52 protein-coding genes and 6 pseudogenes (1 of these 58 cut by a window edge) are annotated in these 54,991 nt (G+C 71.6%); 28 read left to right on the top strand and 30 right to left on the bottom strand.

The features are described from left to right. Nucleotides 1–22 carry the end of an L-threonylcarbamoyladenylate synthase gene (locus ACWCQ6_RS08025; RefSeq protein ID WP_451086611.1) on the top strand. The gene continues 599 nt to the left of window position 1, outside the view, so the window shows 22 of its 621 coding nt (coding positions 600–621); its start codon lies beyond the left edge, outside the window; the stop codon is at nt 20–22. Between the two features lie 74 nt (nt 23–96). Here ACWCQ6_RS08025 and ACWCQ6_RS08020 read toward each other — a convergent pair whose 3' ends face one another. Then, a complete protein-coding gene (locus ACWCQ6_RS08020; protein WP_451086609.1) occupies nt 97–1,836 on the bottom strand; it encodes an aldehyde dehydrogenase family protein in 1,740 nt (579 codons plus the stop codon). Between the two features lie 190 nt (nt 1,837–2,026). On the opposite strand from ACWCQ6_RS08020, the gene ACWCQ6_RS08015 reads away from it, so the two are divergent. Continuing rightward, complete coding sequence (locus ACWCQ6_RS08015; protein WP_451086607.1) at nt 2,027–3,205, top strand: PucR family transcriptional regulator; 1,179 nt, start codon at nt 2,027–2,029, stop codon at nt 3,203–3,205. A 470-nt stretch (nt 3,206–3,675) separates the two neighbouring features. On the opposite strand, the gene ACWCQ6_RS08010 is transcribed toward ACWCQ6_RS08015, so the two are convergent. Then, nucleotides 3,676–4,890: an MFS transporter gene (locus tag ACWCQ6_RS08010; protein ID WP_451086605.1), complete on the bottom strand. Its 1,215-nt coding sequence runs from the start codon at nt 4,888–4,890 to the stop codon at nt 3,676–3,678. Nucleotides 4,891–5,023: 133 nt separating this feature from the next. Between ACWCQ6_RS08010 and ACWCQ6_RS08005 the strand changes: the two genes are divergently transcribed. After that, on the top strand, nt 5,024–5,554 hold the full coding sequence (locus ACWCQ6_RS08005) for a nucleoside deaminase (RefSeq protein WP_451086603.1): 531 nt from the start codon (nt 5,024–5,026) through the stop codon (nt 5,552–5,554). A 15-nt stretch (nt 5,555–5,569) separates the two neighbouring features. Here ACWCQ6_RS08005 and ACWCQ6_RS08000 read toward each other — a convergent pair whose 3' ends face one another. Then, on the bottom strand, nt 5,570–5,962 hold the full coding sequence (locus ACWCQ6_RS08000) for a DUF5997 family protein (protein WP_451086601.1): 393 nt from the start codon (nt 5,960–5,962) through the stop codon (nt 5,570–5,572). A gap of 58 nt (nt 5,963–6,020) precedes the next feature. On the opposite strand from ACWCQ6_RS08000, the gene ACWCQ6_RS07995 reads away from it, so the two are divergent. Next, on the top strand, nt 6,021–6,830 hold the full coding sequence (locus ACWCQ6_RS07995) for a LysR family substrate-binding domain-containing protein (protein WP_451086599.1): 810 nt from the start codon (nt 6,021–6,023) through the stop codon (nt 6,828–6,830). A 336-nt stretch (nt 6,831–7,166) separates the two neighbouring features. On the opposite strand, the gene ACWCQ6_RS07990 is transcribed toward ACWCQ6_RS07995, so the two are convergent. The 3 genes and pseudogenes from ACWCQ6_RS07990 to ACWCQ6_RS07980 all read right to left on the bottom strand — a co-directional run bounded on the left by ACWCQ6_RS07990 (nt 7,167) and on the right by ACWCQ6_RS07980 (nt 9,420). Continuing rightward, on the bottom strand, nt 7,167–8,495 hold the full coding sequence (locus ACWCQ6_RS07990; protein WP_451086596.1) for a geranylgeranyl reductase family protein: 1,329 nt from the start codon (nt 8,493–8,495) through the stop codon (nt 7,167–7,169). A 343-nt stretch (nt 8,496–8,838) separates the two neighbouring features. Further along, nucleotides 8,839–8,913, bottom strand: a pseudogene (locus ACWCQ6_RS07985) (DNA-binding response regulator); the annotation flags it as partial. A gap of 288 nt (nt 8,914–9,201) precedes the next feature. Next, nucleotides 9,202–9,420 carry a hypothetical protein gene (locus tag ACWCQ6_RS07980; protein ID WP_451086796.1) on the bottom strand — a complete coding sequence of 73 codons (219 nt, stop codon included), beginning with the start codon at nt 9,418–9,420 and terminating at the stop codon, nt 9,202–9,204. Here ACWCQ6_RS07980 and ACWCQ6_RS07975 point away from each other — a divergent pair. Continuing rightward, nucleotides 9,352–9,732: a hypothetical protein gene (locus ACWCQ6_RS07975; protein ID WP_451086808.1), complete on the top strand. Its 381-nt coding sequence runs from the start codon at nt 9,352–9,354 to the stop codon at nt 9,730–9,732. The two genes, ACWCQ6_RS07980 and ACWCQ6_RS07975, sit on opposite strands and share 69 nt — an antisense overlap. 43 nt (nt 9,733–9,775) lie before the next feature. Here ACWCQ6_RS07975 and ACWCQ6_RS07970 read toward each other — a convergent pair whose 3' ends face one another. Further along, nucleotides 9,776–10,735, bottom strand: coding sequence for a DUF3048 domain-containing protein (locus ACWCQ6_RS07970; protein WP_451086594.1), 960 nt, complete (start codon nt 10,733–10,735; stop codon nt 9,776–9,778). Between ACWCQ6_RS07970 and ACWCQ6_RS07965 the strand changes: the two are divergent. Continuing rightward, nucleotides 10,674–11,480 (top strand): annotated as a pseudogene (locus ACWCQ6_RS07965) (helix-turn-helix domain-containing protein); the annotation flags it as partial. The gene ACWCQ6_RS07970 and the pseudogene ACWCQ6_RS07965 overlap by 62 nt on opposite strands. A 208-nt stretch (nt 11,481–11,688) precedes the next feature. After that, the gene (locus ACWCQ6_RS07960; protein ID WP_451086592.1) at nt 11,689–12,735 is read left to right on the top strand and encodes a helix-turn-helix domain-containing protein; all 1,047 of its coding nucleotides are present in this window, start codon (nt 11,689–11,691) and stop codon (nt 12,733–12,735) included. A gap of 60 nt (nt 12,736–12,795) precedes the next feature. On the opposite strand, the pseudogene ACWCQ6_RS07955 reads toward ACWCQ6_RS07960, so the two are convergent. Together ACWCQ6_RS07955 and ACWCQ6_RS07950 are read right to left on the bottom strand one after the other, a co-directional pair. Beyond that, nucleotides 12,796–15,840 (bottom strand): annotated as a pseudogene (locus ACWCQ6_RS07955) (M28 family peptidase); the annotation flags it as partial. A 215-nt stretch (nt 15,841–16,055) separates the two neighbouring features. After that, a complete protein-coding gene (locus tag ACWCQ6_RS07950) occupies nt 16,056–16,619 on the bottom strand; it encodes a hypothetical protein (protein WP_451086590.1) in 564 nt (187 codons plus the stop codon). An 88-nt stretch (nt 16,620–16,707) separates the two neighbouring features. On the opposite strand from ACWCQ6_RS07950, the gene ACWCQ6_RS07945 reads away from it, so the two are divergent. Next, a complete protein-coding gene (locus ACWCQ6_RS07945; RefSeq protein WP_451086588.1) occupies nt 16,708–17,226 on the top strand; it encodes an aldo/keto reductase in 519 nt (172 codons plus the stop codon). A gap of 12 nt (nt 17,227–17,238) precedes the next feature. Here the strand turns inward: ACWCQ6_RS07945 and ACWCQ6_RS07940 are convergent, their stop codons facing one another. From ACWCQ6_RS07940 to ACWCQ6_RS07930, 3 genes are all read right to left on the bottom strand, one after another. Further along, on the bottom strand, nt 17,239–18,489 hold the full coding sequence (locus tag ACWCQ6_RS07940; protein ID WP_451086586.1) for a protein kinase domain-containing protein: 1,251 nt from the start codon (nt 18,487–18,489) through the stop codon (nt 17,239–17,241). A 228-nt stretch (nt 18,490–18,717) separates the two neighbouring features. Continuing rightward, the gene (locus ACWCQ6_RS07935; RefSeq protein ID WP_451086584.1) at nt 18,718–18,891 is read right to left on the bottom strand and encodes a hypothetical protein; all 174 of its coding nucleotides are present in this window, start codon (nt 18,889–18,891) and stop codon (nt 18,718–18,720) included. Nucleotides 18,892–19,245: 354 nt separating this feature from the next. Then, complete coding sequence (locus ACWCQ6_RS07930) at nt 19,246–19,731, bottom strand: Lrp/AsnC family transcriptional regulator (protein WP_451086582.1); 486 nt, start codon at nt 19,729–19,731, stop codon at nt 19,246–19,248. 229 nt (nt 19,732–19,960) lie between these two features. Between ACWCQ6_RS07930 and ACWCQ6_RS07925 the strand changes: the two genes are divergently transcribed. The 7 genes from ACWCQ6_RS07925 (at nt 19,961) to ACWCQ6_RS07895 (ending at nt 28,526) form a co-directional block, all read left to right on the top strand. Then, nucleotides 19,961–20,938: an alpha/beta hydrolase gene (locus ACWCQ6_RS07925; protein ID WP_451086580.1), complete on the top strand. Its 978-nt coding sequence runs from the start codon at nt 19,961–19,963 to the stop codon at nt 20,936–20,938. After that, nucleotides 20,931–22,106, top strand: a complete 1,176-nt coding sequence (locus ACWCQ6_RS07920; protein WP_451086578.1) for an acyltransferase family protein — start codon at nt 20,931–20,933, stop codon at nt 22,104–22,106. Before ACWCQ6_RS07925 ends, ACWCQ6_RS07920 begins: the two co-directional genes overlap by 8 nt. A 10-nt stretch (nt 22,107–22,116) precedes the next feature. Then, the gene (locus ACWCQ6_RS07915; RefSeq protein WP_451086576.1) at nt 22,117–23,469 is read left to right on the top strand and encodes a sensor histidine kinase; all 1,353 of its coding nucleotides are present in this window, start codon (nt 22,117–22,119) and stop codon (nt 23,467–23,469) included. Further along, complete coding sequence (locus ACWCQ6_RS07910) at nt 23,466–24,137, top strand: response regulator (protein WP_451086574.1); 672 nt, start codon at nt 23,466–23,468, stop codon at nt 24,135–24,137. The genes ACWCQ6_RS07915 and ACWCQ6_RS07910 overlap by 4 nt, the downstream gene beginning before the upstream one ends. 245 nt (nt 24,138–24,382) lie before the next feature. Further along, a complete protein-coding gene (locus ACWCQ6_RS07905; RefSeq protein ID WP_451086572.1) occupies nt 24,383–25,537 on the top strand; it encodes a glycosyltransferase family 4 protein in 1,155 nt (384 codons plus the stop codon). Between the two features lie 273 nt (nt 25,538–25,810). Next, the gene (locus ACWCQ6_RS07900; RefSeq protein ID WP_451086570.1) at nt 25,811–27,304 is read left to right on the top strand and encodes an FUSC family protein; all 1,494 of its coding nucleotides are present in this window, start codon (nt 25,811–25,813) and stop codon (nt 27,302–27,304) included. 139 nt (nt 27,305–27,443) lie between these two features. Further along, the gene (locus tag ACWCQ6_RS07895; RefSeq protein ID WP_451086568.1) at nt 27,444–28,526 is read left to right on the top strand and encodes a lactonase family protein; all 1,083 of its coding nucleotides are present in this window, start codon (nt 27,444–27,446) and stop codon (nt 28,524–28,526) included. Nucleotides 28,527–28,625: 99 nt separating this feature from the next. Here the strand turns inward: ACWCQ6_RS07895 and ACWCQ6_RS07890 are convergent, their stop codons facing one another. Continuing rightward, nucleotides 28,626–29,549 (bottom strand): sirohydrochlorin chelatase, encoded by a 924-nt coding sequence (locus ACWCQ6_RS07890; protein ID WP_451086566.1) that lies wholly within the window; start codon nt 29,547–29,549, stop codon nt 28,626–28,628. A 119-nt stretch (nt 29,550–29,668) separates the two neighbouring features. Next, nucleotides 29,669–30,739: an N-acetylglucosamine kinase gene (locus ACWCQ6_RS07885; RefSeq protein ID WP_451086564.1), complete on the bottom strand. Its 1,071-nt coding sequence runs from the start codon at nt 30,737–30,739 to the stop codon at nt 29,669–29,671. 124 nt (nt 30,740–30,863) lie between these two features. On the opposite strand from ACWCQ6_RS07885, the gene ACWCQ6_RS07880 reads away from it, so the two are divergent. Beyond that, nucleotides 30,864–31,541, top strand: a complete 678-nt coding sequence (locus ACWCQ6_RS07880) for a uracil-DNA glycosylase (protein ID WP_451086562.1) — start codon at nt 30,864–30,866, stop codon at nt 31,539–31,541. Between the two features lie 102 nt (nt 31,542–31,643). Here ACWCQ6_RS07880 and ACWCQ6_RS07875 read toward each other — a convergent pair whose 3' ends face one another. The 3 genes from ACWCQ6_RS07875 to ACWCQ6_RS07865 form a co-directional block, all read right to left on the bottom strand. Continuing rightward, nucleotides 31,644–31,772 (bottom strand): hypothetical protein, encoded by a 129-nt coding sequence (locus ACWCQ6_RS07875; protein WP_451086560.1) that lies wholly within the window; start codon nt 31,770–31,772, stop codon nt 31,644–31,646. Nucleotides 31,773–31,836: 64 nt separating this feature from the next. After that, nucleotides 31,837–32,925 carry a WD40/YVTN/BNR-like repeat-containing protein gene (locus ACWCQ6_RS07870; protein ID WP_451086558.1) on the bottom strand — a complete coding sequence of 363 codons (1,089 nt, stop codon included), beginning with the start codon at nt 32,923–32,925 and terminating at the stop codon, nt 31,837–31,839. 297 nt (nt 32,926–33,222) lie between these two features. Continuing rightward, nucleotides 33,223–33,816, bottom strand: a complete 594-nt coding sequence (locus ACWCQ6_RS07865; RefSeq protein ID WP_451086556.1) for a GNAT family N-acetyltransferase — start codon at nt 33,814–33,816, stop codon at nt 33,223–33,225. Nucleotides 33,817–33,901: 85 nt separating this feature from the next. Between ACWCQ6_RS07865 and ACWCQ6_RS07860 the strand changes: the two genes are divergently transcribed. The 3 genes and pseudogenes from ACWCQ6_RS07860 to ACWCQ6_RS07850 form a co-directional block, all read left to right on the top strand. After that, complete coding sequence (locus ACWCQ6_RS07860; protein WP_451086554.1) at nt 33,902–34,678, top strand: methyltransferase domain-containing protein; 777 nt, start codon at nt 33,902–33,904, stop codon at nt 34,676–34,678. Between the two features lie 103 nt (nt 34,679–34,781). Continuing rightward, nucleotides 34,782–35,171 (top strand): hypothetical protein, encoded by a 390-nt coding sequence (locus tag ACWCQ6_RS07855; RefSeq protein WP_451086552.1) that lies wholly within the window; start codon nt 34,782–34,784, stop codon nt 35,169–35,171. Between the two features lie 92 nt (nt 35,172–35,263). Beyond that, nucleotides 35,264–35,557 (top strand): annotated as a pseudogene (locus ACWCQ6_RS07850) (ArsR/SmtB family transcription factor); the annotation flags it as partial. Between the two features lie 11 nt (nt 35,558–35,568). On the opposite strand, the gene ACWCQ6_RS07845 reads toward ACWCQ6_RS07850, so the two are convergent. Further along, nucleotides 35,569–36,984 carry an FAD-dependent oxidoreductase gene (locus ACWCQ6_RS07845; RefSeq protein ID WP_451086550.1) on the bottom strand — a complete coding sequence of 472 codons (1,416 nt, stop codon included), beginning with the start codon at nt 36,982–36,984 and terminating at the stop codon, nt 35,569–35,571. Nucleotides 36,985–37,061: 77 nt separating this feature from the next. Then, the gene (locus tag ACWCQ6_RS07840) at nt 37,062–37,748 is read right to left on the bottom strand and encodes a DUF305 domain-containing protein (protein ID WP_451086794.1); all 687 of its coding nucleotides are present in this window, start codon (nt 37,746–37,748) and stop codon (nt 37,062–37,064) included. Between the two features lie 155 nt (nt 37,749–37,903). Here ACWCQ6_RS07840 and ACWCQ6_RS07835 point away from each other — a divergent pair, with 155 nt between their 5' ends. Further along, a complete protein-coding gene (locus ACWCQ6_RS07835) occupies nt 37,904–39,394 on the top strand; it encodes an LVIVD repeat-containing protein (protein ID WP_451086548.1) in 1,491 nt (496 codons plus the stop codon). Between the two features lie 99 nt (nt 39,395–39,493). On the opposite strand, the gene ACWCQ6_RS07830 is transcribed toward ACWCQ6_RS07835, so the two are convergent. From ACWCQ6_RS07830 to ACWCQ6_RS07800, 7 genes are all read right to left on the bottom strand, one after another. Further along, nucleotides 39,494–39,673 (bottom strand): hypothetical protein, encoded by a 180-nt coding sequence (locus ACWCQ6_RS07830; protein WP_451086547.1) that lies wholly within the window; start codon nt 39,671–39,673, stop codon nt 39,494–39,496. A 69-nt stretch (nt 39,674–39,742) separates the two neighbouring features. Beyond that, nucleotides 39,743–40,444, bottom strand: coding sequence for an HAD family hydrolase (locus ACWCQ6_RS07825; RefSeq protein ID WP_451086545.1), 702 nt, complete (start codon nt 40,442–40,444; stop codon nt 39,743–39,745). An 89-nt stretch (nt 40,445–40,533) separates the two neighbouring features. Then, nucleotides 40,534–41,232 carry a phosphatase PAP2 family protein gene (locus ACWCQ6_RS07820; protein ID WP_451086543.1) on the bottom strand — a complete coding sequence of 233 codons (699 nt, stop codon included), beginning with the start codon at nt 41,230–41,232 and terminating at the stop codon, nt 40,534–40,536. Nucleotides 41,233–41,265: 33 nt separating this feature from the next. Then, the gene (locus tag ACWCQ6_RS07815; RefSeq protein ID WP_451086542.1) at nt 41,266–42,201 is read right to left on the bottom strand and encodes a M56 family metallopeptidase; all 936 of its coding nucleotides are present in this window, start codon (nt 42,199–42,201) and stop codon (nt 41,266–41,268) included. 86 nt (nt 42,202–42,287) lie between these two features. Next, on the bottom strand, nt 42,288–42,878 hold the full coding sequence (locus ACWCQ6_RS07810) for a DUF5134 domain-containing protein (protein ID WP_451086540.1): 591 nt from the start codon (nt 42,876–42,878) through the stop codon (nt 42,288–42,290). A 132-nt stretch (nt 42,879–43,010) separates the two neighbouring features. Beyond that, entirely contained in the window at nt 43,011–43,835 is an 825-nt protein-coding gene (locus ACWCQ6_RS07805; protein ID WP_451086538.1) for a phosphoenolpyruvate hydrolase family protein, read from the bottom strand. 51 nt (nt 43,836–43,886) lie between these two features. Next, nucleotides 43,887–45,140: a Tm-1-like ATP-binding domain-containing protein gene (locus ACWCQ6_RS07800; protein ID WP_451086536.1), complete on the bottom strand. Its 1,254-nt coding sequence runs from the start codon at nt 45,138–45,140 to the stop codon at nt 43,887–43,889. A gap of 105 nt (nt 45,141–45,245) precedes the next feature. On the opposite strand from ACWCQ6_RS07800, the gene ACWCQ6_RS07795 reads away from it, so the two are divergent. Further along, the gene (locus tag ACWCQ6_RS07795; RefSeq protein WP_451086534.1) at nt 45,246–46,649 is read left to right on the top strand and encodes an aminotransferase-like domain-containing protein; all 1,404 of its coding nucleotides are present in this window, start codon (nt 45,246–45,248) and stop codon (nt 46,647–46,649) included. A 173-nt stretch (nt 46,650–46,822) separates the two neighbouring features. On the opposite strand, the pseudogene ACWCQ6_RS07790 reads toward ACWCQ6_RS07795, so the two are convergent. Continuing rightward, nucleotides 46,823–47,025: pseudogene (locus ACWCQ6_RS07790) on the bottom strand (leucine zipper domain-containing protein); the annotation flags it as partial. A 66-nt stretch (nt 47,026–47,091) separates the two neighbouring features. Beyond that, nucleotides 47,092–47,487 carry a VOC family protein gene (locus ACWCQ6_RS07785; protein ID WP_451086532.1) on the bottom strand — a complete coding sequence of 132 codons (396 nt, stop codon included), beginning with the start codon at nt 47,485–47,487 and terminating at the stop codon, nt 47,092–47,094. Between the two features lie 77 nt (nt 47,488–47,564). Between ACWCQ6_RS07785 and ACWCQ6_RS07780 the strand changes: the two genes are divergently transcribed. Next, complete coding sequence (locus ACWCQ6_RS07780) at nt 47,565–48,116, top strand: GNAT family N-acetyltransferase (RefSeq protein ID WP_451086530.1); 552 nt, start codon at nt 47,565–47,567, stop codon at nt 48,114–48,116. Nucleotides 48,117–48,144: 28 nt separating this feature from the next. On the opposite strand, the gene ACWCQ6_RS07775 is transcribed toward ACWCQ6_RS07780, so the two are convergent. Further along, nucleotides 48,145–48,795, bottom strand: coding sequence for a glycerophosphodiester phosphodiesterase (locus tag ACWCQ6_RS07775; protein ID WP_451086792.1), 651 nt, complete (start codon nt 48,793–48,795; stop codon nt 48,145–48,147). A 317-nt stretch (nt 48,796–49,112) separates the two neighbouring features. On the opposite strand from ACWCQ6_RS07775, the gene ACWCQ6_RS07770 reads away from it, so the two are divergent. From ACWCQ6_RS07770 to ACWCQ6_RS07760, 3 genes are read left to right on the top strand one after another with little or no spacing between them, the layout of a single operon-like run. After that, the gene (locus ACWCQ6_RS07770; protein ID WP_451086528.1) at nt 49,113–50,510 is read left to right on the top strand and encodes a DUF6421 family protein; all 1,398 of its coding nucleotides are present in this window, start codon (nt 49,113–49,115) and stop codon (nt 50,508–50,510) included. Between the two features lie 26 nt (nt 50,511–50,536). After that, nucleotides 50,537–51,304, top strand: coding sequence for an SDR family NAD(P)-dependent oxidoreductase (locus ACWCQ6_RS07765; RefSeq protein ID WP_451086526.1), 768 nt, complete (start codon nt 50,537–50,539; stop codon nt 51,302–51,304). After that, nucleotides 51,283–52,362 carry a threonine aldolase family protein gene (locus tag ACWCQ6_RS07760; protein ID WP_451086524.1) on the top strand — a complete coding sequence of 360 codons (1,080 nt, stop codon included), beginning with the start codon at nt 51,283–51,285 and terminating at the stop codon, nt 52,360–52,362. Before ACWCQ6_RS07765 ends, ACWCQ6_RS07760 begins: the two co-directional genes overlap by 22 nt. Before the next feature lie 373 nt (nt 52,363–52,735). On the opposite strand, the gene ACWCQ6_RS07755 is transcribed toward ACWCQ6_RS07760, so the two are convergent. After that, nucleotides 52,736–53,458 carry a lysophospholipid acyltransferase family protein gene (locus ACWCQ6_RS07755; protein ID WP_451086522.1) on the bottom strand — a complete coding sequence of 241 codons (723 nt, stop codon included), beginning with the start codon at nt 53,456–53,458 and terminating at the stop codon, nt 52,736–52,738. Between the two features lie 218 nt (nt 53,459–53,676). Here ACWCQ6_RS07755 and ACWCQ6_RS07750 point away from each other — a divergent pair, with 218 nt between their 5' ends. From ACWCQ6_RS07750 to ACWCQ6_RS07740, 3 genes and pseudogenes are all read left to right on the top strand, one after another. Continuing rightward, the gene (locus ACWCQ6_RS07750) at nt 53,677–54,003 is read left to right on the top strand and encodes a TlpA family protein disulfide reductase (RefSeq protein WP_451086520.1); all 327 of its coding nucleotides are present in this window, start codon (nt 53,677–53,679) and stop codon (nt 54,001–54,003) included. Between the two features lie 197 nt (nt 54,004–54,200). Continuing rightward, nucleotides 54,201–54,707 (top strand): flavin reductase family protein, encoded by a 507-nt coding sequence (locus ACWCQ6_RS07745; RefSeq protein WP_451086518.1) that lies wholly within the window; start codon nt 54,201–54,203, stop codon nt 54,705–54,707. Between the two features lie 203 nt (nt 54,708–54,910). Further along, a pseudogene (locus ACWCQ6_RS07740) lies at nt 54,911–54,991 on the top strand (electron transfer flavoprotein subunit beta); the annotation flags it as partial.

Below are 54,991 nucleotides of genomic sequence, written 5' to 3'. Positions count from 1 at the left end.
TGACGTCACACGGTTCGAGTAGCTGCCTCGGCCGGACTCCGGGTGCTCTGTCCGGACGCCTCGTCGAAGTGCTTTCACCAGGCGGAGGGGGCGCGCTCAGGCCCGGAACGCCGCGGTGAACACGGCAGGGACGCGCGCCCAGGACGAACGACTCGCCAGCTCGGTGAGCCGACGGCCCGTCAGGGCGGCGCTGCGTGCCGTGACGAACCACGGCGGCTTCGGGAACAGCGCGAACTCGCCTCCCGCGACCGACCTGGGGAAGGGCCGGAACGGGCCCCGGACGACGGTGCGTTCCGGCGAGTCGATCAGCAGTGCGTTGTGCACGACACCGATCCCGCTGCCGGCCTCCGCGACGGTGTGCCCGGGGAAGGCGCCCCACGGGGCCGTCGCGGTGAGGAAGCCGACCGCGGTCCAGGCATTGACGGCGATCGTCCCGTAGCGCAGCCGTGCCACCGCATGCTCGAAGGCCGGCCCGAGGCGCTTCAGGGTGACCGGGTCGATCACGATGTTCGCCCCGAGGGTGCCGAAGAGGTCCCGGTTGGCCCGTTCGACGGCTCGGTCGAGGAACTCGACACCCCGGCCGGGCAGGGTGAGGACGCCGAGCACGGGTGCGAAGTACTCGGTCCTCGTCACCTCCGCCCGGGTGTCGTCGTCGCCGAGCTCGATCAGCAGGCGTGAGCCCTTTGGCCCCTGCCACTCGGCCCCCGGATGGCTGCGTGCCGCGTCGGCGAGCCGGTCCGCGCTGCCGGGATACCAGACTGGGCGTGCCGGGGCAGTCCGCAGGGCCTTCCGGAGATGCCCGAGGAATGCCTCGCGCTGCGGCCAGTCGCCGCTGACCACGACCAGCTGCGAGGCGATGCAGTTGTGTCCGCTGTTGTGCAGGCGCTGGGTCGCGATGTGCTCGGCCTGGTAGCGCAGATCGGCGTCGCGCCAGATGCCCGGGACCACGATCACCGGGGAGACGCCGCCGAGTTCGCTCGTCATCGGCTTGCCGAGCAGCGGCGTGCCGGCGGCCTTGCGGGCACGGCCCTCCTCGCCCGGTCCGAACGCGACGACGTCATGGGTGGCCAGAGCGCCGGTGATGTGGACGTGCGCGATGTCCGGATGGTGCGCGAGGTGGCCGCCGACGTCGCCGCCGCCGGCGACGATGCGCAGGACACCGTGCTCGACGAGCGGTGCGAGAGCGCGGCGGTAGACCGGTTCGAGCTCGCCCATCACCGGATTGAGCTTCAGCACGACCACCCGGTTGTGCGCGACCAGTTCGTACAGGACGTCGAGCGGCGCGATGGAGGTGATGTTGCCGGCGCCGAGGACGAGACCGATGCCCGCGGTGCGCCGCGGGTGCAGTGCGCCCAGGCCCGCCCGGCGGCGCACGGTGTCCGCGTCGACCTGCGGCGGCATCCACACCTCGGCGCTGAAGCCGTTCAGGAGCAGGCGGTCCCGGACGGTGAGCGGAAGGACGGGCACGGTCACCCGACCGCCCGAGGCCCGCCCGAACTTCACCCCGTCGAGCGGGCCGTGGCCCGATGCGATGGTCCGGAGCGTGCGGGTGAGCGCCTCCAGAGCGGTCAGCAGCGCGTACGGGCCGGAGAGCCACTCCTCGCCGACGAGCGGAGAGCCGTCCGGCAGCAGCTTGATCCGGCTCGCGACCCGTACCCAGTTCTCGGCCTCGGCGAAGACAGTGGCGCGGACCCGGGCGAGCAGGGCGCCCCGATCGGCCAAGGACGTTTCCGCCCAACGCCGTTCACCCTCACGGAGCTCGGCGAGGACCGTGTCGAGTCCGGGTGCCTCCCCGGTCGTCGTCCCGGCGCTGTCCTCGGGGGCTGCGGCGGTCATGGTGCTCTCCCTCGATCGTGACCGCACGGACGGGCCGTGCTGCGGAGTTGGTCGGTGGCACAAGGTTCTTTGGACCACACCAGGATGACGGATGCCCGAATGCCCCACCATGGGCGGCCACCGCACGTTCCTCCTCACTGCACTGTGCGGCCGCACAATTCACCGGGCCGCGGCCGGGTACCGTGGCGGGATGCGCGACACCACGGGCTGCGGCCCCGTCTTCGCCGGGATACTCGCCTCCGTCGACGAACTCACCGAGGTGACCGTCAGGAAGATCGCCGCGGACGAGTCCGGCTACACCCGCGCCGCGCTCCCCCCGGACCTGCTCCGCGACATCGTCCACGCCAACATCGAGGCCGTCCTGCGCCGGGAGACCGGTGGCCCCGACGTCTGCGAGGAGACGGCCCGGCGGGCCGGGCGGATCAAGGCCGAGCACGGCGTCCCGCTTCCGGCGCTGCTGCACGCCTTCCGGCTCGGCGGCATGGAGATCTGGGAGTGGGCGATCGCCCGCGCCACGACCGCTGAGCAGGCCGACGCGCTGCTGCGCCGCTCCACGCACTTCTGGGGCGTGCTCGACCGCTGTTCCACGGCCGCGACCGAGGCCTACCGCGAGGTCGCCCACGACCGGGAGCGGCAGGAGGAGGTGTCGCGGCGGGTCATGCTGCTCGGCGTCTTCGAGGGCTCGAACGACGTCCGGTTCGGGAGCGCCGCGGGCGTCCAGCGGGCCCTGGGGCTGCCGGAGCGGGCCTCGTACCGTGTCGTGGCCGGCGAGGTCGGGCGCAAGGGCGAGGACCCGCTCCCCGGGGTCGCCGCCCGGCTGGCAGGCGTCGGCGTGGCGTCCGTGTGGACCACCGAACTCGGCGAGCGCCTGGGACTTGTCGCCCCGGCCGGCGAGGCGGAGACCGCCGTGGTGCTCAGGACCGTGAAGCAGGCGGCGGCCTCGCGGGTGGGCGTGAGCCGGCCGTTCGGCACGCTCGCCGCGGCGCCGGAGGCGGTACGCCAGGCGCGGATCGCCCTGGAGTGCGTGCCCCCGGCCGGGGTGGGCGTCCACTGCTACGGCAGCGCCCCGATCGACACCCTGGTCGCGGCCCACGCCGAGTCCGCGGCCGAGCTCGGCGAGAGCGTGCTCGGGCCGCTGCTGTCCGGCGAGGGCGGCGACGCGGCCCTGCTCGACACCCTGGACGCGTGGTTCGCCGCGGACGGCTCGACCGCCGAGGCGGCCCGGCGGCTCCACTGCCACCGCAACACGGTGCTGTACCGGATCGCCCGCATCACGGAACTGACGGGCCGCACCCCGACCCGGCCGGTCGACGCCGCCGAGCTCTACGTCGCCCTGCGGGCGCGGCGGCTCGCGGGCGGCACCCGCTAGGGCTGGGGCGTGTGTCGAAAGTCCCACCTGGTCGGGGCCCCGGTGCGCACGCTCGCCGCGTTGTCGGTCGTCGGCGCAGCCCGCTGCGCTCTCCTCTCTTCTCTCCGTCCTGCGATCGCACGCGCCGGACGCTCTCGACCCCGCTCTCCGGGCGGACGACGCTACTTTCGAAACACGCCCCAGGTCCTGGCCCGCCACGACGCACAGGGCGAACCAGCTCTGCGGCACCGGAGTTCGCCAACGGCGGGCGGCAGAGCCGGAGTCACCGCTCCCTCCGCTGCGCCGCACGCCGCAACAGGTCGGTGGTCGAGATCCAGAGGGCCGCGGGCGCCCCGAAGCCGCGACGGAGGTGCGGGGGTGCGCCCTCGGCCTTCAGGCGCCATCGGTGTGATGCCCTTCGCCGCGCTGGGGCTCGGCGTGGAGAAGGGCCGTGCACAGGTTGGTATACCAAACAGTTCTACGCTGATCGGTCAGACGGCGGGACCGGCATCGCGTTGACGTGCGAAGGCGAGCGGCAGCGTGGTGAGGGAGAGCACCGCCGTGGCCAGGAGCGCCGTGGAGAACGAGGTCCCCGTCGCCAGGTGGCCGACGAGCAGCGCACCCAGTCCCGTTCCGGCATCGAACCCGATGTTCCACACGGCGCTCGCGACGCCACTGGAGCGGTGGTCGACGGCGGCGAAGGCGTCCACCAGGGTCAGGTTCTGGAGTCCGCCGTAGCTCACTCCGACCAGCGCCGCTCCGGCCAGCAGCGGAAGTACGCCCGTCGCCTCCGGCGAGGTCACCGCCCAGGCGGTCAGGGCGAGCCCGAGGGCCGTGACGAGTACCAGCGGCCAGCGGAACGGCCGGGTGCCGTACCGGTCGGCCAGCGATCCGAACCGCCAGCGCGAGACGGCCGCCGTACCCGTCAGGAGCAGCAGCCCGGCCAGCGTCGCGGTGGGATCGCTGCTCATCTGCGGGGCGAAGGTGATCAGGGCACCCCCGGCCGTCGTGACGCCGAGCAGGAGCAGCATCGGCGGGAGCAGCGGAAGGCGGTCGGCGATCCCACCCGTCGGTGCGTTCCGGCGCGGTGGGTCCTCGACGGCCTCGGCCGGGTGTCCGCCCGGCCGGCGGGCGAGCCGCAGCGCTGGCAGTACGCCGAACAGCGGCAGCGCGCCGACCGCGAACACGAACCCGAAACCGAGGTTCTCCGCCACCCAGGGCGCGGTCGAGACCAGGATGAACTGAGGCCCCGCGATCGCCAGGCCGTACGCCCCGACCGCCTTCCCGCGCCGGGCCGGCTCGACGAGTTCGGCGACGGCGGTGGCACCGCAGACCGTGAGCACTCCGAACCCGAGTCCGCGCACCGCGGCGAGCGCGAGCACCGTGCCGAGGTCCGCCGTCAGCAGGTGCGGGACTGCGGGAACGCCGAGCAGCACCACCCCGCAGACCAGGGTGGTCCGCCAGCCGAGGCGGCGGATCGCCGTGGGGACCAGGGTCTGGGCGAGCACGGTGCAGAGCATCAGGACCGCGTTCACCGAACCGGCGCCCGCGGCGTCGGCCCCGCCGTGTACGGCCCACAACGGCGCGGTGGGCAGCAGTGCCGCGAACCCCGAGAATCCCGTGGCCGTCAGGAGCAGCAGTGCGGGCATGCCCGGTGCGCTCCAGACCGTCTGCCGCGCGGCGCTGTCCGCCGGAGCGTTCGTCACTGGCTCGTGCCTCCGTGTCGCGGTCGACGGACCGGCTGCCGCGGCCGGTCGGCATGCGGGAGCGGGCAGCGGCGAGGTCACTCACCGGAGCTGAATGGTATACCAAATGTGGTGGGGCTGTTAACCTGGAACCATGGACGCAGAGAGTGACACGAACACAGTGAACAAGTCGCAGACAGTCACAGCGGAAGACCGTGAGTTCCTCCGTCGTTGCGTCGACCTCGCACGCGAGGCGCTCACGGCCGGTGACGATCCGTTCGGTTCGCTCCTCGTGGACGAGCACGGCACGGTCCGGTTCGAGGACCGCAACAGGGTCAAGGGCGGCGACGCGACCCGCCACCCGGAGTTCGAGATCGCACGCTGGGCTGCCGAGAACCTGTCCCCGCAGGAGCGGCGCACGAGCGTCGTCTACACCTCCGGCGAACACTGCCCGATGTGCAGTGCGGCCCACGCCTGGGCCGGCCTGGGCCGCATCGTGTACGCGTCGAGCAGCGGGCAACTCGTGGCGTGGCGCAGGGGCTGGGGCCTCGGCGCGGGGCCGGTCGCGGCCCTCCCCGTCAATGCCGTGGCCCCGGGCGTCCCGGTGGCAGGCCCCGACCCGGCGCTCGCCGACGAGGTCCGCGCGCTGCACGCCCGGATGCTGGGCGCGTCCGTCGACGGTTAGGGCCTGTCCGGCGGATCAGGCCTGCCGGTCGGCGCGCGCCGCGTGCTTCTTCTTGATGCGCACCGCTTCGTTGCGGACCTCCGCCTGGGTGGCACGTTCCTGCTGGAGCCACTCGGGGGCTTCCTTCTTCAGGGCGTCGATCTGCTCCGTCGTGAGGGCTTCGGTGACTCCGCCACGGGCGAGGCCCGAGATCGAGACACCCAGCTTCGCGGCGACCACAGGCCGGGGGTGCGGGCCGTTGCGTCGCAGTTCCTGCAGCCACTCGGGCGGATCGGTCTGCAGTGCGTTGAGCTCGGTGCGCGAGACGACACCCTCCCGGAATTCGGCGGGGGTGGCCTCGAGGTACACACCCAGCTTCTTCGCCGCGGTCGCGGGCTTCATCGTCTGGGCGGTCTTGTGCGACGTCATGAGGACAAGGGTATCGAGCATGTGCGCTACCTCTGACCAGGGCCGGTAACCTTGCGGAGTGACAAGCTCGGAAGAAACCCCTTCGTTCCGGCTCGCGTATGTCCCGGGGGTGACACCCGGAAAGTGGGTGCGGATCTGGAACGAGCGGCTGCCGGACGTCCCGTTGACCCTTGTGGGAGTGTCGGCCGCCGAGGCGTCCGACGCGCTGCGGGGGCGTGACGCCGACGCCGGACTCGTGCGGTTGCCGATCGACCGGACGGCCCTCAGCGCCATTCCCCTCTACACCGAGACGACCGTGGTCGTGGTCCCCAAGGACCACATCATGGCGACGGTCGACGAGGTCTCCGCCGCCGACCTGGCCGACGACATCGTGCTGCACCCCCTCGACGACACCCTCGACTGGGAACAGCGCCCGGGGCGGCCGGCCGTCGAGCGCCCCGCCACCACGGCGGACGCCGTGGAGCTCGTGGCGGCGGGGGTGGGACTGCTCGTCGTACCGCAGTCGCTCGCCCGTCTCCACCACCGCAAGGACCTCACGTACCGGCCGATGGCAGACGCCCCCGAGTCGCGGGTCGCGCTGTCCTGGCTGGAGGACGAGACCACCGATCTGGTGGAGGAGTTCATCGGGATCGTCCGCGGGCGGACCGTCAACAGCACGAGGGGCCGTCCCAAGCCCCCGGCGCAGCTGCAGAAGCGGGGGACCGAATCGGACGGTGCGCGGCGCAAGCCCGCGGCGGGCAAGGCGACCGGCCGATCGGCCGGGAAGCCGAGCGGCAAGACGGGCAGCAAATCGGCAGGGAAGGGTGCGCGGAGCGGCTCGGGTGGCCCCAAGGCCGCCAAGCGCGGTAGGCCCCGCCGCCGGTCGTAGGGCGTCGCCGCAGATGGCCGGCTGGCGAACGGGCGCTCAGGACCGACGATGTCGAAGCCGGGGGCGAAGGCGTCGAGCGGCCCGGCCGGGGTCTGCGGGGCGAACCCGTCGCCGCCGAGCCCGGCCTTCCCGGCGCGCGAGTTCCTCGGCGCCGGCCGGCTTCAGCCGCACACCGGTCGGCGCGGCCCCGGGGCCGCTCAGGTGCGTGCGGCGGATCGCCGCACGCACCGTCGCTGGACGTGGTGTGCGGGGCCGCGAGCGACGAGTGGCCGGTGAGCGGCGTACCGGGGAGCGCCGCGACGCGCCCTGTCCGGTACGCCGTTCGCACGCACGGTCTCAGGCCCTGCGCCGCACCTTCGGTTCCGGTACGAGACGCACGACGCCGTTGAGCAGATGGTCGATCAGGTCGTGCGAAGGCTTGTCCGTGAGATTGGTGAGCAGGCGGGCCAGGGCGTTGAGCGCAAACGGCGACCCCATGACGTAACGGTTGAGGACGGGCTGGAAGCCGGACCGGCTGAAGACGAGGCCGGCGGCGGTGTTGCCGAGCCGGTAGTAGCGCCCCCAGCGGCGGTTCATCTCGACGGGGTAGCCGCGCAACACCTGCTCGCGCCGGGGCCCCCGGGGAAGGGCGAGAGCCAGCGTGGCGGTCTCGGCGGCGACCTCACCGGCCTCCATGGCCTGGCCGATGCCCTCGCCGTTCCAGGGGCTGATCATGCCCCCGGAGTCGCCGACGAGCAGGAGTCCGCGGGTGTAGAGGGGATGGCGGTTGAAACCGAGCGGAAGTGCCGCGCTGCGGACCGGGCCCTCGGCGTTCTTTTCGCGCAGCCCCCAGGCCTCGGGGGTACGGGCCAGCCATTCGTCCAAGGTGGCGCGCAGGTCCGCCTTTCCGTGCCGCCGGTGCGGCAGCGCACCGAGACCGACGTTGACGCGGCCGTCCCCCATGGGAAAGATCCAGCCGTAGCCGGGCAGGAAGTGATCGCTGCCGGGGAACCGGAGGTCGGCCCACAGCTCCAGATACTCCTCCCGGGAGCGCTCGGGACTGCGGTAGTAGCGGCGGGCAGCCGTCGCGATCTGCCTGTTCCTGTCCCGCTGGAGACCCATGGCGAGGGCGAGGCGGGCGGAGGCGCCGTCGGCGGCGATCACGATCGGCGCGTGGAAGGCCAGGGGCTCCTTGTCAGCGGTCGTGGCGTTGACACCGGTGATGCGGCCGGCCCGGTCGGTCAGGGGCTCGGTCACCTTCACACCGCTGCGCAGCCGCGCCCCGGCGGCGACGGCGTGCCGGGCGAGGATGTCGTCGAAATCGTGCCGGCTGCGCGAGAGGCCGAAGTCCGGGTAGCGGCCGAGCGCCGGCCAGTCGATGTGCACCTGACGGTCCCCGGCCACCCAGCGCATGCCGCGCGAACGGGTCCACCCCGGAGCGTTGATGTCGACGCCCATCCTGATCAGCTGGTGCACCGCGCGCGGAGTCAGGCCGTCCCCGCACACCTTCTCCCGGGGGAAGTGGGACTTCTCCAGCAGCAGGACATCGACACCCGCCCTGGCGAGGTGGAAGGCCGCGGCAGATCCCGCGGGCCCCGCCCCCACCACGATCACCTGGGCCTCCTCGTTCGGGCCGTGGTCCGACCGGACGTCCGACAAAGACCGGTCCGGCGTCGTTTCCCGCATATGGAACCCCTTCCTGGAACCGGTGCCGTACAGGGGACGGCAGCCAACCGCTTCATCATCGATCAAGGGCGGCCGACGTGGAGCCCGGTCCGGAAATCCGGCCCCTTCCAGGTGGAAGCCCAAGATGTGGATGTGCTGAAACCATGACAATTTACCCTTGCCGGCAAGCTGCTCGGGTGAAGGGGACGGTCTGTTTGGAGCGTCGTACGGCGAGTCGAAGACCCTTACGCGACCCCGGCCTCCCCGGGGGCACGCCGGTGCCGTTGCACCGGCCGACGCCACGTCACCAGGCCCCGTCGGCCCCGCCGTACGTCCGCGCTCCGCGGTGTCCACGCCCGCCCGTGTGCCCCTCCTCCGCGAGCAGCAGGGCCAGGCCCTCTCTGAGCAGGGTCGAGTCCTCGGCGAGCATTACGCGCACGGCAACTCCGCGGTGATCGTGGTGGGGCCCCGCAGGGGCTGTCGATGTGCAGCCGGCCGTCCAGCGCGTCCACCCGGCTGCGCAGCCCGGACAGTCCGCCCCCCAGCGGATCCGCGCCACCGGTGCCGTTGTCCTGCATGGACACGGACACCCGGCTCCCGTTGCCCTCGACGGCCACCCGGATGCGGGTGGCCCGGGAGTGCTTGGCCGCGTTGGTCACGGCCTCGCCGACCACGAAGCAGGCGGCGGTCCCCACCGGACGGGGCAGTGGCAGCGACAGCGCGAACTTCACGTGCAGGGGGATGCCGCAGCGCTGGGCCACTCCGCCGAGAGCCTCTTCGAGTCCCAGGTCGTCGAGCGTCGACGGGTAGACGCGCCAGGCCACTTCGCGCAGTTCGGTGAGGACTTCCTGGGAGGCCTGGTGGGCCTGTTGGAGCAGTGCCCCGGCCTCCGGTTGCGGCGGGCCCGGCCCAGCCGCATGGCGAGTGCCACCAGTCGCTGCTGCACACCGTCGTGGAGATCTCGTTCGATGCGCCTGCGTTCCGCGTCGACCGCCCGGAGCACCCCGGCCCGGCTGTCCGCCAGTTCGGCGATCCGCTGCTCCAGCAACTCCCGCTCAGAGGGCCCGAAATGATCGCGTGCCAGCCGGGCGTCGACTGCGTTCAGCGAGAGGAGCCCCTGGAGGTCGAGGAAGAGCAGCACCCCGCCGAGTGCCGCCTCGGGCAGCAGACGCAGCCAGTCGCCGGGGTCGCGGGCGAAGCCGACGGCCAGCAGCCCGGCCAGTACCGCCCCGACCCGCCACCCTGCGGTTTTCCGTAACTCCGGTGCCCCGCCGACGAGGCGGCCGGGCGCGCCGGCAGCCTCACTTCTGGGCGAAGACGATCCAGACCTGGCCAGGAGCGAAAGTCATCCGCTCGCCGTCCCGGGTGGTGAAGGAGGTCGCGGATCCGGCTGCGGCCCGCGACCAGCGGACGTCGTACTCCTTGCCGCCACGCAGCACCAGGGCGGAGCCCGAGCCCACGGTCTCGGTGTACGGGGAGGTGCTGCCCGACCGGTCCTGGAACAGTGAGGGCCGCACGGTCACGTACTGCACCACCACGTCGGCCGCGCCGAGCCGGGCTCCCTCGGCCGTGAGGGCCGGGGCGCCGTCCATGGACACGAGCCACCGGCCCCGCTCGGCCGACCAGGTGAACGTGAAGCTCGCCGCCGGGTAGCGGACCGTACGGGTGGCGACGGACCTGCCGCCCGGCACGGCGGCGGCGAAACGCAGCCCGATGTCCTCGGCCACGTTCACTCCGGTGGTGGGGTGCGATGTCCGGCCGGGGCGCAGATAGAGGTTGTGCGGGGCCGCGCGATCGCTTCCGCGGAAGAAGGCGTCGGGGTCCTTCTCGGGGGACAAGGGGTCCAGCGGAGCTGCCGCGATGACCGGGAGAAGCTTGGACTGGGCCCCGGAGAAGGCGAACGTCGGCCGGTCGAACTGACGGAGCAGCTCCAGGTCCGACTCCCGGGCGCTGCGCACCGGGCCGACCACCGACGGCAGCCGGGACGAATAGGTGGCGAGCATGCGGCTGAGACCTGCCTCGACCTGCTCCACGTAGATGATGTCCGCCTTGTCGAGCCCGGTCTGCGGGCGGGCCGGATCGACGTTGTCGACCTTCACGGCGAGCACATGGGCGCGCGCTCCGGCGGACGTGGGCGGCACCGCGCTGCTGGGCGAGGAGGCCGTGCCCCCGCCGCCCCGGCAGCCGGCCACTGCCCCGATGAGCAGCGCCAGCGCGAGCGCCGACACCGCTGCCGGTCTCCTCGTCCGGGGTGCGTGCATGGCGGCCGTCCCTTCCGCATCGGCCGACGCGACGCCTCCGGCTGCTGCCGCCCGCCGCGACGACTTCCTGCCCCATCATCACGCAGAAGGGGGCCCCGGGCTTTCCGACCGGTGGGGCGGCGATCCAGAGCCTGCGACGGCGATGCGCCGGGCCCGCGCTCAGTACGGCAGCGGGCGGCCGGACGGGGTCCTCAGGTCGAGAGGCGGCGGCCGGGACGGCAGCTGCGGTCGTCGGACGATCCTGATGCGGCCCACTGCCACCACCCCCTGTCGGACATCCGTCATATGCCCGGCGGGCGTCCCGTTCATGCGGCTCCCGAGTGAGTCACCGGGGGCACGGAGGCGCACGCGGGCCGAAACACCCCCATCTCGGGGCGGTCACAGGGATATGACGGACGCCCAGACCATGCGCTGGAGCGCTGGAGCGCTGGAACGGAAGGGAACGGGAAGGCGCCATCGTCCTGTTGCGCAGGGGACAGTGCGCACGCTCGCTCGCTGTCCTCCCGGCTATGAGCCATGGGCGTGGCACGGGTGGAGCATCCGGCGGTGCTCCGCGGAGTTCCCGGTGACCGAGGGCATGGGCCCCGCGCCGGACGCCCGCACCGCGCTGGCGTGGCGAGCCTTCGGAACCCGGTTGCGCCAGTGGCGCAGGCGCGCCGGGCTCACCCAGGCCCAGGTGGGTGCCCGCGTCGGCTACGACCACACCGCCATCAGCAAACCGGAGCACGGCACCCGCCGGACACCGCTGCCGCTGGCCCGCAGGCTGGACGGACTGATGTCGGCGGACGGCGCCCTCCTCGCCGCCTGCGAGGAGGCGGAGGCCGCGGGCGCGGGCGGTCCGGACGGAGGAGAGCGCGGGCGCACGCCCCGCACAGCACGCCCCGCTCCCCGGCGAGCCCGCCGGGGGCGATCTGCGCGCGATGCTGCCACCGGACACCGTTCTGCCCGGTCGGTTGCCCAGCTACGGGCTGATGTGCCCGGTGCACGGCCGGGACGGCTGCACCGTCCCCGTGCTCGCCGATGTCGTCGCTCTGCACACGGCCTTCTGCTCCCTCGGCCCGGCCACCGTGTCGTGCCTGCCGCTGGACATCGACACGGTGCACGCCCTGACGGCGCTGCTCGCCGTCTGCCTGCGGGCCGACGAGGAGCGTGCCTGGCCCGGCGCGACCGTCGTGGTCGAGCGCACCCTGCACGCGATGCTCCGCTGGATGGCCTTGCCCGCGGCGCCCTACCAACGCCAACTCGCCCCGCTCGCCGCGGAGTACGCGCAGTCCGCCGGCTGCCTGCGACTGCTGTGGGGCCGCAACGCCACGGCGATGGCCTGGCTCGACCGCTCGCTGGTGTGGGCCGGACTGGCCGGCCGTGTCGGAACGGAGGTGGCCGCGCTCAGCGACATGAGCACGCTGGCCCGGCTGGAGGGCGACGGCCCGTCCGCCCTCGCCTACGGAGGCGCGATCCGGCAGGCCGCCGCCGGCCGGTACTGGGCGGGCGCGATGAGCGATCTGTACCTGGCGCGCGGACACGCGGTCCGGGGCGACGCGCGGCAGACCCTCGGACACATCGACCGTGCCTGGTCGCAGCTGGACCGGGTCGGCGAGCAGGACGAGACGGAGGCACCCTGGCTGTCCGTGGCCTCCGTGCGCCTGCGGGTGGAGTCCGGTGCCGCCGGGGCGCTGCGGGACCTCGCCGCGGCGACCGGGGACCGCCGGCTGGCGCTGCGCGCGGTCGGGGCGGCCGGCACCGCGCTGGGGATGCTCCCTCCCGGCATGCATTCGGCACGGTTGCTGCTCCTGGTACGGATGGCGGACGCCCACGCCTGCGCCCAGGATCCGCAGGCGGCGATCGCCATTGCCGGACAGGTCCTGGACGCCACCGAGGTCACCGCGTCGACTCTGCTCGGGCAGGAACTGCGGGGCCTGCACCGCCGGTTGGCGGGCCTGCACGACAACCGTCCGGAGACAGAAGAATTCACCCGCAGGCTGGCGGACGTCATCCGCTGAGATGCCGGAGGCGGGACGTGTGTGCACACGCCCCGCCCCGGATGACGCACTTGCGGATGATCAGCCGGCGTTCAGCGTCACGTCGTCGACGACGAAGCTGGTCTGCAGATAGGCGTCCTCACTGCTGGTGAATGTGAGAGTGACCGTCTGGCCGGCGAACTCACCGGCGTCGAAGGTCTTCTGGACGTAGGTACTCGTGGCGTCCGTGTTGGAGTACGTCGCGAGCGTCTTGGTGCCCAGCTTCACGGTGAATGTGTCGTACGCGGTCGGGTCGCCCGCCGACTCGTCGGTGTCGGTGCGCAGATAGAACGACAGCTTGTACGTCGAGCAGCCCGACGGAACCGTCAGCGACTGCGAGACCGTGTCCGAGTGGGTGGATCCCCAGCCACCGAGCCAGGCCGTGTACGAGCCCGTGTGGGCCGGCTTCTCCGACGTCCGGTTGTTGATCACACCGTCCGTCTGGGTCCACGGGGTGACGCCGTTTTCGAAGCCGCCGTTGACGACGGCCTGCCGGGCCTGGCAGGTGCCGCCGCCACCGACCACGAGCGAATACGTGGTGGAGTGGGTGGCCGTGCCGGTCCCGGTCACCGTGATGGTGTACGTGCCCGCCGCGGCCTGGGCCCCGGCGGAGACGGTCATCGTCGAGGAGGAACCCGACCGCACGGACGTCGGGGCGAACGAGACGGTGACCCCGCTCGGTGTGCCCGAGGCCGTCAGCTTCACGGTCTGCGCGGAGCCGGCGGTCGTCGCGGTGGACACGCTCGCCGTGACCGATCCGCCCGGCTGGACATTGCCCGAGACCGGCTTCACCGAGACGGAGAAGTCGTCGGCCGGCGCGGTGGTGCCGACCGAGGTCTTCCAGATGGTGTATGCGACACCGTCGGCGCTGCGGTCGAGCGCGGTCGCGTTGATGTTGGCCGTGGTGTCACAGGACGAGTGGTAGCAGGGGTCGTAGGAACGGCCCGCCGTGCCACCCCACTTGGCAGCCTGCGCCGATGTCTTGGTGTCGCCGGCGCCGGTCGCGTAACCGGAGGTGGGGATGCCGCCCTGCTGGAAGGAGTAGTCGTCGGACCGGCCCCGGCCCTCGACGTTCTCCTCCGGCGCGAGGCTCAGCGAGTCCCAGTACTCCTTCATCGGCGCCGAGGCGGCCGAGTTGACGTTGTTGATGAAGTAGCCGCCGTTGGTCGAGGCCACCATGTCGAAGTTGTAGTACGCCTTGATGGCACTGCGCTCGGCCGAGCCGAGCCGGCCGACGTAGTACTCGGACCCCTGCAGCCCCTGCTCCTCGCCGGTCCACCAGGCGAAGCGGACGTGCTTGGTCATCGTCGGGTTCCGCTGGGCCAGCGTGAGTGCGTTCTCCAGCAGGGTGGCCGAACCGGAGCCGTTGTCGTTGATGCCGGGACCGGCCGCGACGCCGTCCAGGTGGGCGCCGAACATGATCGTCTGATCGGACGGGCCGCCCGGCCAGTCGGCGATCAGGTTGTTGCCCCGGTAGGTGCAGCTGGTGCAGGTCTGCTCGCTGACGGTGTAGCCGGCAGCCTGCAGCTTGCTCTTCACATAGGCGAGGGAGTCCGTGTAACCGGCGCTGCCGGCCCGGCGGTTGCCGCCGTTCTGGGTGGCGATGGTGTTCAGCTGCGTGAGGTGTGCCTGCACATCGGCGAGGCTGATGTCCGGTGCGCTGCCGCCCGGATTTCCGCCCCCGTTGTCGACGGTCAGGGTGTACTGCGCGGTGTGGCTCTGGGTGCCGTCACCCTTCACCGTGAAGGTGTACGAGCCGGGCGCGACGCTCGCGGACGCCGACACGGCCATCGTCGAGGAGGCTCCGGCCTGCACCGACGACGGGCTGAAGGCCGCGGTGACACCGCTCGGCAGACCGCTTGCCGTCAGGCCGACCGTCTGCGTGCTCCCGGAGCTGACCGTGGTCCGCACCGTGGCCGTCACCGAACTGCCCGGCTTCACGGAGCCGGACGCCGGGTCCAGGGACATCGTGAAGTCGTTGTTGCCGCTGGGCGTACAGGTCGGGTCGCCGCTCTGCGCGGGAACGCTGACGGCGTCCCAGGCGGCCTTGGTCCGGTCGAACAGCACACAGCCCGGGTCGAGGTTCTTCGCCGCGGTCAGCGTGGCCGTACGGTAGCGCTTGTACGTCATCCCGCTCGTCTTGAGCAGCATTCCGCCGTAGAAGACCTTGCCCGCGCTCTGGATGCCGACACCGGTGACCGACGAGCTGTTACAAGTGGGGCTGGTGGGTTTGCCGCCGCCGGGGTTCGACCCCTCGGCCAGCAGATAGAACCAGTGGTTGAGCGGACCGGCCGCCGCGTGCTCCTCGGTGTTGGCTATCGAGGAGCTGTAGCAGTTCGGGTCGCCGGTCTGCCCCGGGTTGTACATGATCCGGATCGGCCCGTTGCCGACCAGGTCGATCTTCTCGCCGACGGTGTAGTCGGGGTCGTCGTACGGGGCGGGCTCATTGGTGTACGCCTCGGTCAGGGCGCCCATGATGTCGCCGGTGGCCTCACCGAGACCGGACTCGTTGTTGGCGCCGCCGGGTGTGTACTGGTCGATGCCGTGACCGAACTCGTGGCCCACCACGTCGATCGCGCCGATCCACTGGCTGGCGTTGTTGTGGCCGATGGAGACCGAGGAGCCGTCCCAGTAGGCGTTGACGTCGTTCAGCCCGACCTTGACGGGCCAGCTGCCGCCGTTGCCGTTGTGTCCGTTGCGGCCGAGCCAGTCCTTGAGCATGTTCCACTCGTGCTGCGCCCCCCACATGACGTCGACGCAGCCGGTCTCCTTGCTGGAGGCGTTGCCGGTGCCCCAGGAGTCGCTGGACTTGGTGAAGACGCTGCCCGTGCTGTAGTCGGCGCAGGTCAGGCCGGGCCGGTTCGGGTCGCGCAGCGAGTAGCTGCTGCCTGAGGCGGTGGTGTCGATGGCCAGCGGTGACGGGCCGTTCCACTGGCTGTTGCCGGTGCCCGCCTTGACGTCGTCGTAGCTGTCGAGCACCTTGCCGGTGCCCGCGTCGACGAAGACATGCAGCCGACTGGGGGCCTTGGCGGTACGCCCGGTGAGCACCGTCTCCCAGGCCAGCCGGGAGGACTTCTTTCCGGCCCTGTCGGAGAAGGAGGACTTCAGTTTCGTCCGACCGGCGACGGCCCGTCAGTGATGGCCGGCGGCGATCCGGCTTCAGTGCGCGATCCGAGTTGTGTCACCTGGCGGGAGAGCGCGCGAAGGAGGAGGAATCCCCCTGGCCGCGGGGCTGGGGGCTCAGCAGGGCTCAGGGGAACTCGCGGGATGTCGCACAACAACGGCGCCTGTGCGCGAGGCGGTTACTCGAGTCCGGAGATCGTGAACACCGTGCGCGCGTGCCTGCGGTCGATGCGATCGGCCAGTTGCCGCAGGGCCGTCACACCGCACCGCAGGGTCCCGCGCTCCACGCAGCCGCGGGCGTCCTCGTCCAGCCGGTGCCACAGCGCCGGGTTCGCGAGGAACACCGCAGGGTCGACCTCGATCCGGTGGCCGTCGGTGTCACGGAGCACCATGCGCTGGGCCACTCCGTCCGACCAGCGCACCGAGACGAGCCGGTCGGTGCGCACGGTCCGTTCCCGCAGCAGGCCCCGGGAGGAGAGCCATCCCGTACCCGCGCGGACCCGTGGCGGCACCAGGACCGCGCACAACAGGGCGGCCAGCCCGGTCCACAGCAGGACACGCGGCCAGCCGATACGGCCTGCTGCCGTGTCGACGGCCAGCAGCAGCCCGAGGAGCGCCACGGAGCAGTGGATCGCGAATCGCAGATCGGCGGACCAGCCCTGGTCATGGGCGGTCGTGCCGGGGGGAGGCGGGCGGAGAGCGATGTGGTGGCCGGGGGTGCTCCGGGTGATGTGGCGTCGCATGGCAGTGACGCTATGCGTGACCACCCGTCCTGATGGCGCCCGTTGACGAAGCGCTGACGCTGGGGCGGAGTGTCCTGACGGCTACTTGATGCACGGCTCGTGGACCGGGGCAGGGCTGTACATCGCCGAGCACTTCGGTGCGCTCGCCGAGCTGCGCGCGAAGGGACTCATCCGCCACCTCGGTCTCTCCAACGTCCGGCCGGCACAGCTCGCCGAGGCGCGGGCGATCGCTCCCGTCGTCTGCGTGCAGAACCGGTTTGCGGTCGACTCGTCCCTTCCCGGCTCGGCGGAGATGCTCCGTATCTGTGGCGAGGAGGGAATCGCCTTCGTGCCCTACTTCGCCATCGCGGGGGAGGGCCGCGAGGCGGGGGCCGTCGGGCAGGAACGGCCGGAGATCCTCTCGGTGGCCCGCACCCACAAAGTCTCGCCCGTCCAGGTCCGGCTGGCGTGGACGCTGCATCAGGGCTCCCATGTGCTGGCCATCCCGGGCACCGGGAATCCGGCCCATCTGGAGGCCAATGTGGCAGCCGGTGCGCTCCGCCTCGCGCCGCAGGAGCTGTCCCTGCTGGGCCGGGGCCTGTCAGCCGGTCGGTCGCCGACCGGCTGACGGCTGACGGGTTCAGTCCTCCTCGTCGCCCTCCTCGTCCTGCGCCTGTTGTGCCGGCTGTTCCAGCTGCTCCGGCACGGACGAGGGGGCGGTCGACTGCGGCCCGGTGGATGCGGTCGGCTCCGAATCCGGGGTACCGGGCGAGCCGGAGTCCGGCGAGAACAGGGTCATTCCCAGGTAGACGGCAGCGATGAAGGCGACCGTACCGGCGATGGCGCTCGCCACCCTGGGACGGCGCCTGATCGCCTCCCGGGCGCCGGTACGCCGCCGGGCAGGGGCGGACCGGTCCGCCGGACGGCGCCTGCGGCCGCCGGACTGCGGCAGCCGGTACGTCGTCACACCCACGCCCTGCTCGGCGGAGCCGGGCGTCGAGGCGGCGCCGTAAGAGGGAGCGGTTGTCGGGGTGCGCGGTAGGCCCGTCCCCGCCGGAGAGGGTGGGGGAGCGTGCGGCACACCGTTCGCCGGGGGCGGATCCGGGGCGTACAGCGGCAGGGGCTCCGGCTGCCCCCGCCAGGCATCGCTCTGGAACCACTCGGCGACCTGCTGGGCATCGGGCCGGTCCTCGGGCTGCTTCGCGAGCAGCCCCAGCAGATAGGAATCGAAGGCCGGGGACACGTCGACGCCCCGCTGTCTGAGCGGCACCGGCGCCGTATCGACATGCTGGTAGAGCGTGGCCGTCGCAGTGTCCGAGCGGAACGGCGGGTCCCCCAGCAGGAGTTGGTAGATGACGCAGCCGAGGGAGTACATATCGGAAGCCGCACCGGCGGTACGGCCCAGGGCGCGCTCCGGGGCGAGATAGAGACTGGTGCCGACGATCTGTCCGGTGGTGGTCAGCGCGGCGGACGGGTCGTCGACGAACTGGGCGATGCCGAAGTCGCCGATCTTGACGGATCCCTCGGCGTCCAGCATCAGGTTCCCGGGCTTGATGTCACGGTGCACGATGCCCTGGCGGTGGGCGGCGGCGAGCCCCGCGGCCGCCTGCCCGGCGATCCGGGCGACCTGTTCGGCGCCGAGCCGCTCCTCGGCCGCGAGGAGAGCGCCCAGGCTCCTGCCCTCGACCAGCTCCATCACGAGGTAGAAGCGGTCCTCCCAGGCCCCGAAGTCGAACACGGCCACCAGATGAGGGTGGCTCAGGCGGGCCGCGGTCTGTGCCTCCAGCCGGAACCGGGCGGTGGCCGACTCGTCCGCATGGTCGCCGAGCAGCAGTTTCACGGCGACCGCTCTGCCGAGTACTTCGTCCGCGGCACGCCATACCTCACCCATGCCGCCGCGGCCGATGGGGGATATCAACCGGTACCGACCAGCTACCAGCACCTGTGCACCAATCTCGAAGTGTGGGCCGCTTCTGCTGCCACGGGCAGCGACCCGACCTGGATCGGGACGAGGTGGGGGGCGCGCGGCAAGATCAGGATATCGGGCCGCCGGACCTCGCGGTCCCGGGCTCCGGCAGGCGGCCGCCGACCGCGTACTTCCCGAGCGGCCGCGGCCTTCTCACCGGTTGTCGACGAACGGGCCTCGACCGCCGGGCGGTGCGGTGTCCTGCGGTGCCCGGCCGTCCAGCGCGGAGAGGATCCAGGTACGTGAGTCCGCCGGGTCGCCCGCGGCGTCGACCGCCTTGCCGTGCTCGTGCAACTCGCCCCCGCTCCTGGGCGAGAGCCTGGGCATCCTCGCTCCTCGTCTCCGGCGGCACCAGCGCGCTGCTGCCCCGCTGGGACGCCGGGACCGTTCTCGACGCCATCGCGGGGTACCGGGTGGCCTGGCCCGCCACCAGGTCGCCGACGGGCGTCGCGATCCCGTACTTGTCGCGCAGCGCCGCCGGCGTCTCGTGGACTCCGATGCCGATGTGCCCGAGGTGCTCGGCCCACGTGAAGCCGGGCACACCGTGCTCCGCGAGCAGCCGGTGCGGCCGCCTCGTAGTAGACGGGTTCGCTGTCCACCGGCGTGGCGACGAGATCGAAGAGGACGGGCGGTACGGGGAGATGCGGAGAGCTCATGGCGCCGAGCACGCCAAGCCGTTGATCACTTCCGGCCGCCCGCCGCCGTACGGCCCACCGATTCGACCAGTGGCAGCAGCCGGTGCGGCACCCGTTCCCGCAGCGCCACCTCGGTGCGTGTCCTGACCACTCCGGGCAGCTGGATCAGCCGCTGGATCACATCCTCCAGGTGACCGTTGTCGCGGGCCACCACCCGCGCCAGCAGATCCCCGCCGCCCGTGGTCGAGAAGGCCTCGATGATCTCCGGCACCTCGGCGAGCGCCTCGCCGACCTCGTCGAGATGCCCCTGGGTGACCTCCAGATGAACGAAGGCCAGCACCGGGTGGCCCAGCGCCGCGGGGGAGAGCACCGGCCCGGTCCCGGTGATCACACCGTCCCGCTCCAGCCGGTCGATCCGGGCCTGGAGGGTGCCCCGGGCGATGGAGAGGATGCGGGCGTACTCACGGACGCTGGTACGCGGCTGCTCGATGAGCAGCCGCAGGATACGGGTGTCGAGGGCGTCCACCACCATGGTCCGCTGGCCTCTTCCTGGTACGACGATCCGGGCTGCGACTGTACCAACGGCACAGCCAGGGCCCGGTCGGAGCGGCCCGGCCCGGTGCTGACCGCGTGTCATACCCGTAGTCCTTGAGAGCTACGGAAAAGGTTCGCACCCGGGTGGGACGCCGACTACGGACCCCCGTCCATAACTTCTGTACCCGACGCACCGAAGCCATCAGGTACGGAAGGAACAACCCGTCATGCCGTCCCATCCGCGCAGATCCCGCCTGCACCGCGGCCTGCTCGCCGTGCTGATGGCCTCCTCGGTGGCCATTCCGCTCTCGGGCGCGGCGGGCCCCGCGGGCGTACCCGCGCCGGCTCCGGCCGTCCGGGGCCCGCTGCGCAGCGCCGCACCGGAAGCACTCGCCGAGCGGTACGCCGCGACGCGGGCCGACATCGGCGCGGCCGAGCGGGCGGCGGCCCGCCACGGCGACCGCAAACGGGCTGCCGCGCTGCACACGATGGCCGGCCCGGCCCGCAGCTTCCTCTCTTTCGACGGCCGCGACGGCGGCCGCAGCGTCGAGGTCGTCGGCGATCTCTCCCACGCGGAACGGATCGCCGTACTGGTCCCGGGCGCGGGCATCGGCATCGACCACTACTGGCGCCTGCGCAATGGCGCGCTCGCCCTGCGCAAGGAGCTGGGGGAGCGGTCCGCGGTGGTCGCCTGGCTCGGATACCGGACGCCGGCGACGGTGAGCCCGGCCTCCCTCACCTCGGGGCGGGCCACCGAGGCCGCCCCCGAACTGATGCGATTCATGGGGGAGCTGAAGCAGATCAAGCCGGCTGCCCGCACCGCCGTCCTGTGCCACTCCTACGGCTCCGTCGTCTGCGCACGCGCCGCGCACGGATTACGGGTCGCCGACATCGTGCTGTACGGCAGCCCGGGCACCGGCTACCGCGATGCCGACGCCCTGCACACCTCGGCCACCGTCTGGGCCGGCCGTGGCAGCGACGACTGGATCGCGGACGTACCGCACGTCGAGCTCCGACTGCCCTTCGTGGACATCGGGTTCGGAACGGACCCGGTCTCGCCCGGGTTCGGAGCCGAGATCTTCGCGGCGGGCTCCGGCGGCCACAGCGACTACCTGAAGACCGGCTCCGAACCGCTGAGGAACATCGCCCGGATCGTGGCCGGAGCGGCCGGATCCGCCAAGACCCCGGGAGAGCGCCATGCGTGACTTCGCCCGGCGGATCGAATCCGCCACCCCCGCCGACCGCGACCGTGCCGTCGACGCGCTGCGCGCCATCGCCATCCTCGGCGTCGTCCTCGGCCACTGGCTGGTGACCGCGCTGGTCGTCGACAGCGGCACTGTGCACGGCGCGAGCCCGCTCCAGTACCTACCCGAACTCACCCCGGTCTCCTGGCTGTTCCAGACCCTCGCGGTCTTCTTCCTGGTCGGTGGACTGGTCGGTGCCAGAAGTCATGCCGCCGCCCGCGCCCGGGGCGAGAGCCACGGCCGGTGGTTCCGTGCGCGGATGAGCCGGCTGCTGCGCCCGATGGCCGTGGTGCCGGTCGTATGGTCCGTGGCGGCGTGCGCGATGCTCTTCACCGGCGTTGACCAGGACACCGTGCGCGCACTGGGCAAGCTGGTGTGGTCCCCGCTCTGGTTCATCGCGGTCTTCGCGGCGCTGACGGCGGCGACTCCGCTGGTGGCGAGGCTCCATCCGCTGTGGCCGTTCGCCGTCGTACTGGTCGTCGACCTCTACCGCTTCGGCCTGGACGCGCCAGGCGGTTTCGCCTCGGTCAACGTGGCGGCCGGCTGGCTCGTGCCGTACTGCCTGGGCGCTGCCTGGGCCCGAGGCGAACTGCTCGGCCGCCGCACCGGCTGGACGCTGCTGCTCGGCGGAGCCGCGGCCACCGCCGCACTGGTCCGGTGGGGCGGCTACCCCGCGAGCATGGTCGGAGTGCCCGGTGTGGACATCTCCAACCTCGACCCGCCGACCCTCGCCGTGGTCACCTTCGGCCTCGCGCAGTGCGGGGCGGCGCTCCTGCTCCTCGGCCCGCTGCGCCGGGTGCTGCAAAGGCCCGTCCTGTGGGCGGTGGTGGCGACGGTGAACCTCTCGGCGATGACGGTGTTCCTGTGGCACCAGACCGCGATGATCGCGGTCACTGCGACCGGCCTGTCGGCGGGCGGGCTGCTGCCGGGCCTGCACACCCTGCCCGACGGACCCGGCTGGGTACTCGCCCGGCTGGCCTGGCTGCCGGTGTTCGCCGTGGCGCTGCTGATCTGCTGGCTGGCGTTCCGCGGTTACGAACAGCATCGGCCGGCACGAACGAAGAACCTGGTCGTCCGCGAGGGGCGCCCCACCGGATCACCGATGGCGGCGGAGGCGCGACGTGTCTAAGGTGCGAGCTGTGAACCGGGGTGACATGGTGAAGCGTTCGGCGCGGGTGTTGCGGGCACTGCCCCGTACCCTGCGCGAGGACCTGGTGCCGCGCACGGCGGTAGACCCGAACGGACAGTCGGGGCAGCCGCGTTGGCTGGAGTGGCGGCCGGTGATCATGGTGCCACTGCTGATGTTCGCGGTGGGGGTGCTCATCGGGGGCAGCAACCAGTACGCCTTCGACTTCGGGATGGGTATTCAACTCGGCGTCCTCTTCGCCGGAGTTCAGTCGGCGGCGATCGTCGTCGCCCTGTACCGACCGCTCCAGGCCTGGTGGGCGTCGATGCTCGTCATGGTGCTGGTCACTCCGTTCGCCGCGAGTATCGGCTTCGGGACGCGGCTCCCGTGGAGCGGTGCTTTCCCCTGGAGCGGGGCCGGGATCGCGATGCAGGCAGGGGTGCTGTTCCTGCTTGCGCTGCGACTGCGCCCCCGGATCGCCGCGGAGACTCTGACGATCACCGTGCTGGCGGGGCTCCTCTGCGGAGTGAGCACCCCCTGGCGCAGCGCCAACGACACCGGCCTCGCCGTCGCCGCCCTCGTCATCACGGTGATGATGGGCATCGCGCTGCGCGGTCTCGCGGTGACCCGTACCCGGCTGGTCGAGCAGGAGGAGCTCACCGCCGAGGAGCGTGCCCGACGTACCCTGCTGGAGGAGCGCAGCCGCATCGCACGCGAGCTGCACGACGTGGTCGCCCACCACATGTCGGTCATCTCCATCCAGGCCCAGGTCGTCCCGCACCTGGTCGAGAACCCGTCCGAGGAGCTGAGGGAGAACGTCGAGGGCATCCGCAGGAACGCGGTCGACGCTCTCACCGAACTGCGCCGGGTGCTCGGCGTACTGCGCTCCGAGGACCCCCTGCCGCAGGCCGCGCGGCACGCCCCACAGCCCACCCTCGAACGGCTGGACGAGCTGATCGGCAACGCGCGCGGCGCCGGGCTCACCGTCACCGCCGAGACCACCGGGGAGCCGCGTCCGCTGTCGCCGGGCGTCGAGTTGTCCGCGTTCCGCATCGTGCAGGAGGCGCTCAGCAACGCGATGAGGCACGCACCGGGCGCGCGGGTGCAGGTGGAGATCCGCCACCAGGAGTCCGGTGTCGCCGTCAGGATCACCAACACCGCGCCGGACCGCGCCGCACCCCCCTCTCCGGGCGAGGGCCACGGCCTGCTCGGCATGCGCGAGCGCACCGCGATGCTGGGCGGCGAACTCGTCACCGGCGCGACTCCCGACGGCGGGTACGAAGTCACTGCGATACTGCCAGCACTGCCCACGGCGGAGCCGACCGGTCCCGCCGTGCCCGCCGACCCTGCCGAGGACATCCGATGACGGCCATCCGCGTTCTGATCGCCGACGACCAGATGATGGTCCGGCAGGGCCTCACGGTGCTGCTGAACGCCGAAGCGGGCATCGAGGTCGTCGGCCAGGCGGTGGACGGCGCCGACGCCGTGGAGAAGGTGGCCGAACTCGACCCGGACGTAGTCCTGATGGATATCCGCATGCCCCGGCTCGGCGGCATCGAGGCGACCCGCACCGTCACCGAGGCCGAGGGCGCCACCGTCAGGGTGCTCGTCCTGACCACCTTCGACCTCGACGAGTACGTCTACGAGGCGCTGCGCGCGGGCGCGTCCGGGTTCCTCCTGAAGGACGCCTCGGCCGAGGAACTCGCCCATGCGGTAAGGGTGGTGGCGGAGGGTGAGGCCCTGCTCGCCCCGAACATCACCAAGCGGCTGATCGCCGAGTTCGCCAGGGTGAGTGCCGCCCCGCGCGCCCAGCTGAAGGCCCGCACCGGCGAACTGACGGAGCGTGAGACCGAGGTGCTGGCCCTGATCGCGCAGGGCCTGTCCAACACCGAGATCGCCGAGCGCCTCGTGGTCGCCGAACAGACCGTGAAGTCGCACGTGGGCCGGATCCTGTCCAAGCTGGGACTGCGCGACCGCACCCAGGCCGCTGTCCACGCCTACGAGACGGGCCTGGTGCGCCCGACCGGTTACTGATCCGGCCCCGCCACCCGCGCAACACCGGGTCAGCACCGGCGTAAACCCCCCCTGTCCCCGACCGCCATTGGCTCCCGCACGACCGGAAACGGCGGGAGCGGTGCCGCTCCGACACGTACAGAACCGACACACCGACCGGAGGGCTCAGGCCCGCTCGGCGAGCCGCCATGCCCGAGACCGGGCATCCGGCTGCCCTCTCCCGGCGCTCCGGCCGATTCCGACCAACCGAAGGAACCGAAGAGTCCATGGGCTCCACCCTTGTCATCACCAATGACTTCCCGCCCCGCCAGGGCGGCATCGAGACCTTTGTGCACGCGATGGCCACCCGGGTACCGGACGACGACGTGGTCGTCTACACCTCGCACGAACCCGGTGACACCGCCTACGACGCGGGCCTGCCGTTCCCCGTCGTACGGGATCCGAGCCGCATGCTGCTGCCCACCGGCCGGGTGACCCGCAGGGCCGTCGAGATCGCCCGGACCCACGGCTGCGACCGGGTCTGGTTCGGCGCCGCCGCACCGCTGGCCCTGATGGCTCCGGCCCTGCGGCGCGGCGGCGTACGGCGCATCGTGGCGACCACCCACGGCCACGAGATCTGGTGGGCGAGAACGCCCGGCGCGCGCGGGCTCATGCGCCGGATAGGCGGCGGTGTCGACGTGGTCACCTACCTCGGCCAGTACACCCGCGCCCGGATCGAGCCCGCGCTCGGCCCGCGGGCGCGCATGAGCCGACTCGTTCCCGGGGTCGACCCGGAGGTGTACCGGCCCCGTGCCGGTGCCGGACCCGACCCGCGCACCGAACTCGGGCTGCACGGCAAGCGCGTCATCCTGTGCGTGGCCAGGCTCGTCCCCCGCAAGGGCCAGGACACCCTCATCCGGGCCCTGCCGCTGATCAGGAACAAGGTGCCCGACGCCGTACTGGTGGTGGTCGGCCAGGGGCCCGACGAGGCCAGGCTGCGCAAGCTGGCGGCGCGGCACGGAGAGGGGGCCGTCCGCTTCGTGGGCGGCGTCTCGCACACCGACACACCGCCCTACTACGCCGCGGCGGACGTCTTCGCGATGCCGTGCCGCACCCGGCGGGCGGGGCTGGAGGCGGAAGGGCTCGGCATCGTGTTCCTGGAGGCGGCGGCGAGCGGTCTGCCGGTGGTCGTCGGCGACTCGGGCGGCGCTCCGGACACCGTCCTCGACGGCCGGACCGGCCGGGTCGTGGACGGCACCGACCCCGCCGCCGTCGCCGGGGCGCTGACCGGGATCCTCCTCGACCCCGGCCGGGCCGCGATGGGCGCCGCAGGCCGCGAATGGGTCCGGGAGTCCTGGTCCTGGGACGCCTCGGCCCGCCATCTGACACAGCTTCTGACCCCCGTCGAGCAGCGGGCGGTGCCCCTGTCGGGAGAGGAGTAGGCGGCCGCCGAGTGATGCGGCCGCCGGCCGCGGGCCGGTGCACCGCCGGTCCGTTGGCCTACTCATGGCTCAGCAAAGCCGACGATTGTTGTGCCATTGGCTCAGTAAATTCAGCCCGAGTTGAGCCATGGTCCGCAAGGATGTTGTGATGTACCCGTCGATGGCGCTGCGGATCTCCGCGGCGCCTTTTTCATGCCGGTGCACAGAGCCGGTGTACGGAGCCGGTTTTCAGAGCCGGTGCGCGGAAGCGGGAGCAAGTTGGTACTGAAGAGGATGTTCGTTGCCCCGGACCCGGGCCGGACGAGACTGCGCAGCAGCGTCCGGGCCGTCCTCGGCATCGGACTGGCCGTCGCGGTGTGCGGTCTGGCCGGGCACTCCCTCGTCGCGGCCGTCGCCGGAGGCCTCGCCGCACTGCTGGCCCTGTTCACGGTGCTGGACACCACGGTGCGGGGGCAGGCGGTCACCACGGCCCTGCTGCCTGTCGCCGGCTTTCCCGTCCTCGCCCTAGCGGCCGGGCTGCACGACCGCCCGGTCGCCCGGGACGTGGCCTTTCTCGCGGTCATCGGCGCGGGCGTGTACGCCCGGCGATGGGGGCCGCGCGGCCACTCGCTCGGCGTGTTCGCGTTCATGGCCTTCTTCACCGCGCAGTTCCTCCACACCCTGCCCGGCCAACTGCCCGAGCTGTACGCGGCGGTCGCCCTCTCCCTGCTCGTCTCGTCGACCGTCCGGTTCGGGCTGTGGTGCTACGAGCGGCGGCAGTCCGCCCCGGTCGTCCCCGCCCCGGTGACCGGCACGGGACTGGGCCGGGCGACCACGCGCCAGGCGATCCAGGCCACCGCGGGCGCCGCCCTCGCGCTGATGGCCGGACTCGTCCTCTCCGAGGAACGCTGGTACTGGGCCGTGGGCGCCACGTGGTGGGTCTTCGTGAACGTCGCCTCGCGCGGCGAGACGCTGGTGCGCGGCTTCCGCAGAGTGCTGGGAACACTGTTCGGCGTATCCATCGGCCTGGCCGTCGTCGTACCACTGCACGGAGCGCCCGTGCCTTCCGCGGCCGTGGTGGCGGCCGGCATCTTCGGGATCTTCTACACCGCCGCGGTCTCCTACACCTGGATGGTCTTCTCGGTGACGATGATGGCCGGGGCGCTCTACGGACTCCTCGGCGTGCTGGACCCTGCTCTACTGGTGCTGCGTCTGACGGAGACCGGCGCGGGTGCGCTCGGCGCGATGCTCGCGGTGCTGCTCGTGCTGCCCGTCACCACGCACGCCACGACCGACGCGTGGATCCAGCGGGCCCTGCGCTGTGTGCACGCCTGCACCGCGGAAGCCGCCGCACGGCTCTCGGGATCCACGACCGCCGATCCCGCACCCCGGATCGCCGAGCTGGAGGCGCTGCTCGGCCGGGTACGGATGTCCCTGGCTCCCCTGGTGCACCCGCTCAGCCCGCTGCGCGCCCGCAAGGCCCGTGCCGGTCAGGTCCTCGCCCTGCTGGACGACTGCGCGCGCGAGGTGCGCGGACTGGCCTCCGTCGCGGCGGACCCGGAGGCATCCCACGACGCCCGCCTCGCCGCCGCCTGCTGGCGGGTCGAGGCGTGCGTGGAGGCCCTGACGGCCCCCGACCCGCGGCACCGGGCGGGCGTTTTGGACGTCCCGCCGCACACGGCCGCGGCCGAGCCCGCGCTCGCCCATCTGCACGGCCTGGAACGGGCACTGGCCGAGCTCGCCGCACCGCTGCGCAGCGACCCGCGCGCCCCGCTGATCGGCGTGTGAGTCGCCCCTCGGACGTGTCGTGGTGGGCGATCCCCGCATCCGATGCCCTGGTCCGGACCTGGCCGGTGACTGCTACCGTCGCCCCGGAGATCACGACGGCACGCCCCGTCGTGATCAGTCGGCCGAGAGAGGACATGCGGTGACCGAGGGTGCGGTGGGCAGCGACGACAGCGCGGTGCGGGCATTCATCGGGTCGTTCACCTCGGCGGGCGGACGGGGAATCACCGTCGCCGCCGTGGACGACGGGACCGGGGCGCTGACCGTCCTCGGTGCCACGGACACGGTCCCCGACCCCTCGTACCTCGCCCTGGGCCATGGACCGGGGCCGGGAGGCGGCGCGCTCTACACGGTCAGTGAGACCGAGCACGGCGCGGCAGTCGCCCTGGACATCACCGGCGACGTGCCGCGGCCCATCGACGGGATCCGGTCGGTGGACGGCGACGGCCCCACCCATCTCGCGCTCGCCGGCGGTCATCTGCTCACCGCCAACTACGGCGCGGGCAGCGTAAGCGTCCTGCCCGTGCGGGCGGACGGTTCCCTCGGCCCGGTCTCCTCCGTGCTCCGGCACGAGGGCAGCGGCCCCGACGCCGACCGGCAGCTGGCCCCGCACGCCCACCAGGTGCTGCCCGACCCGTCGGGGAACTGGGTGCTCAGCGTTGACCTCGGGACCGATTCCGTACGGATCTGCGCACTCGACACCACGACCGGGAAGCTGCGGCTGCACGGCGAGACGGCCCTGCGGCCGGGAACGGGCCCGCGCCACCTCGCCTTCCACCCCGCCGGCGGCCACGCCTACGTCCTGAACGAACTCGAACCGACCGTCACGGCATGCAGATGGAACGCCGCCGCGGGCGTCCTGGAGCCGCTCGGGGAGACGTCCGTGCTGCCGGCGGGAGCGCGGGGCGCAGACGCGGCGACCTACCCCTCCGAGGTCGTCGTCTCGCACGACGGCCGGTTCCTCTGGACCGCCAACCGGGGGCACGACAGCATCTCGGTGCTCACGCTCGGCGCGACCGGCGAGCAACCGGCCCTGGTCACGACCGTGGACTGCGGTGGGCACTGGCCGCGCGATCTCGAACTCGACCCCACCGGCCGAAGGCTGTACGCGGCCAACGAGCGGTCCGGTGACGTCACCTGGTTCGACATCGACCCGGAGACCGGCACCCCGAGCCGAGCGGGCTCGCTGGACGCCCCTGCCGCATCCTGCGTGATCTTCGCCTGACCTCGTGCCGCGCACAGCACGAACGCCGGACGGGCCCGGTTCTCCGAGCCCGTCCGGCGTTCGTGGACCGACGGTCCGCCGGGCGCACCCGGCGACGGGTCAGTGCGCCTGAGCACCCTGCGGCGCGACCGGCGTGATGCCGAGTGTCGTCATGTACATCGACAGCACGAGCTTGCCGATCGCCGGGTACGCGCCGAGCGGCTCGGCCGTCGCGCAGCCCGCCTCCTTCGCAGCGGCGTCCAGCAGCCCCTCGGCCACCTCGGGGCCGACGAGGTACGGAGCAACCGCGAGCTGCGCCGAGCCGGAGCTGGTGAGCTGCTCGGCGATCGACGCGACGGAACCCTCGACGTCGAGTGCCGCGGCCATCACCGGAACCGCGAGCCGGGCGGCCAGCAGCATGCCGGTGATCCCGGCGGCCTGCACGGCCTCCTCGCCGCCCACCGTGGCCAGCACGATGCCGTCGGCGGCCGTGGCCACCGTGAAGAGCCTGGCCCGGTCGGCACGGGCCAGACCGGCCTCGGAGAGCCGCACATGGAGCGCCTCGGCGAGCAGCGGGTGCGGACCGAGCACATCGGTCAGCTCGACCTGCGTACCGCTGTCCATCACGGCCTGTCGTATCCGGCGGATCAGGGCGCTGTCCGGCCCCGCGAGGAGCGGCACGACGACGGCGGACGGCCCCTCGGGCTCGGCCACCTCACGGCCCGCGGCCTGCGCCTGCTCGAAGCGCGCGACGCGCTCCGTGGCGCAGTGGGTGAGGACGGCGGAGAGCGCGGGGAACTCGGCGTCGTCACCGTCGAGGTAGCCGATCCGGGCGTTGAGGCCGGGCAGCTCGGAACGGGCGATACTGATCACCTCTTCGGCCAGACTGCGGGTGGCCGGGGAGGGGGTGCCGGGAACGGCGAGAACGAGCGCGGCAGCGCCCTCGGGTGCGACCACGGGCTCCGGGCGGCGGTGCCGTCCGGACTGGCGAGGTCGCGGCATTCGTACAGGCAGGCCGGAAGCGGGCCCAGTGGGGGTGCTCATGGCGCCGCATGCTACTGGTTTTGGGTGCGGCTCTGTTCGGGGAGGGCCCAGACAGGCGTTATCTGTCCACTTTTATCCGATGAGTGGCTTACTGGTCGCCTGTCCTGCTCTGTCGGTGCCTACTCGGGCTTCTGCCCAGGCCCTTCACCAGGGACCCGGAGCAGCGTCGGGTGACGGGGCAGCCGCAGACCCCCGGTCGCCAGCGCCTGGGCGATGGACAGCGCACCGGCCAATGGATCACCCGATCCGAGGACTGCCCGCGCCTGCGGGACCTGCCGGGACAACTCCTCGCGCAAGGGCGCGAGCAACGGCTCGCCCATCCGGAACAGGCCACCCGTCAGCGCCACTTCGCACGGCTCGCCATCGACACACGCCTCCGGGCACACCGCCGCGGCCGCCTCCGCGATGTGTTCCGCGGCCTCGCGCAGAATCCCCGCGGCGACCGGATCGTGCCCGGCGCACGCGGCGACCTCGGGTGCGAACGAGGCCAGTACGGCAGGCCGGTCGGTACGCGGATAGAGCAGCCCGGGCAGCTCCGGCGCCGGCCCGAACACCGCCTCCAGCCGGGAGAGCAGGGCGTCGGATCCGCCGCGCCGGCCGTCATGGGCGCGCATCGCCGCGTCCAGCCCTGCCCGGCCGATCCAGGCCCCGCCGCCGCTGTCGCCCAGCAGATGACCCCAGCCGTCGGCCCGCCGCCAGTCCGTCAGGTCCGTACCCAGCGCGATCATGCCCGTGCCCGCCGCGACGACCACCCCCGGGCGCTGACCGACCGCCCCGGCGTACGCGGTCACCGCATCGGCGGCCAGCGCCAGCCGCCGCACCCCGAGCGTGTCCTCCAGGGCCGACGGGAGCTCCGCGCGCAGCTGTCCGCCGAGCGTCGCCATGCCGGCGGCACCGATCGCCACTGCGTCGATCGCGGAACCGTCCCGGCCGCCGCACTGCTCCAGCAGCCGGCGGACGGCGGGCAGCAGCTGTTCCAGCAGATGGCCCGCGTCGATCCCGGCCGGTCCGGTGCGCACCGGATGGGCGCAGACCGTCGTCGCCACCGGGCCGGACACGCCGCCGGCACCCAGCGCCACGCGCAGCCCCGAACCTCCCGAGTCCACACCGAGCACATACGGCTCCGGTGCGGACGCCCCGCCCGCGCGCACGACGGCGGGGCTTTGCGATGATCGCCGCGGTGCGCTCATGGACCGACTCCAGGAAGGAAGGGGAAGGACGGCGGCAGCCTATCCCCAGTGCCGCGAGTCCGGGCCGGGGGAGTACGAGTTCGAGGTCGGAGGCGGTTCGCGTACGCCGGTAGAGTGACGTTCCGTGGCACCAAGACCGTTGAATGAAGTAGTCGAGCCCGGCTGGGCCGAGGCGCTCGCCCCCGTCGCCGGACGCATCGCAGCGATGGGCGACTTCCTGCGCGCGGAGGTGGCGGCGGGACGCACCTATCTGCCCGCCGGGGCGAACGTTCTGCGCGCGTTCCAGCAGCCCTTCGACGACGTACGCGTCCTGATCGTCGGTCAGGACCCCTACCCGACGCCCGGAATGGCGATGGGGCTGAGCTTCTCCGTGGCCCCCGAAGTGCCACAGGTACCCGGCAGCCTGGAGAACATCTTCCGGGAAATGCACACGGACCTGGGGCTTCCGCGTCCGTCGAACGGCGACCTGACGCCATGGACGCGGCAGGGCGTACTGCTGCTGAACAGGGCGCTCACCACGGCGCCCCGCAAACCCGGTGCGCACCGCGGCAAGGGCTGGGAGGAAGTGACCGAACAGGCCATCCGGGCCCTGGCCGCACGCGGCAAGCCGCTGGTGTCCGTGCTGTGGGGGCGCGACGCCCGCAACCTGCGGCCGTTCCTCGACGGCTTTCCGGCGATCGAGTCCGCGCACCCCTCGCCGATGTCGGCGGACCGCGGCTTCTTCGGCTCGCGCCCGTTCAGCCGCACCAATGAACTCCTGCTGCGCCAGGGGGCCCAGGAAGTCGACTGGCGGCTGCCGTAGCGCAGCGGTCCGGGCATCACGCACTCTCGTCGGTCCCGGAGCGGCACCGGCTCGTCACGGGGCCGGTGCCACGTCCATGGACGGCGCGCCGCGCGAACCGGGTCAGCACGCGTCGCGCACCGTGCCGGTGAACACCGGCCCCTGCTGCGGCTCCCAGGAGCCGTCGTGGACGACCGTCCGCAGCCGCAGGGATTCCTCCGGCTCCTTCAGCCCGTCGGCGACCGTGGGCACGGCCACCTCGGTACTCAGCTCACCGGCGGGCACGCCAAGGCGGACTGCGGGCCGGTGGTCGCGTTCAGATGCCGATCGCCGCCGCCCGCACGCACAGGACGTCCGGCAGATGCGAGGCGAGCCGCTGCCAGCTGTCCCCGTCGTCCGCGCTCGCGTACACCTCGCCGTTGCGGTTGCCGAAGTAGACGCCTGCCGGGTCGGCGTCGTCCGTACAGAGCGCGTCGCGCAGCACCGTGCCGTAGTGCGCCTTTTCGGGCAGGCCCGCCGACAGAGGCTCCCAGGTGCTGCCCGCGTCACCGGTGCGGAACACCCGGCAGCGGTGCTCGGCGGGCACCCGGTCGGCGTCGGCGTTGATCGGGAAGATGTACGCGGTGTCCGCGCGGTGCGGGTGCGCGGCTGCGGCGAAACCGAAGTCCGACGGCAGCCCCTGCCCGATGTCGGTCCAGTTGTCCCCGGAGTCGTCGCTCCGGAACACGCCCCAGTGGTTCTGGAGATAGAGCCGGTCGGGATCGACCGCGTCCCTCGCCACCTTGTGGACGCACTGACCGAACTCAGGATCCGGGTCGGGGAGGAAGACCGCGGACACCCCCTTGTTCGACGGCGCCCAGCTCGCACCGCCGTCCTTCGTGCGGAACACCCCGGCCGTGGAGACCGCGACGGTCACGGCGCGGGCGTCCCTCGGGTCTGTCAGGACGGTGTGCAGCCCCTCGCCGCCCCCGCCCGGCTCCCACTTCGAACGCGTCGGGTGCTCCCAGAGCGGGCGGTTCAGCTCGAAGGACTCCCCGCCGTCCTCGGAACGGAACAGCGCGGCGGGCTCGGTCCCCGCGTACACCACATCGGGCGCCTCGGGGCCGGCCGGATGCAGCTGCCAGACCCGCTCCAGCGAGGCCCCGGTGAACAGGGGGAACTTCACGGCCGGTTGTGGTGGCTCGACCCAGCTCCTGCCCAGGTCGTCCGAGCGGAGGACGGACGGGCCCCAGTGCGCGCTGTCACCCCCGACCAAAATGCGTGGAACCTGCCGCCGGGTGTCGATGGCGATGGAATAGATCGCCTGGGCATTGAAATGCGGGCCGTCGAAATCCCACGCCTCACCGCGCCTGCGGCCGATGAAGAGTCCCTTGCGCGTGCCCACGGTGAGCAGTACGTCGGTCATGACCAGACCTCCCGAAACGCCGTTGTGTCGGACAACGGTCAGTCTGCACCCGGCCACTGACGGTGGCCCGCAAGCAGGCCGTCTGACACCCGGCCCCTGTTGCATCGAGCGCGGCGCGGGTACCTTCACGCAGGATGGAAAGCGCTTGCCAAGCCTGATGGGCCCTCATGCGCCCCGCGTGCGGGCTGCACGGCGGAGAGACCATGGAGCAGCTGCGCCGACCTTCGAAGGGCTGCCCGGCGAGCAGATGGACGCCGTGGCCCGCGGCGACGGCGTCCATCGCACCGACGCCTGCGTTCATGCCGAACATCCCTCCGCGTACGGGAAGTTCGGCATGTGCGGCCGCTTGGAGGTCTGCCTGGGCAGACCGGCCCCGGTGGCTTCGGACACGACGGGGCAGGTCAGGACCCGGGTCGTGCTGCCGTCGTCCTCCGCGATGTCCCGGACGTGCCGGAAACCGATCCGCTCCAGCAGCGCCAGCGACGCGGCGTTCTCGGCGGCCACCGTGGCGTGTATCTCGCCGAGTCCGAGCTCGTCGAACCCGTACCCGACCAGTGCCTGCGCGATCTCGGTGCCGAACCCCTGCCCCCACGCGGTGGCGGCCAGTGCGTAGACGATCTCGTGGCCGCCCGCTTCCGGGGACGGCTTGATCTCCGCATGGCCCACGAACCGGCCCTCCTGCCGGACCGCCCAGACGTCGAACAGGTCCTGTGCGTACACCTTGCTGAAGATCCGTCCGAACAGCGCACGGTCCTCGGCCTCGGTCTGCGGGCCTTCCCCCATCCAGCGGGAGACCCGGGTGTCCTGGAACAGCGCGACGAAGTCCTCCTCGTCGGCGGGCGTGTACGGCTCCAGGCACAGTCGTGCGGTGTGCAGGGCGAGGGTCGTCATGGCCGACGACGTTACGCAGCGCCCCGACCGGCCCGCAACGCAATACCCGAGCCCAGGGGTGGCCGCCCCTGGTTGACTGACGCCCATGACTTCCTCGGTGTTCGAGACTGCCACGCCCGACGCGTTCGCCTACCTCGATCGGGTCGCCGCGACCGATCCGGGCCGGTCCTACAAGGGACAGATGCTCGACGAGCTCGGAATCCGTCCGGGCGAGACGGCGCTCGACCTCGGCTGCGGTCCCGGGGCCGACCTCGGCGCGCTCGCCGAGGCCGTCACCGCGACAGGCACGGTGATCGGCGTCGACCACGACCCGGCCGCGCTCGATGCCGCCCGGGACCGCAGCGCGGGCCGTAGCAACGTGAGTGTTCGGATCGGCGACGTCCACGAGCTGCCGCTGCCTGACCACTGCGTCGACCGGGCCCGTACCGACCGAGTCCTCCAGCACGTCGACGATCCCGCCAGGGCGCTTTGCGAAGCCCGGCGTGTGCTCCGGCCGGGCGGTCGGCTCGTCATGGGCGAGCCGGACTGGGGGACCCTGACGGTCGACCACCCGGACAGCGGTCTGTCGCGCTCCTACACCCAGTACGTCACGGACGAAGCCGTCCGCAACGCCCGCATCGGCAGCCGGCTGGCCCGGCTGGCGACGGGCGCGGGATTCGCCGTGCCCAGGGTCGTCCCGGTCACCTCCGTCTTCCGGGACGTCCGGGCCGCGGACAGGATTCTCGGTCTGGAACGCACCGCACGACGCGCCGTCGACGCCGGATACTTCACCGTGGAGTCGGCACGACGCTGGCTGGGCCACCTCACCGACGGTCCCTTCCTGGCAGCCGTGACGCTCTACGTCGTCGTGGCCGAGTCGTAGGGCCTGTCCCACAAGTGGCGCGGTCGGCCCAGCGCGGCCCGCGCTGTACGGGGCCGACGAGGTGTGCTGGGCGGACGGAACGAGCGAAGGGAAGAGCGGAGCGATGACGAGCGGGATCGAGGACGCCGAGGGGCGCGGAGCGGACCTGGAGGTGACCCACGTCGGAGCGCGGGTCGGGATCAGGGCCGCGGCGCCTTCGGGCGAGCTGTCGCTGATCTGTACCCCGGCCCGCGCCCGTGAGCTGGCGGCGGCGCTCGCCCTCGCGGCGGACGAGGCCGACAGTGCGGGGTCGGCGCGGCCCGTCACCGTCAGGGCGCGCGAGCTGCGTCGCGGGGACGTACGGGACGGTGACCGGGCCATGACGGTGGACGACATCAGGGTCGACGGGGCGACCGCCCACATCACATGGAAGTCGGGTGCCGGCCGCAGCTGGACCCAGGGCTACGACGCGGATGTCGAGATCGCACTCCGACGGCGCGCCGGCCGCCACTGACCGACCCCACCTGCCCCGCCGAGACCGTCCCGGCCCGAGGACGGCACCGACGCGGCAGAGGTCACGGGCGTGGCGGGCCCACGCGGGACGAGATCCGTATCGAAGGGGTGCTCCACACACTCTCCGACCCGATGCGACTGCGCATTCGTCCGTTAGCCGGCCGCGGGCGAGTCCGAACTCACCTGCTCCTGTTTCGGTCTCCCGGTGTCCAAGTCGACGTCCACGCACCGCTTCCGGGTGCTGTGCGAGAGCGGGATCGTCCAGCAGATCCACTGCGGCACGGCCAAGACGAACGCTCGCGACGCGAGGACCTGGAGGCGCTGTTGCCCGGTCTCCTCGACCGTTTCCTCGACGCGGCTGACCGCCAGGTCCAGCGCATCGGTGAGGACCGACAGCCTCACCGACCGTCCCGGCCGCCACTCCGCGCGGCGCTCAGCAGCCCCGCCCAGTCCGGGATCTTCACCCGCTCCCGGCCCAGCGACCGCCCCAGCGACGCCTCCGCCCGCTCGATGGACAGCCAGCCGTCCCACTCCACCGGACGCAGCCCCCACGCCCGCAGTGCCGCCACCGGATCGGGTGCCGAGGGCCGCCCGACGAGCAGTGGGGCGTCGTCGAGCAGCGAAGCCACGGTCTCCTTCGCGCACGACCGGTTCGAGCCGATGACCCCGGTCGGCCCCCGCTTGATCCACCCGGCGACGTACTCCCCGGGCGACGGCACCCCGTCCCGCAGCACCCGCCCCGCCAGATGCGGCACCGTCCCGCGCACCGGGTCGAAGGGCAGACCGGGCAGCGGAATCCCGCGGTAGCCGATCGCCCGCAGCACGAGCTGGGCGGGGATGTCCTCGTACGTACCGGCGTCGCGCACGCCCCCGCTGCCGTCCGGCACCGTGCGGGCGAAACGCACCCCGGCCACCCGGCCGCCCCGCTCCAGCAGCTCGACGGGACGCAGAAAGAACCGCAGGTGGATGGTGCGCACCGGATGCCCGCCGGTGCCCGCCCCCGCGTCACCGGCCGCGGCCCATCCGCGCAGGACCTCCACATTGCGCCGCGCCGCAGCCGTCAGGGGCGGTGCGTTCGGAGGCGAGGACAGGGCGGGAACCCGGGCGGACGGATCGGCGTACGCCGGATCGCGGGCGAGCTCCGCTTCGTCCACCACGACCCGGGCCTGTGGCAGCCCGCCGAGCTCGCGCAGTTCCTTGGTGGTGAACCTGGCCTGTGACGGCCCGCGTCTGCCCGCCATGTGGATCTCGTGCACCCGGCTGCCGGCCAGCGCGCCGAGCGCACCGTGCGGTACGTCGGTGGGACGCAGCTCCCGCGCGCTGCGCGCGAGAATCCGCGCCACGTCCACCGCCACATTGCCGACCCCGATCACCACGACCGAACGCGCCCGGAGCGCGAAGCCGTCGGCGGCCGCGTCGGGGTGTGCGCTGTACCAGGAGACGAACTCGGTGGCGGAGCAGCTGCCGGGCAGATCCTCGCCGGGGACGGCGAGGGGGCGGTCGGTCGCGGCCCCGACGCAGTAGACCACCGCGTCGTAGAGCTCGCCGAGCCGCTCGGGTGGGATCCCGTCGCCGCCCACCTCGACGTTTCCGAGGAAGGTGATCCGCTCGTGTTCCAGTACGCTCCGCAGGCTGTTCTGCAGCGACTTGATCTTCTCGTGATCCGGGGCGACTCCGTAGCGCACCAGGCCGTACGGGCAGGGGAGCCGGTCCAGCACATGGACCCGGACATCGGGAACCCGGTCCTGTGCGACCAGGGCCTGGGCGGTGTAGACCCCGCTGGGGCCGGAGCCGACGACGGCGACACGGAGCACGGCGCACCTCTTCCCGGGGGATCCCTCCAGCATGACACCGGCGGGCGGAGCGGGGGGAGAGGCGCGCCCGGACCACGTCAGGACGACATCGTGCGCATTCTGTTGATCTCCACTGTCTGCTGGGCGACGACGTCCCCGGCCATCTCCTCGATCTGCACGTTGTTGCCCTCCGCGAGCACCTCGGTCGCCATGGTGATCGCTCCTTGGTGGTGGGTGATCATCAACTTGAGGAAGAGCCTGTCGAAGGCCGCTCCGTCGGCCTCGCGCAGCTCCTTCAGCTGCGCCGGGGTCGCCATGCCGGGCATCGCCGAGTGGTCGTGGGCGGACTTCCGCCGGTCGCCGCCGTTGCGTGTGAGCCACCCCTCCATGGCGCCGATCTCCGGCTTCTGGCTTGCCGTGATGCGCTCGGCGAGCCGCTTGACCGAGGACGAGCCGGAGCGGGACGGGACGAGCGCGGTCAGCTCCAGGGCCTGGGCATGATGGTGGATCATCGTCTGCGCATAGCGGTAGTCGGCCGAGTTGGGGGTGTCGTCCCCGGCGGCCTTCGCGGCCTCCTCGGCGGAGAGAGTCCGCGCGGGCTCGCCCGGCTTTCCCGGAGCCACCACCGAAGGACCCCCGCCGGCCTGCTCCTTCGTGCGGCTCCCGCCGTCTCCCGCATCGCACGCGGTGAGGACGAGGGCGGCGGAAACGGCTGCCGCGACGAGAACGGATCTGCGTACGCACATGGTCTGACGGCGGATCAACAAGTGGACCTCCATGGCCATATGGGCGGTTTCCGAGCTCCTGACATGCATCCGTACGGCGGCGATCGGAAACTTCACTACGTCTCTGCCGCCGTCTGTTGGGATCACCTCGGGAAGGACGATACTGCCGAGGTCCGTGAACCGTTCAACTACGTTCGGATCCATGGGAGGACGCAGTGAATTCGTTGCACACGAGCCCGGTGCGGCGCAGACGCCTGGGTATGGCGACGGCCGCCGCCGGCTTGCTTGCCACTCTGCTGATGGCCGGCCCCGCGGCCGCGATGCCCGACCCCGGTGACACGGCCGCGGCCCGGACAGAGGTCTCCGCCGCCCAGCGGGCCGAAGCCACGGCCGCCATCAGCAGCGGCGAGGTACCCGGCGTGGACGAGATCGTCCACAGCGACAACATCACCCACCTGGCCAACGTCCCGAAGGACGCGCTCAAGGGCCTCAACACGGACCTGGCCTTCCAGGGGAAGTACGCCTTCGCCGGGAACTACGACGGCTTCCGGATCTTCGACATCAGCAACCCCAGGTCCCCGAAGACGGTCGCGCAGGTCCTCTGCCCCGGCTCGCAGAACGACATCTCGGTCTCGGGCAACCTGCTCTTCCTGTCCACCGACTCCTCGCGCAGCGACAACTCCTGCACCAGCACCACCCAGCCCGCCACGGAGAAGTCCTCCTGGGAGGGGATGAAGGTCTTCGACATCAGCGACAAGCGCAACCCGAAGTATGTCGCCGCCGTCGAGACCGCGTGCGGATCGCACACCCACACCCTGGTCCCCGAGCGCAAGAACGTGTACGTGTACGTCTCCTCGTACTCACCGAGTGAGGCGTTCCCCGACTGCCGGCCGCCGCACGACGGGATCTCGGTGATCAAGGTGCCGCGCAACGCGCCCGAGAAGGCCGCGGTCGTGAACTTCCCGGTGCTCTTCCCGGACGGCGGCAACCCGGGTGCTCCGCAGAACCCGGGCGTCTCCAGGACCACCGGCTGCCACGACATCACCGTGCTGCCCTCGAAGGACCTGGCCGCCGGTGCCTGCATGGGTGACGGCCTGCTGTTCTCCATCAAGGATCCGGAGAACCCGAAGATCATCGACCGGGTGCAGGACAATGTGAACTTCGCCTTCTGGCACTCGGCGACGTTCAACCGGACGACGGACAAGGTCGTCTTCACCGATGAACTCGGCGGCGGTGGCGCGGCGACCTGCAACGAGGAGATCGGCCCGAAGCGCGGTGCCAACGGCATCTACGACATCGTCGGCAGGGGAGACCACCGCAAGCTGGTCTTCCGCAGCTACTTCAAGATCGACCGCCCGCAGGCCGACACCGAGGTCTGCGTCGCGCACAACGGCTCGATCATCCCGGTCAAGGGTCGCGACCTGATGGTCCAGGCCTGGTACCAGGGCGGGGTGTCGGTGTGGGACTTCACCGACTCGTCGAAGCCGAAGGAGATCGGCTACTTCGAGCGCGGCCCGGTCCGCACCGACGCAGTCACCACGGCCGGCCCCTGGTCGGCGTACTACTACAACGGGTACATCTACTCCAACGACATAGCCAAGGGCTTCGACGTCCTGAAGCTCGACGACCGGCGGACCGACCCGGCGAAGCGGGTGCGGCTTGACGAGCTCAATGTGCAGACGCAGCCGGAGTACTTCGACCGCTGACCGGCCGGATCCTCCACCCGGCCGACGGCAGCCGGCTCCACCGGGCGCCGAAGGCGCCCCGCGCGGCGGTTCCCCCGCCCTGCGGGGCGCCGCGTCGCGTCAGGCGGCCGTCCTGGTCGTGCCGCCCGTCGCCGCGGCCCACTCCACCAGCAGGCGCTGGTACTGCTCCTCGTCCTCCGGGGACAGGCGGCCGCCCGAGCGCTGCCACAGGTCGCGGATCTCTTTGTTCACCTCGGCGGCAGTGCGCGTGGAGTCGGAGGAGCACGGAGAACGGGACATGCCTACAGGCTAAGGCCCCGATGTGACAATCAGACCCATTGGGCGTCAGGGACATCTCTCACATGTCTGTCAGGCAACGCCCGGCACCAGTCCGAGCGTCCGCAGTCCGTCGGGCCGCTCCGCCACCGGCAGATGCTGCACAAACCGCACGTCACAGCCCAGCGCGGCGGCCCCGCCGTCCGCGTGCCGGTCGTCGCCGACCATCACCACATCCGCCGGATCCAGCCCGAGAAATGTGCAGGCCATGTGGAAGAGCCGTGGGTCCGGCTTCTGCACACCGTGCTCGTACGACAGCACATAGGCATCGATCAGGTGGTCCAGGCCGTGTGCCCGGAAGACCGGCCGCAGGTCCCAGCCGATGTTGCTGATCACCCCGATCCGGGTGCCGCTGTCACGCAACGCGCCCAGCACCTCCGCCGTGTCCGGGTACGGCTGCCAGGCGGCGGGGGTCCGGTGCCGCTCGTACAGCGCGTCGTACAGCCCGGGATCCGGCAGCTCCACCTGCCGGGCCAGTCCGGTGTACGCCTCCCGGTGCAGTTCTGCGCTCTCGTCACGGGTGGCGTACGCGGCGGTGAGCCGGGCGGGGACGTGCCGGGGAGACGGGCCGCCCGGCAGCGCCCCGGCGGCCTCCAGCCCGCTCGCGTACCGCTCGAAATCGGCCTCGCCCACCATCAGACCCCGCTCGGCGAGGACCGCGCGCAACCAGGACCGGACCGGCTCGATGCGGAAGAGGGTCCCGGAGAAGTCGAAGAGCACACCCTTGATCTGCATGGCTGCGATCCTCCCCGGTGCGGGGGCGCCGCGACAAGACCGGCCGGTTCCGGTACGGGTGCGGCGGGACGGGGCCGTACCGGGCCGGTTCAGGGACTATGGGGCCGGTGTCGCCCGCTCCGCCGCTCGAACCGTGCGAATCCGTCGATCGAGAAGGCGACCAGGGCCGCCCCCAGCAGCCAGCCGCCCAGTACATCGCTCAGCCAGTGAACGCCCAGATAGAGCCGGGTCAGGCCCACTCCGACGACCGAGACGCACGCCACGACCAGCGCGGTCCGCCACAGTCGGGGCCCGGCGCCGTACCGTCGCAGCAGCCAGAGCAGCAGGCCGAAGCTGACCGTCGCCGTCATCGCGTGACCGGAGGGGAACGCCGCGTAGTGGGCAAGGTCCACCGGGTCGGGCCAGTGCGGCCGTGCCCGGCCGACCGCGGACTTCAGCCCCTGCTGAACCACGGTGGCCAGCACACTCGTCGCCGCCACCCATACCGCGAGCAGCCGTGCACCGCGCCACCACAGCACCACCACGGCCACCGTGATCAGGACGCGCATGGTCCATGGATCCCATACCCAGTCGGTCAGGATCCGGTTGACGTGCACCAGACCGGGTTCGGTCACCGCCCTGCGGTGCAGGGCGTCCGCGACCTCCCGGTCCAGCGTCATCAGCGGTGACCAGCGCACCACGACGAGGATCAGTACGACCAGTGCGAGAAGCGCACAGACCGCACCCGCCCCGAAGGGTGTGGCACGGGAACGGGGACGGACGGGAGGGGGGAGCTGCGGGGTCGGCATGGGGCGATCTTCGCGGACGGCCGGCGCCCCTGGCTATCGCAGCGCACTGAGTCCCGGAATGAAAGCCACCAGAAGCGGAACCACCGGTACCAGCGCCGCCGCCGCGGTCAGCCGGAGCCGACGGCCGGCGGTGAGCCGCTCCGCCGGGGTCAGCAGCCGGTTCACCCGCAGCGGCAGTTGTGCGTCCGCCGCGGGGCAGGGACCGAACACGCCCCGGTCCTCGTTGAGTTCCACCAGGGCCAGGGCGATCGTCAGCCGTCCGAAACGCTTCGACGCCACATCGTCCGCGGCGAGTTCGACCAGCCGGTGCATCTCGTCGCGGAAGGCCGCGAACACCGGCACCTGCGGGAACCCGGTCGCCAGCGCGCCGGAACAGTGCAGCAGCCAGTCGTGCCGCGCTTTCGCGTGACCCTGCTCGTGGGCCAGCACCGCATCCAGCTGACGACCCTTCAGGCGCCGGAGTGCCGTGGTGGTGATGACCAGTTGGGGAGCGGCGCCCGGCAGCCACCAGGCATCCGGACGCTCTCCCTCCAGCACGACGAGACGGCCGCTGCCGGGCTCCTCGCCGGGCATCAGCGGGGCACGCACCAGCAGTTCGGCGCGTCGCTGCCTGCGACGCACCTGGGCCCGGTGGATCTCCCGGGTCAGCATCACCGCCGACCACACCCCGCCGAGCGCCAGCAGCACGGCCATGGCGGCGGACCACCGCCCGTGCCCGCCCAGCGCGTACGCCTCCATCACGCCACGCGGCGCCGTTGCGAACACATGACCGCGCACCGCCTGCCAGGCGGCGGCCGCGCTGAACGTCATGGAGAGCGCGAAGGAGAGCAGCACCCCGGCCACCACGCACTGCCACACCCACAGCGCCACCACGGGTTCGCGCTCCGGCCACGGGGCCCTGGCCATCAGCCGTGGGGTCAGGACGGCGGCCAGTGCACCGAGCAGCAGCAGCGCGAGGGAGACCAACATGGCTTCAGCCTATGAGGGGTGCGGTACCCACGGGTATGGCTGTGCACGGCAAGTGACGCACACCACGGTTTGCCCGGCCGACTGTCTCACAGGGTGAGCAGCATCGCGAACATGGCCATCCCCATCGTCAGCCGGCAGGCGAGCGCCAGCTCGGGACACGCAGCCCAGGAGTCCCCGGGAGTGCCACCGCCACCGGCCGCCGCGGCACCCGCGGCGGCCACGGGTATCAACCGGGACCCCGACCGCAGCACGTACACCGCGTAGTAGGCCAGCAGCAGTCCGGTCAGCAGGGGTACGCCCCCCGCCGTCGCCACGCCCCCGTGGCCCGGGTGCGCGGCGTGTGCCGCGCCGCTGCCGGGTGCCATCGTCAGCGCCATGTAGACCATCGCCGCAGACCCGACCAGGTGGTGCAGATGGTGCCCGCCGTGCCGGGAGAACCACAGCGCGCGCAGTGAAGAAGCGCCGAACAGCGCCGCGTACACCGCCCATGCCCACGCGGGGGGTGTCACGACGGCCGCAGGCACCGCCATGGCGGCCATACCGAAGCCCATCAGGGCCTCCGCACGCGCCGTTCTGCGCCCTTCGCCGGTCTCGCTGCGGGTGCGCATCAGGCAGTAGGCACCCGTGATCGCGCACAACGCCATCAGCAGCCAGCCCGGCATCGCCGGTCCGTGCACAGCGCACCACCCCCAATTGCCGCACGCTCCAGATCGCTGCCCGGGCAGGGGCCGTCGTACGCGGCGCACTGAGGTACAAGGGGAGCGCGCGGAGGGAGTGTTCCCGCCGCGCGCTGTGCTTTCCGCCCCTTGTCAGCCGAGCGTGAGGGACTTGAAGGCGCGTGCCTGCTCGGTGATGGCTCGCTCCGTGGGCAGCCGTTCCATGGACGAGGCACCGAAGAACCCGGCGATCCCGGTGGTGCGGTCCAGGACGTAACGGGCGTCCTCGGGTTCGGCTATCGGCCCGCCGTGACACAGCACGATGATGTCGGGATTGACGCGCTTGGCCGCGTCGTGCATCTCCTGCACGGCGGTGGCGGCCTGATCGAGCGTGAGCGCGGTCGAGGCGCCGATGGACCCCTTGGTGGTCAGCCCGACGTGCGGGACGAGTACATCGGCACCCACCCGCGCCATCTCGGCGGCCTGCTCGGGGTCGAACACATAGGGCGCGGTGAGCAGATCGCGTTCATGGGCCTGGCGGATCATGTCGATCTCCAGGCCGAAGCCCATACCGGTCTCTTCGAGGTTCTCGCGGAATTTGCCGTCGTACAGTCCGACGGTGGGGAAGTTCTGTACGCCGGTGAAGCCGACGGCCTTCAGCTGGTCGAGGAAGTTGCCCATGATCCGGAACGGGTCGGTGCCGCACACCCCGGCGAGCACGGGGACGTCCCGCACCACGGGCAGGACCTCGCCCGCCATGTCGAGCACGATGGCGTTGGCGTCGCCGTAGGGCAGCAGGCCCGCCAGCGAGCCCCGGCCGGCCATCCGGTACCGGCCGGAGTTGTAGATGATCAGCAGGTCGACGCCGCCGGCCTCCGCGCACTTGGCGGACAGGCCGGTGCCTGCGCCCGCGCCGATGACGGCCCGGCCGGTCCGGACCTGCTCGGTCAGGCGGGCCAGGGCTTCCTTGCGGTTCACTGATGGGCTCCTGTTCGGTGGGTGTGTTCTCGCTGCTCGGGCTCGGTGGGCTCAGACGTCCGGGTGCGAACGGCTCCGGGTGGTGATCAGCTGGTGGAGGTGGTCGGCGGCGGCGACGGCGAACGACGGGTCGTTGAGGTGGGCGCCGATCTCACGCAGATCGACGGTGCTTCCCCGCAGGGCCGTGCGCAGGGACGTCAGCCCGGCTGCGTCGGCCTCGGGGTCGTGGAACGGTCCGCCCGGGGCGTCCACGGCGGAGACACCGCCCAGCGGCCAGAGGACCGCTGTCGGACCGTGCGCCGAGGCCAGCTTGTGCCCCATGGAGGCGCCCAGTTCGGCCATCTCCTGGACCGTGGTGCGCATCAGGGTGACGGTGGGGTTGTGCACGAGGAGGTGGCGGTCCGCGAAGCGTTCCGGGACGGTGTCGGCGGCGCCGAAGTTGACCATGTCCAGGGCGCCGGGCGCGACCACCTGCGGCAGGCCCGCCCTGCCCGCCGCGGTGAGCCGGTCGGGGCCCGCGCTCAGCACGCCGCCGACCAGCTCGTCCGCGAGCTCGGTGGTGGTCAGGTCCAGGACACCGGCGAGGAACCCGCCCGAGGCGAGCTTCTCCAGCGCCCGCCCGCCCGCGCCCGTGGCATGGAAGACCAGGACCTCGTAGCCCAGCTCGTCCAGCCGCCGGCGGGCTGCGTCGACCGCGGGAGTGGTGACGCCGAACATGCTGGCGCCGATCAGCGGACGCCCCTGGGGCTCCGACCGCTTCAGGCTCTGCTCGTGGTGGATGGCCATGCCGGCCGCCGCGGCCGCCGCGTTGCCCAGGATCTGTGACGACACGGAATTGATTCCCGCCATGTCGACCACGCTGTACATCATGGTGATGTCGCTGCTGCCCACGTAGGGCGACACGTCCCCGCTGGCCATGGTGGACACCAGCACCTTCGGAACGCCGATGGGCAGCGCCTGCATGGCACGCGCGGCGATGAACGACCCGCCGCTCCCGGCCACGGCCAGCACCGCGTGCAGTTGTCCCTCCCGATGCAGATCACCGACGATCCGCTCGACGCCCTCGGCCATGGCCGTCACAGCCGCTCCGCGGTCCCCGGCGGCGCGCAGCGCCTCCAGTCCGTGCCCGGCGCGGCGCGCGACGGCCGCGGCGTCGATGTCACCCGTGGGGCTGTCGGCGGGTGACGGCATCACCCCGGCATCGACGAGCACCACGTCGCATCCCGATTCACGAAGCCGCGCCGAGAGCCACGCGTACTCCGCCCCTTTGGTGTCCAGTGTCCCGACGAGCACCACGGTCGCCATGTTCCTGCTCCTTTGCAACGGCGTTGTCCCGATCATGTGCGAGCCGTCGGAGGGCGGCAAAGACCACTTGACGGTAATTGGCCTGCGGCGGGCGATGATGGAGGCATGGACCGGATTCCTCCCACTCGGCTGTCCCGCCTGCTGACCGGGTGGTCCAAGGACGGCACGGGCGCGATGCCGCGGCTGCTGGCCGAGGCGCTGCGCGAACTGGCGCAGCGCGGAGACGTGGCACCGGGCACGGTGCTCCCTTCGCAGCGCGCCCTGGCGACGGCGCTGGGGGTCAGCCGCAGTACGGTGACCGCCGCGTACGGTCTGCTGGAGGCCGAGGGGTGGCTGGAGAGCCGGCAGGGCAGCGGCTCCCGGCTGCGGGGCTCGGGCTCGATGGGCGAACCCGCGACCGAGGGACGGCTGGCCAGCTTCGGGACGAGGGACGGCGGCATCGATCTGTCCAGCGGTGCGCTGGACGGTCTGTCCGCGGTCGCGGCGGCGGTCGGCGACCTGTCCGCCGACGACCTCACTGCCGCGCTGTCCGGCGACGGCTACCTCCCGTACGGACTGCCCGAGCTGCGCGAGGGGATCGCCGAGTACCACCGGTCGGCGGGCCTGCCGACCACTGCGGATCAGATCCTGGTGACTGCCGGATCCCAGCAGGCCGTCTGGCTGATCACCCAGGGCCTGGTCGAGCCCGGTGACACGGTGATCGTGGAGGACCCGACCTACCGGGGCGCCCTCGAAGCGCTGCGCGCCCGCGGGGCCCGGCTGGTCCCGCTGCCCGCGGACGGGGCCCACGGCGCCCGCGCAATGGCCCGGCTGGCCGGACGCGTCCGCCCGCGCCTCGTCTATCTGCAGCCGTCCCTCCACAACCCCACCGGCCTCGGCATGGACGAGCCCACCCGCCGCGCCTGGGCCGCCGCACTGGCCGAACAGGGCCTGTACACGGTCGAGGACAACGCCTACGCCGAACTGTCCCTGCACCACGACGCCGCGCCGGTCTCCCTGGCCGGCCTGCTGCCGCCCGCCGCCACGGCCAGCGTCGGAACCCTGTCCAAGCTCTTCTGGGGCGGCCTCCGGCTGGGCTGGATCCGTGCCTCCACCCCCGTCATCCGCCGCCTGGCCGACATCAAGAAGTCCGTCGACCTGTCGTGTCCGGTGGTGGAACAGATGCTGGCCGTGAAGCTGCTCCGGCAACTGCCCGATGCCCGGGCCCGGCGCCGTTCGCGGCTGCGCGAACGCCTGGCGGAGACCGAACGGCTCCTGCGCGACCAGCACACCGGCTGGCGATGGGAACGGCCCGACGGGGGCTCCGCGCTCTGGGTGGAGATCCCCGGCGCCGACGCCGAGGCCACCGCCCAGCTGGCCCGCCGCGCGGGCGTACTGATCGTCCCCGGCCCGGCCTTCTCCGCCGTGGACGGCTTCCGCCACCACGTGCGGCTCCCGTTCGCCGACCGGGACGGCAGCCTGGAGAAGGTTTTGCCCGTGCTCGTCGACTGCGCGCGGAGAAGCCGCTAGTTGTACTGCTCTGTGATGGTTGGGAACGCGGCTGGCGGGTGGTTTGCCTGGGAGCGCGGAGTGTCGGCATCGAGTGTTGTAGAAGCTCAGCAAGGGTGCCGACGCGCAGGCGCGTTCGGTGTTCCTGACGAGCACTCAGGGCACTGGGCACCGCAGCTTCGACATCCGCAGGGGGTGTGCCTCGGGCAGGTGCGGGGCCGACTGGAGCGGACGTACAGGCCCTTTCGGCCCTCGGGCCCGGAAACGCGTCACCCCACTGCCGTGAGACGCCCAGTTCCATGGCCACGTGTGCCACCGGACGCAGGTCCTGCACGACACGACGCACCGGAAGGCGTCTGCCACGAAAGGCCAGCCGGGCATTGGCGCGGGCCGTCAAGACCTCCGGTCGTGGTGAAGACAGGCATCTCCGCTACGCCCGGAGGTCTCCTCCTGACCAGCACGGCTAGAGGGTCTGGGGGCGGTACCGCAGCGGATGGTCCGCCGGTACTTCCACCATGACGATCCGGTGCCCGTCCGGATCGCGGATCCACATCTCGACCAGGCCCCAGGGCTCGCGCACCGGCCCGCGCAGCACCTCGACACCGCGGGCCGAGAGCTCTTCGTGCGCCGCCCGCACATCGGGGACCTGCATCCACAGTTCGAGGCCGGGTACCGGCGGTTCGGCGGCGCGTCCGGACACCTCCAGGAAGCCTCCCCCGAGGAAGTAGACCGTGCCCCGCTCGGGGCCGGTGCCGAACTCCCGGTAGACGGGCAGCCCGAGGGACTCCCCGTAGAAGATCCGCGATCGCTCGGGGTCGGCCGGGCGCAACAGGATCCGGCTGCTCAGCACGTGAACCATGCGCCCGAATCTAGTTCGGGACAGCCGGGGTACGCTGCTCCGGCACGGCTACAGCACTGAAACGGAGAGCCGCCGCCATGGACACAGCCCGCGCCCAGGACCCGGGACAGCTGACCTTCCGCAACGCTGCGGATGCCGATGTGCCCGCACTGGTGGCGCTGATCGAGTCGGCGTACCGCGGGGATTCCAGCCGGGCCGGATGGACCACCGAGGCGGACATCCTGCAGGGGCAGCGGACGGACCCGGACGGTGTGCGGCAGGTCCTTCAGGCGCCCGGCAGCCGGCTGCTGGTGGTGGAGCGCGACGGTGCGCTCATCGCCTGCTGCCAGCTCGAACACCGCGGCGACGCCGCCTACTTCGGCATGTTCGCGGTCCGTCCCGAACTTCAGGGGGCCGGGCTCGGCAAGGTGATCATCGCCGAGGCCGAGCGCACCGTTCTGGAGAGCTGGGGGGCCCGCGAGATGCACATGACCGTGATCTCGGTGCGCGAGGAGCTGATCGCCTGGTACGAACGGCGCGGCTACCGCCGTACGGGAAAGCTCAGCCCGTTCCCGTACGGCGACGAGCGCTTCGGTATTCCGCAGCGCGACGACCTCGCCTTCGAACTGCTGGTCAAGGACCTGGTCTGAGCCGGGGGAGACCTCCAGGGCCCCCTGATCAGGCGGTGAAGCGGCCGGCGCGGCGGATCTCCGGGTAGTCGGTGGTCGCGCCGTCCAGCCGCAGGGCGCGTGCCAGCCGCAGATGGTCCTGGGTGTTCACCACCCAGCCGATGACCTTCAGCCCCTCGGCGTGCGCCTGTTCGGTCACCTCCAGGGTGAGGCGGCGGATGTTCAGCGCCAGCGTCGCCGCCCCCACCGCCTTTGCCCGGTCCACCACATCGCCCTGCCAGCGGCTGGCGATGAGCACGGTCCGTACCCCCGGCACCAGCCGGGCGATCTCGGCCACCGCCTCGTCATGGAACGAGGACACCTCGACTCGGTCGGTGAGACCGCGTCGCAGCATCACTTCGGCCAGGGCGCGGGCCGCGGCCGCGTCCTTGATCTCGGCCTGCACGGGGGACCGTACGGCGTCGAGCACCTCCTCGAAGACCGGCACCCGCTCGCCCTGTCCGGCATCGAGTTCCCGCAGCTCGGAGAGGGTCTTCTCGTTGATCGGCCCCGTACCGTCCGTGGTACGGCCCACATCGGCGTCGTGCATGACGGCCAGGGCGCCGTCCTTGCTCAGATGAAGGTCCAGTTCGATCGCGTCCATTCCGGCCCGTTCGGCGTGGACGAACGAGCGCAGGGTGTTCTCCGGCTCGACACCCATCACTCCGCGATGTCCGATGGTGAGAAAAGACAAGGCAACCCGCTTCCGTCGACGGCGTCTTCCCGCGCGCGGCTCCTACCCACGAGGCGCTACGGCATACGGCGATTCGGCAGCCTAACGGCGTCGGGGGAGATGGGACGGGCGGACACCTGCGGCGTACATCCGGCCGACGGAAGTAGCCGCAGAGAACGGTCTGCACAGGAAGAATCGCGGTGACCGTGAGGGTCGGCAGGATAATTTTCTGGGGCCCACTTGTCTCAAGGAACCGCACATGGATACGGTTGCTTAACGCGAGGTTCTCCTGTGGAGGAAGTGTTATGACGGAAATTCTTGTGCAGGACGCCACTGCAGGAGGCATAGCCACGGATCAGCGGGTGGTCGATCAACCCGCCTGGCCCGTGCTCAGGAATGCCGTGGAGGAGATCCGCCCCTGGCAGTCGAAGGACGGTTCCATCGACTTCGGGGCCGAGGGAGCGCCGTCCCCCGAGGCCGCGCGGTCGACGCTCGACCGCGTGATCGCCTCGGTCGAGGAGCTCTCCCCGCTGCTGCCGCACGATGCCGCGTACCACCGCGCCCTGGTCGCGGACCTGCGCCGCTGGGCCGCGGAAGGCTTCGGTGTGCCGGACTTCCTCGACTCGCTGCTCGCTTTCCAGCCGGCCAAGGACCGCACCGACGGACTGCAGCACCTGGTCGTCTTCGCGATGTACACGCAGAACGGCAACCCGGACCGCAACCTCGAAGCCGTCGTGCTGCGGATGGTCTGGCCCGAGTGGCTGGCCGAGCTCGAAGCGACCCGCTACGACAACCCGCTGTTCTGCGGTATCACCTTCGAGGACTTCACCTCGGGTTACGACACCAACTCCGCCGTGCTCTTCCCGGAGACCATCGCCGTGCGCGAGGCCCCCGAGCGCTTCAGCTGGGGCGGCATCTTCTGCGACCGCGAGGCGGCCCGCTTCCGCCGGGTCACCGAGGCCTCGGTCGAGCTGCTCGGCGTCGAGCTGCCCGACGACATCCGGGACATGGTCGCCGACCAGCAGCGCTGCGAGCAGGCCTTCGTGCTCTGGGACATGGTCCACGACCGGACACACAGCCACGGCGACCTGCCCTTCGACCCCTTCATGATCAAGCAGCGCCAGCCGTTCTGGATGTACGGCCTCGAAGAGCTCCGCTGCGACCTCACCGCCTTCAAGGAGGCCGTGAAGCTGGAGGCCGACGGCTTCGCCCAGGGCCGTGACGTGCAGTACGCCGTGCTGTTCGACCGGATGTTCCGCTTCCCCGTCACCGGCGAGCGCGTCCGCAACTACGACGGCCTCGGCGGCCAGCTGCTCTTCGCGTACCTCCACAAGCACGATGTGGTCCGCTGGACCGACAACACGCTGAAGATCGACTGGGACCGGGCCCCGCAGATCACCAACCAGCTCTGCGCCGAGATCGAGAAGCTCTACCGCGACGGCATCGACCGCCCCAAGCTCGTCCACTGGTTCGCCGCCTACGACCTGGTCTCGACCTACCTCGCCCCGCACCCGGGCTCCCGCTGGGCGAAGGGCCCGGACGCCCTGGACCTGTCGCTGCCGCCGCGTAAGCTCGTCGACGATGTGCTTCCGGACGAGTTTCCCCTGAGCATGTTCTATGAGGCGCTCTCCAAGAAGCTGAAGAATGTGATCGCCTCGACCAAGGGGATCACCGCCGCGGATGCCGAGCAGGCAGCCGCGTGAGCGCCGGGTCTGAGGAGGCGGTGGCCATGAACGGAAACGGCAGGGGCAACGGGAGCGGTGCCCTCGAAGGTGCCGTGGTCGCGGTGGCCGGAGCCGCGGGCCCGGCCGGCCGGGCCACATTGATGAGGCTCGCCGAGGCCGGAGCGACCGTCGTCGCCTCCGACGCGGACGCCACCCGCCTGGCAGAGGCGGTCGACGCCGCGCGCTACGCCCACGGCGGCGCCACCGTCACCGGTGACACGGTTGATCTGCTGGATCTCGACGCCGCCCGCGAATGGGCGGACAAGACCGAGAAGGAATTCGGCCGGATCGACGGCCTGGTCCACCTTGTCGGCGGCTGGCGCGGCAGCGCGAGTTTCGCCGAGACCGACCTCGCCGACTGGAACCTGCTGGAGAAGCTGCTGATCCGTACGGTCCAGCACACCTCGCTGGCCTTCCAGGAGGGTCTGCAGCGCAGCGACCGGGGTCGCTATGTGCTGATCAGCGCGGCCGGGGCGAGCAAGCCCACCGCGGGAAACGCGGCCTATGCCGCGTCGAAGGCGGCGGCCGAGGCCTGGACGCTCGCGCTGGCGGACGCGTTCCGCAAGGCGGGGGGCGACGAAGGGCCGAGGACGGCGGCTGCGATCCTGATCATCAAGGCACTGGTGCACGACGCGATGCGCGCCGAGCGCCCGAATGCGAAATTCGCGGGCTTCACCGACGTCAAGGACCTGGCCGATGCCATCGCCGGCGTCTGGGACCGGCCCGCCCCGGAAGTGAACGGAAAGCGCCTGTGGCTGACCCCACAACCGTAAGGACCGACGCGCGGCGCCACCACGACCCGCAGCTCCGCGGCTTCGCCAGCGACAACTACGCGGGTACGCACCCGGAGATCCTCGCGGCACTCGCCCTCGCCAACGGCGGTCACCAGATCGCCTACGGCGAGGACGAGTACACCGAGCACCTCCAGCGCGTCATGCACAGTCACTTCGGCCCCACCGCCGAAGCCTTCCCGGTGTTCAACGGAACCGGCGCCAATGTCGTCTCCCTCCAGGCGATGACCGACCGCTGGGGCGCCGTGATCTGTGCCGAGTCCGCCCATATCAACGTGGACGAGGGTGGCGCCCCGGAACGGGTGGGCGGCCTCAAGCTGCTCACCGTGCCCACACCGGACGGCAAGCTCACTCCCGAGCTCATCGACCGGCAGGCGTACGGCTGGGACGACGAGCACCGAGCCATGCCGCAGGTCGTCTCGATCACCCAGAACACCGAGCTGGGCACCGTCTACACCCCCGACGAGATCCGCGCCATCTGCGACCACGCCCACGGACACGGCATGAAGGTCCATCTGGACGGGGCCCGGATAGCCAACGCCGCGGCGTCGCTGGACGTACCGATGCGTACGTTCACCAACACCGTCGGCATCGACGTCCTGTCCTTCGGCGGCACGAAGAACGGGGCGATCTTCGGCGAGGCCGTGGTCGTCCTGAACCCGGACGCCGTCCGCGCCATGAAACATCTGCGCAAGCTGTCGATGCAGCTCGCGTCGAAGATGCGCTTCGTCTCCGTACAGTTGGAGGCACTGCTCGCCGGAGACCTCTGGCTGCGCAACGCCCGGCATGCCAACACGATGGCCCAGCGGCTCGCCGAGGGCGTGCGCGCGGTGGACGGCGTGGAGATCCTCCATCCCGTCCAGGCCAATGCCGTCTTCGCCCGGCTGCCGCACGAGGTGAGCGAGCGGCTGCAGAAGCGCTTCCGCTTCTACTTCTGGGACGAGGCGGCCGGCGATGTGCGCTGGATGTGCGCCTTCGACACGACGGAGGACGACGTCGACGCGTTCGTCCTCGCCCTGAAGGAAGAGATGGCGAAGTAGCCAAAGCTGAATAGATGTGCGACCGACCGGAAAGTCACTGACGCCCGGTCGGTCGCACACCTGCGTTCAGCGACCATGGAGCTGATTCAACAGGTCTGGAAATCTTCCGCCCATCTCGCCGCCGATGAGGCCATCGGCCACGAGCATCCGCCGGTGCGGGAGACGGTCGCCAAGCTTCGCGGTGACACCACCGACGCATATGGACTACCCGGTCCTCCACGCGGCCCCGTATCCGGCGGCCCGCCGAGAACCGCCCGCAACTGTGGCCGCACCCTTCCCACGGCGCCCCGAGCCGGGGAGACCGCCTCCGGGGGCGCGGATCGGTGTCCGCGCCCCGGAGTTTCGCTTCGGCCGTGACCGTGAAGTGGCAGTGTCAGCTCTTCTCCCGCACCTCGGCAGGGGTCGGGGCCGTACCGCCGAGGTGGGCGGGCACCCACCAGGTGTCGCTGGCGTCCTTGGGGCGCACGGGATAGGCGCGCTGGGCCGCCTCCAGGAGCTCCTGGACCCGCTCCCGCAGGCGCCGGGTGATCGCGCCCGCGTACTGGTCGGTGGGCGCCTCCACCGGCTCGCCTACCCGGATTGTCACCGGCACGTGGTTGCGCTTGAGATTGCGCGGCCGGCCCTTGGTCCACAGCCGCTGCGTTCCCCACAGTGCCACCGGGATCAGCGGTACGCCGGCCTCCTGGGCCAGCCGGGCGGCACCCGACTTGAAGCTCTTCAGCGTGAACGACTCCGAGATGGTGGCCTCGGGAAACACGCCGACGATCTCGCCCGAGCGCAACGAGGCGAGCGCGTGCGCGTACGCCTCCTCGCCCTGCTTGCGGTCGACGGGGATGTGCTTCATTCCGCGCATCAGCGGTCCCGAGACCTTGTGCCGGAAGACCGACTCCTTCGCCATGAAGCGGACGAGCCGCTTCTGCGGCAGGGCCGCGAGCCCGGTGAAGATGAAGTCGAGATAGCTGATGTGGTTGCTCACCAGTACCGCGCCACCGGTCTTCGGGATGTGCTCGGAACCCTGGGTGTCGATCTTCAGGTCAAGCGCCTTGAACAACGTACGAGCGGCGCCGATGACCGGCCGATAGACGAGTTCTGCCATCTGGGGAAGACCCTTCTTCAGCGCCTGAGGAGGGCTCTCCCGGCGGAAGTTACGCAGCCGTAGGTTTTCGGCATCGCGCTGATCGTGCCCCATGCGCGACGCGGTGGCCAGTCTCCGAGGGCTCGGAGCAAGAGATTCTCGTCACGTGGAACCTCCGGGAATGTCTCGCGGGCCGGTGGCGCTGACCTCTTGCGATGAGTTCTGACAGGAGGTCGAGGGTGGACGGGCAGACTCGTGGGGGACCGCTGGACGCGGCCCGGCTGGGCGCGGAACTGGGGGAGCGGGCCACCCTCGTGCAGTTCTCCAGCGCGTTCTGCCAGCCCTGCCGGGCGACCCGCCGCACGCTCGGAGAGGTGGCGCGCATGGTGGACGGCGTGGCTCATGTGGAGATCGACGCAGAGGCGCATCTCACCCTCGTACGGGAGCTGGGGGTCAGTCGGACGCCGACCGTGCTGGTCCTGGACGCGGTCGGCCGGATCGTCCGCCGGGCGGTCGGACAGCCACGCACCGTGGACGTGGTCGCCGCACTGGGACAGGCGATGTGACGGATCGTGACGCATCTCCCACAATTGCGGAACAGTCTTGACTGCAACCACCACGCATCGTCAGCCTGGCGCCATGCCACAGGAGCTCCTTCTCTGCTGCCGGGTCCACGTGGATCTCGCCCGCAACGCGAGGGCGCGCTGTCCGGGTGTCTGAGCAACCACGGCCCCGCACGCCTCTTCCGCAGAAGGACATCTCCATGACGGCTTCGCACGAGCTCGGCACCACACGCCAGGCCTCCCCCGAACTCCTCCGCTCCGTCTTCCGTCAGCACGCCGCCGGTGTGGCCGTGATCACCGCCGCAGGTGACCGGCCGGTCGGCTTCACCGCCACCTCGCTCAACTCCGTCGCCGCCGAGCCGCCGCTGATCTCCTTCGGGGCCGGCACCTCGTCCTCCAGCTGGCCGGTCCTGGCCGAGGCCGAGCATGTCGGCGTCCACATACTCGGCGAGCACCAGCAGGAGCTGGCCGCCACTTTCGCCCGCAGCGGCGCCGACCGGTTCGGCCCGTCCACCCATTGGCGTAGTGGGCCCGAAGGCGTGCCGGTGCTCGACGGTGTACTCGCGTGGCTGGTCTGCCGCGTGGTCGCCCGTGTCCCGGCGGGGGACCACCGGATAGTCATCGCGCAGGCCGTGGTCGGCGACCCGGCCGGAGGCGGTCGTCCGCTGCTCTATCACCAGGGCCGTTTCAACGCTCTGCGAGACTGATCCCGCCCAGGCGGCACATGGGCGTCGTACGTTGGGCATATCACAGTTCCGAGCGCTTGCTCATGGGTGAGCCGCTGGGTGTACTGGCTAGTAATATTTCCGGTCGGGGCATCGGTCGCCCCGACCGGAATCCGCCCCATCAGGCGCCTATGCTGCGTGCAACAAGGCAGCCCCGGAAATGACGATGCAGTAGGAGAGCCGGCGTGAGCTTGAGGATCGTTGTCTGTGTGAAGTACGTGCCCGACGCCACCGGTGACCGGCATTTCGCCGATGACCTGACGGTG

Source organism: Streptomyces sp. NPDC001880 (assembly GCF_053594575.1).
Note: the sequence above shows the minus strand (reverse complement) of the source record. Positions and strands in the feature narration are given on the sequence as shown.

Coding starts and splice junctions, on each gene's coding strand:
- ACWCQ6_RS08020 (WP_451086609.1), bottom strand. CDS start 1,836: ATGACCGCCGCAGCCCCCGAGGACAGCGCCGGGACGACGACCGGGGAG.
- ACWCQ6_RS08015 (WP_451086607.1), top strand. CDS start 2,027: ATGCGCGACACCACGGGCTGCGGCCCCGTCTTCGCCGGGATACTCGCC.
- ACWCQ6_RS08005 (WP_451086603.1), top strand. CDS start 5,024: ATGGACGCAGAGAGTGACACGAACACAGTGAACAAGTCGCAGACAGTC.
- ACWCQ6_RS08000 (WP_451086601.1), bottom strand. CDS start 5,962: ATGACGTCGCACAAGACCGCCCAGACGATGAAGCCCGCGACCGCGGCG.
- ACWCQ6_RS07990 (WP_451086596.1), bottom strand. CDS start 8,495: ATGCGGGAAACGACGCCGGACCGGTCTTTGTCGGACGTCCGGTCGGAC.
- ACWCQ6_RS07970 (WP_451086594.1), bottom strand. CDS start 10,735: ATGCACGCACCCCGGACGAGGAGACCGGCAGCGGTGTCGGCGCTCGCG.
- ACWCQ6_RS07950 (WP_451086590.1), bottom strand. CDS start 16,619: ATGCGACGCCACATCACCCGGAGCACCCCCGGCCACCACATCGCTCTC.
- ACWCQ6_RS07945 (WP_451086588.1), top strand. CDS start 16,708: ATGCACGGCTCGTGGACCGGGGCAGGGCTGTACATCGCCGAGCACTTC.
- ACWCQ6_RS07940 (WP_451086586.1), bottom strand. CDS start 18,489: ATGGGTGAGGTATGGCGTGCCGCGGACGAAGTACTCGGCAGAGCGGTC.
- ACWCQ6_RS07935 (WP_451086584.1), bottom strand. CDS start 18,891: ATGCCCAGGCTCTCGCCCAGGAGCGGGGGCGAGTTGCACGAGCACGGC.
- ACWCQ6_RS07930 (WP_451086582.1), bottom strand. CDS start 19,731: ATGGTGGTGGACGCCCTCGACACCCGTATCCTGCGGCTGCTCATCGAG.
- ACWCQ6_RS07925 (WP_451086580.1), top strand. CDS start 19,961: ATGCCGTCCCATCCGCGCAGATCCCGCCTGCACCGCGGCCTGCTCGCC.
- ACWCQ6_RS07920 (WP_451086578.1), top strand. CDS start 20,931: ATGCGTGACTTCGCCCGGCGGATCGAATCCGCCACCCCCGCCGACCGC.
- ACWCQ6_RS07910 (WP_451086574.1), top strand. CDS start 23,466: ATGACGGCCATCCGCGTTCTGATCGCCGACGACCAGATGATGGTCCGG.
- ACWCQ6_RS07905 (WP_451086572.1), top strand. CDS start 24,383: ATGGGCTCCACCCTTGTCATCACCAATGACTTCCCGCCCCGCCAGGGC.
- ACWCQ6_RS07900 (WP_451086570.1), top strand. CDS start 25,811: ATGTTCGTTGCCCCGGACCCGGGCCGGACGAGACTGCGCAGCAGCGTC.
- ACWCQ6_RS07890 (WP_451086566.1), bottom strand. CDS start 29,549: ATGAGCACCCCCACTGGGCCCGCTTCCGGCCTGCCTGTACGAATGCCG.
- ACWCQ6_RS07885 (WP_451086564.1), bottom strand. CDS start 30,739: ATGAGCGCACCGCGGCGATCATCGCAAAGCCCCGCCGTCGTGCGCGCG.
- ACWCQ6_RS07870 (WP_451086558.1), bottom strand. CDS start 32,925: ATGACCGACGTACTGCTCACCGTGGGCACGCGCAAGGGACTCTTCATC.
- ACWCQ6_RS07865 (WP_451086556.1), bottom strand. CDS start 33,816: ATGACGACCCTCGCCCTGCACACCGCACGACTGTGCCTGGAGCCGTAC.
- ACWCQ6_RS07860 (WP_451086554.1), top strand. CDS start 33,902: ATGACTTCCTCGGTGTTCGAGACTGCCACGCCCGACGCGTTCGCCTAC.
- ACWCQ6_RS07855 (WP_451086552.1), top strand. CDS start 34,782: ATGACGAGCGGGATCGAGGACGCCGAGGGGCGCGGAGCGGACCTGGAG.
- ACWCQ6_RS07840 (WP_451086794.1), bottom strand. CDS start 37,748: ATGGCCATGGAGGTCCACTTGTTGATCCGCCGTCAGACCATGTGCGTA.
- ACWCQ6_RS07830 (WP_451086547.1), bottom strand. CDS start 39,673: ATGTCCCGTTCTCCGTGCTCCTCCGACTCCACGCGCACTGCCGCCGAG.
- ACWCQ6_RS07825 (WP_451086545.1), bottom strand. CDS start 40,444: ATGCAGATCAAGGGTGTGCTCTTCGACTTCTCCGGGACCCTCTTCCGC.
- ACWCQ6_RS07820 (WP_451086543.1), bottom strand. CDS start 41,232: ATGCCGACCCCGCAGCTCCCCCCTCCCGTCCGTCCCCGTTCCCGTGCC.
- ACWCQ6_RS07815 (WP_451086542.1), bottom strand. CDS start 42,201: ATGTTGGTCTCCCTCGCGCTGCTGCTGCTCGGTGCACTGGCCGCCGTC.
- ACWCQ6_RS07800 (WP_451086536.1), bottom strand. CDS start 45,140: ATGGCGACCGTGGTGCTCGTCGGGACACTGGACACCAAAGGGGCGGAG.
- ACWCQ6_RS07795 (WP_451086534.1), top strand. CDS start 45,246: ATGGACCGGATTCCTCCCACTCGGCTGTCCCGCCTGCTGACCGGGTGG.
- ACWCQ6_RS07785 (WP_451086532.1), bottom strand. CDS start 47,487: ATGGTTCACGTGCTGAGCAGCCGGATCCTGTTGCGCCCGGCCGACCCC.
- ACWCQ6_RS07780 (WP_451086530.1), top strand. CDS start 47,565: ATGGACACAGCCCGCGCCCAGGACCCGGGACAGCTGACCTTCCGCAAC.
- ACWCQ6_RS07775 (WP_451086792.1), bottom strand. CDS start 48,795: ATGGGTGTCGAGCCGGAGAACACCCTGCGCTCGTTCGTCCACGCCGAA.
- ACWCQ6_RS07770 (WP_451086528.1), top strand. CDS start 49,113: ATGACGGAAATTCTTGTGCAGGACGCCACTGCAGGAGGCATAGCCACG.
- ACWCQ6_RS07765 (WP_451086526.1), top strand. CDS start 50,537: ATGAACGGAAACGGCAGGGGCAACGGGAGCGGTGCCCTCGAAGGTGCC.
- ACWCQ6_RS07755 (WP_451086522.1), bottom strand. CDS start 53,458: ATGGCAGAACTCGTCTATCGGCCGGTCATCGGCGCCGCTCGTACGTTG.
- ACWCQ6_RS07745 (WP_451086518.1), top strand. CDS start 54,201: ATGACGGCTTCGCACGAGCTCGGCACCACACGCCAGGCCTCCCCCGAA.